Raw genomic sequence first — 57,671 nt, forward strand, 5'->3', positions numbered from 1 at the left:
CTCATTCGCTCCATCAACGACAAGGCCAGCCTCAAGGTCAGACGGAAAACGCTCGGATGGGACGACGATTATCTCGAAACCGCAATAACCGCAGCACACAAATGATTTTTCAAGCGATTCCCCTGATCTGACGTCAAAATGAGAGTCCGGCAGCGTGCCGGCCCGCCACCTATGCCGTACAAGCCGTAGCGCTCCGATGACACACTCCAAGCCACTCAAGGCCACACGCGCTTCACTGGCTTGGACGGTGCGTTCTTGGCGCATTGTCGGCTCCGACGGTGGCAGGGATTTGGACTCAGTGGCATGATCCAAGATACCTGAAACCGCCGGTCCTTGCTTGCACAAAGATACGATTCACCGAACAAAATCAATCGCTTGCCGTTTATGAACGGAAACTAACTAGTCCTTCAGGACATCAACGGTGGCGGCCACTGGGAGTGTACCCATCATCGCTTGGGCGTGTTTTCTTTCGTCTTGGCACGGGCTCGGAAACGGCGAGGTTGTCGCGGGATGTATCATGATGTTTCGCCTGTTCAGGCTGAGGCCTCCGTCCATTCAGGATCAAATCAAGTTCTTTGGTTCGTGCTCTGGATAGACCTGCTTCGTCCGCAAACATTGGCCAGCGATCGACAGCAGATCGGATGCGTTCAATCACGTTCAACGCTTCCTGCTCGGAAATGGAAGCGCCATTAGCGACGGCAAGCAAATGCTGCCGGCCTGGGTTCAATCCTTCCCCTGCAATCAATGCACTATGCTGTCCTCCCGGGCCTGCCGAGAAGGTCAGATCGTACGCCGGAGAGAGTTTCCACCGCCCATCCGATCCCATCAGGAAAGAATGGTTCTTCGAATGGTCGTCTCGGTTCCGTGCATACACATTGAAAACCATGTGACCGAACATGCGGAGAACCTCCGCGCTGTCTCTCGTCATCATATGCGTCAGTTTGTGAAGCGAACCGTAGTCAAGTGATGCTTGTCGATGGTCGGCATAGAGAAGACCGCTCGCAGTATGCATATGCAGTCGCCCCTGCGGTGTGCGGTCAAATCTCTTGGTCGCGAAAAGACGATTTCCCTTTTTTGTCTGCAGCACCCGCGTATCAGCCATCTCCAATCCGGCGGCACGCGCCATGAGCGCATAAGCGTGCTCCTCGACACCGATATCTATTGGGTCGTCGGAGCTACGCGATTTAACCATCCAGCGTTCGAGACCAGGCTTCAATTGATGGCCGTAATCGATCACAAAGGTATTCTGATCCGGGCTCAAGCCGATCATGATCTTGGGACGCGCGCCTGCGGAGCCGCCCTGAGCTCCCTGCAATGCGTCGATCTCAGCAGTATCCATCTCATTTTGAACAAGCTCAACCTGCTCAACGAACCAGTCCAAGTCGCCTCCACCATGCTTGTCATCGGGGAGTTCAGGGACGAAAGCCAATGCTCCCATTCCGGAAGTTCCTATCGCAGAAAGACGGACCAAAGCCGTAAGCGTATGGTAGTCTACCCCCGCTTTTTGAAGGCGGCGATCCAGCAATAGGCGTCCCCATCCATCTGGAATGCTGTCGTTAAAAAGCCCATGCAGCCCATTGAACGGTTCATGCTGAGATGGAAGAAGACCTGCCTTCACACCGAGATGGAACGGTGAAATTAGCAGTGGCGCGGCTATGAATTCGGCTGCGTACTCAAAGTAAGCCCGGCGTTCCTCGGTACTCCAGGCAAGCGTTCCCATATTCCGCTGGGACCCCTCGAGATCGAGAATCACCCTCATTTTTGTGATTGGCCTGAACTTCATTTCTTGCGAACTCTCTTCCTGGCCGGATGCCCGATGATGTCTTCAAGTGTCTTTGGAGGCCTTGAAGGAAACAAGCGCTCAAATTCAGCTTCTGCCTCCAAAGCGAATGCGAGCTTTACGACAGCTTCAAAGGATGCCTTGCCGGTCTCCTCAAAAACTCTCAGGGAGCCGTAGGAAACCCCAGCCTTGGAAGCTAGCTCTCGTTGGGTAAAATTGGCATCAATCCGCCGCCGCTTCATCCGTGTTGCGACACCTTCAATGATTTCCTTTGGGGAAGTCATATTAAATGTGATCATAATAGCACTTATATCCATAATATTAACTTAAGTGCCATAATAATAGCAATTAAGTTAGCCGTCAAGGCCACTGGCATCGATTAACCATCGTACATTTTTCCGATCGGCTCCCGTGCGCATTCCGGGTATGAGCCCGGTCCCATGTTCAGGACGGCACACATACAGCTTTGACTTTTTTCGGTGGCCCAGTGGCCGCCGCAGACCCTGTATGCCTGCAACCTAGAGCCTGAACATGACTGCCATCCCATTCGCCATCGCCTCGACCGTCGTGCAGCTTGCTGCATCGGTTTCGCGTGTCCGCACCACGTCCGGAGGTTTGGAAATACGCGGCTCAGTCGCCGTCCAAACCGCGGAGGGACTGAGCTTTGGCGGAGTCCGAAAAAGAACCGAAAGGGCAGCACTTCCTGCTGTCGCCGGAATGCCGGACGCTCACCGTCATGGACCTAGCAAAGGTCCGCGAGGAGACGGCCTACGGCTGGTTCAAGCGCATGCGCTGGCCGCAGACAGAAGGCAAACCGTTCTGTCCGCAGTGCGGGACGCTGCCGTCGGCATCGTGCCGCAGGAGGCGATGCTGCTCAATGACACGCTGAAGATGAACATCGCGCTGGGACGCCCGATCAATGAGGAGCGCCTACGCGCCGCGGCGGCCAAGGCAGCCATTCTCGAACGCATAGAGGCGATGCCGCAAGGCTTCGCCCGCTTCATGAAGTGAGCAACGGCAATCCGGGCTTCACGGCCAGCTTCGCTGTGGTCATGGGATGGACGTGAGGCGCTGTCCCCTGCCCCGTCGCCGATCAGCCGACGCTCTTGACCACATCAATGAACGCCCGAAGCGATGCCGGGACATGACGATGGCCGCAATAGTAGAGCCGCAACCCCGCCACGGCGGGCGACCAATCCTCCATCAAGGCGAACAGCCGTCCGTCGTCCAGCCATGGTCGCGCCGCCGTCTCGGGCACATAGGCGATACCGATGCCATCCGCCGCGGCCTCCACCATCAGCATTGTATGATCGAGCGTCACCACCCCCGGTACGTCGACAGCGATTTCCTGCCCGTGCTTCTCGAACTCCCAGCGGTAGAGCTTTCCGCTCGGGAGGCGCTGCCGGATGCAGCGGTGTCGCCGGAGATCCTCCGGCGCGCCGGGCCGGCCCGCCGCCGCCACATAAGACGGCGCCGCGACGGCCAGAAAGCGGAGATCCGCCCCGAAAGGGACCGCGATCATGTCTTGCGGCACCGCTTCCGCGAGCCTGATGCCGGCGTCGAAGCCCTGCTCGACGATGTCGACAAGGCGTCCGTCGGTGACGAGGTCGAGCGCGACCTGCGGGTAACGCTCAAGGAAGACGGGCACAACCCGCTTCAGCAGCAGGCGCATCGCGCCCTCGCCGCCATTGATCCGCAGCACGCCGCTCGGATGCCCTCCATCCTCGGCGACCGCGTCGATCGCCTGATCGAGATCCTGCAGCACCGGCTTCAACCGCCTGAGAAGACGCTCCCCCGCCTCGGTCGGCGCAACGCTGCGTGTCGTCCGGTGCAATAGGCGAACACCGAGGCTGCGTTCGAGCGCCGCGATCGTATGGCTGAGCGAGGAGCGCGAAACGCCCAGAACGTCGGCCGCCTGTCGGAAGCTTCGCTGCTCCGCGACTGCTGCGAAAGCCGTCAGATCGATGAGCGTTGGTCTTGCCATTGGTCAGGATTCTTCACCACCACATGCGGATTGTTGCCCATAGTAGCACGAATGTCGAGCCACTATTTTTCACGCATATCACTGAAGAACAGGAGGTCAGACAATGACGAAGACTTGGATTATCACCGGCGCCTCATCCGGTCTGGGGCGGATCATGACCGAGAAGCTGCTTGCCCGCGGCGATCATGTGGTTGCGACGGTTCGAAGACTGGATGCGCTGACCGACCTCCAGCAACGTCATGAGGCGGGTCTTCACGTCATTGCCCTGGATGTCACCGACACACACGGGATGCGAGCCGCGGTCGCCGGGGCCTTCGATCGGCTGGATCGGATCGATATCGTCGTCAGCAATGCCGGTTATGGCCTGTTCGGCGCTGCCGAGGAGGTGACCGACGAACAGATCGACCGGCAGATCGCGACGAACCTCGTCGGGTCGATCCAATTGATCCGCGCAAGCCTGCCGTACCTTCGGCGGCAGGGCGGCGGCCGCATCGTGCAGGTCTCGTCCGAAGGCGGGCAGATCTCATATCCGAATTTCAGCCTGTACCACGCCAGCAAATGGGGCATCGAAGGCTTTGTGGAAGCGGTCGCCAAGGAGGTGGCACCGTTCGGGATCGATTTCATCCTGGCGGAGCCCGGACCGACCGCCACCAAATTCGCAGCGGGGCTCGATTCGGCCGCGCCGACGAAGATCTACGATGCAACGCCTGCCGGCGACGTGCGGCGCGGGATCGCCGACGGCAGTTTCGAGATCAAGGGCGACGCCGCCAGAACAGTCGACGCGATCATCGCCGCCGCTGACGCCGAGCGCCCGCCGCTGCGGCTGGCGCTCGGCAGCACGGCATATGAAAGCATAAGCCGTGCTCTCGAAGAGAGGCTTCGAGCCATTCGTGCACAGCGCGACGTGGCCTTTTCCGCGGATCGCTAAAGGGAGAAATCTCATGAAACAGCAAGCTTATAGTTTGGTGGCAAGCGTCTTCGCGGCCATGCTTGTCGCCGCACCGGCAACGGCGCAGACGATGAACAAGGTGGTGGGGACGTGGCGGATGGTGTCGGCTCACATCGATCCGCAAGGCAGGAACGCGCCGGCCTATGGCCCAAATCCGCATGGCTGGCTCGTGTTCACCGAGGACCTGACGTTTGTCGAGGTCCTCACCGATCCTCGGGTCCCGAAATTCGCGTCCGATGTCCGGGGGCAAGGCACGGATGAAGAAAACCGCGCCGCGGTGGCGGGCAGCATGGGGTTTTTTGGTCGATACACCGTCGACGAAAATGGCGAGTTCAGCGGCAACCGTGTCGAAGGCTCGACCTTTCCCAACTGGGTCGGCAGCGAGCGCACGCGCGAGGAACTTCGCATGGTGGTCGACGGCGACCAGATGATCGAGAATTTCCGGCGTCCCGAGGGCACAGACATTCGCATCGTCTGGGAGCGCGTGAAGTAACCTCAAAAAAAGCGCCAGGCGCGGCTCAGCTCGGGCGCTGGCCTGTCGCTTGCCCGTTGCGCGCACCCGGCGTTGCATCTGCCATTTCAACCTCCACCAATGAAGCTTGGCCGAAGCGTTCCATCTCCCGTGCATGGAACGCTTCCAAGATTCAGGGCGTTTTGACCGGGCCGGCATTTCAGGTAATCCAACGCCCATGAACCGCGGGCCTTTTGGAGGCCATCCGACCTCTATCGGCGCAAGATGAAGGAACATCTCCGCACTCACACGTCACCGGGAAACTTCGTCTCGACCGGCGTGGTTTCGGGTGTCGCGCTGCGAACGTCATCCTTTGCTTTCATATATCCGCACCGCGGCGTCGCGCTCGGCGACATGCTGACGACAAATCTCGGCGCATGGTGCTTCTGCGTTCGTTTCCCCGCCAGACCGCGCGACACCACGTTCATCAGTATCCCCGCCGGGTTTGGCCGGCGGCCAATCTCATGCTACGCGGGCAGGAGGCAATCCATCATGTCAGTTGCCGGCGGTTTTCACTTCCCATATGGTCCCGCGAACTCTGCGAGATCGGGAAGAAATTCATGCACGGAAAAATAGCTGGAGAAGGCGGGCGACTGGCAGGGCGTCGCGAGTGGGTCGGCCTTTGCGTTCTGTCGATCGCCTGCCTCATCTATTCCATGGACTTGTCCGTCCTGTTTCTCGCAATGCCGGCGATCGTGGCCGATCTCGACCCGTCCGCCTCGGAACTTCTCTGGATAAACGACATCTACGGCTTCATGGTCGCCGGCTTTCTCGTCACCATGGGCACGCTCGGCGACAGGATCGGACGTCGGCGTGTCCTGCTGATCGGCGCTTTCGCTTTCGGCGTGGCGTCCGCATTGGCCGCTTTCTCGAGCACGGCCCAGCAATTGATTGTTTCGCGGGCATTGCTCGGCATTGCAGGTGCGACGATCGCCCCGTCAACCCTGTCCCTTGTGGTCAATCTGTTCCAAAATGAAGCCGAGCGAAACCGGGCGATCGGGATATGGGGCACGGCTTTCGCTTTGGGAGGCCTTGTGGGGCCGCTGATTGGCGGCGTGTTGCTGCAATATTTCCACTGGGGGTCGGTCTTCCTGATCAATATTCCGGTCATGATGGCGCTGCTCATCGCAGCACCTTTTCTGCTGCCGGAGTACAGGAGCGATGAGGGCGGCAAGCTCGACCTGTTGAGCGTCGTGCTGTCTCTGGCAACGGTCCTGCCGATCATCTACGGCTTCAAACATATGGCGGCCTATGGCTTCGAGACGCGTCAGCTGGTCCCGATATTGATCGGCCTGTTGGTGGGCGTTTTGTTCGTGCGCCGGCAGAAGACGCTGGCTCACCCGCTCATCGACCTCGGCCTTTTCCGCATACCGGCCTTCACCGCCTCGCTCATGGTCAATCTGGCCGGCGTCTTCTTCGTTTTCGGCGTCTTCCTTTTCCAAAACCTGTTCCTGCAGCTGGTGCTTGGACTTTCGCCTCTGGAAGCCGCCTTGTGGTCGATCCCGTCGGCACTTGTCTTCACGATCATGTCGTTCCAGGCCTATCGCATCACCAACCGTTTCGGCGCGGTCCGGACCGTTCTGATCGGCCTGCTCGTCAATGCGGCGGGAACCGCGGCGATGGCGGTCGCGGCCTATGCCGAAAGCCTCCTTGGCGTGCTGGGCGCAAGCATGATCATCGGCCTAGGCTTTGTCCCCGTCATTCTCACCACGACAGGCCTGATCGTCGGCACCGCCCCGCCCGAGCGCGCAGGCTCCGCCTCCGCAATATCCGAAACCAGCGCGGAATTCGGCGGTGCGCTCGGCATCGCCCTGCTTGGCAGCCTCGCCACGGTCGTATACCGCATATGGATGGATGGCGTGGATTTGAACAGCCTCGATGAGGCACAGGCCACGGCCGTCTCAGCCACGCTCGCCGGAGCGGTCGAGATCGCCAAGACTTTGGGCGGGGCAACGGCGCCGGCATGGCTCGAAACGGCCAGAACCGGCTTTGCGCTCGGCTTCGCCGTGTGCTGTATCGTTGCCTCCTTCACGCTGCTGGTGCTGGCGGCCATTACGCGAAAAGTGTATGCATATGTCCACATTGACGACAGCAGCGCGGCGGCGCACTGAAGGCATTGCGAAAGAGGCGCTGGCCCACATCGGCCAGGCGATCTGATCACTGCCGACCGCGGGATGGATAAGAGCTTGAACGCGCCGACGCACCATCGGCTCGCGCCATGAACGGCTCCTGGCGTGCCGCTGGTTCAGACCTCTGAGCCGAAGGACGGATTGGGGAGGAACTTTGGCCTTCGTGCCGGTTATCTCAACGACTCGGGCGCTGGAACTTTGGATCTGCGCATCGTGCTTTCCGACAACCACCTCGATCCCGGTGCGGCATTGGTATCAAGTGGCGATCACCCGGCGAGAGGCCGCCTGTAAGGGTTTCCATTCGATCTGCAATGGACTACAGAGCCCCTTCCGATCATCCCTCATTCGCGGTGCGCCATCGCGCCCCGGTCCACGCCCTTGCGAGCCGTTTTCATTGTGGTGTCGATTTCGGCACCACCAACTCCACCGTCGGTCTCTGCGCAAGAGGCAGCGACCCGTTCCTGATCCCCGTCGAGGGCGATCATCTCACCATCCCGTCCGCGCTCTTCTTCAGCCTCGAGGACGGCAGCGTGCATTTCGGCCGATCGGCCGTTCATGAATATATGGACGGCGCGGAGGGGCGTTTCATGCGGGCGTTGAAGTCGATCCTCGGCACCAGCCTGATGAAGGAAACGACGCTGGTCGGCCGCGACCGCGTGACGTTCCAGGGACTGATCGGCCGTTTCCTCCGTCATCTGAAGACGCCCAAAGTTCAAGCGTCGCCTCGATCGAGGCACCTGTCATCCATGATCTCCGAACCATCAAAACCCATGGATTCAGACCGCGAAAGAAATTGAAACTGTAATGCTAAGACGGCGAGCCGTTTCGGCTCGCCCATCTCCACCAGACGCCTAAGGCTGCCGATCTCGTATCATATCAGGCCACGGCTGCAATTTCGGGCTTCTCGATTGCGGTCAACCAACGGGCATAGAGATCACTGATGCCTTCCCTGAGGCCGATCCCGGCATGCCAGCCCATCGCCTCCATGCGCGAGGTATCGAGGCGCTTGCGCGGCGTGCCGTCGGGCTTGGTCGTGTCATAGGCGAAGCTGCCCCTGTAGCCGACGATTTCGGCAATCAGGCTTGCCAGATCGCGTATCGAAATCTCCTCGCCAGCACCGATATTGACGTGTTCGCAACCGCTGTAGTTCTTCATGAGATACACGCACGCATCGGCCAGATCGTCGACATGCAGGAACTCGCGCAGCGGCGTCCCCGTTCCCCAAAGCGTCACGCTTTGCAAACCGCTCATCTTCGCCTCGTGGATCCGGCGGATCAATGCCGGCAGGACATGGGATGTTTCGGGATCGAAATTGTCATTCGGGCCATAGAGGTTCGTCGGCATGGCGGAAATGAAGCAATCGCCATATTGCTTGTTATAGAACTGGGCGAGTTTCAGCCCCGCGATCTTGGCGATGGCATAAGCCTCATTGGTCGCCTCAAGCGCACCTGTAAGCAGCATCTCTTCCCGGATCGGCTGCGGCGCATTGCGTGGATAAATGCAGCTCGACCCGAGCCACAAGAGCTTCCGCACGCCCGTTTCATGCGCGGCATGTATGATATTGCCGGCTATCATTATGTTCTCGTAAAGGAATTCGACGGGATAGCGCGCATTCGCGGCGATGCCGCCGACGCGGGCAGCCGCAACGAATACGGCGTCGGGGCGTTCTGCCCTCATCCAGCGTTCCGTCTGCAACTGCCGGGTCAGATCCAGTTGCCCATGCTGAACGGTCAGAACGGTGCAGCCCTCCGTTCTCAAACGCCGCGCCAGCGCCGAGCCGACCAGGCCCGCATGACCGGCGACAAAGACGCGTTTGCCACGCAGAGGGAATTGCCCGTGTTCGTGATCATGTCCCGTATGATGTCCCATGAAAATCATTGCATCCGACCTCCCTCGTGATGTTGTGCAGATTCCAATCCAGCATTTCCGCGATGAGATTTGCGAATGGCAAACGTCTCCTGGCGGGAACGCCACGCATGGCTCAGAAAGCAGTTTTGGTTATTTTAAGAGGAGGTGAAATCGCTCCATTGTGCGCATCGCGCTTCACCCGAGGGTGTAGGCAGGGGCGAAACAGCCCGGTAGCGGGATCAACCTCGGTCTTTGCCGTGGCAGGCGGACACGCCTTAAGGGGTAGCGCAATACGAGCCCGGGTAGACCGCTAATGCCTTTGGCTTGCTTGTCCAGCTATCGCCCGTTCTGCAATTCTGGGTCGGAAGAAACGGGTCGGCGCCATGAGAATCCTCTTTGCAAACCGCTATTTCCATCCCGATCAGTCGGCCACGAGCCGGATGATCTCAAGCCTTGCCTTTTCACTGGCACGGGAGGGTATCGAGGTCGAGGCGATTGCCAGCCGCCATTATTATAACCGCCCGGACGAAGTGCTCCCGGCGGAGGAGATCATCAACGGCGTGCGGGTTCACCGGATCTGGACCTCAGGGTTCGGTCGAAGTTCATTGGTCGGTCGGGCCATCGATTACGCGACCTTTCATCTCTCGGCGATGGCGTGGTGGCTGCGCCATGCGCAGCGCGACGATATCTGCGTTGTGTGCACCGATCCGCCGCTTCTTGCGGTGAGCAGCGCATTGCCGATCAGGCTTCGCGGAGCGAAGCTCGTCAACTGGGTCATGGACCTTTTCCCGGAAACGGCGATGGAACTCGGGATGATGCGCGCCGACAATCTTTCGGGCAGGGTCGCGCTTGCACTGCGCAACTGGTCGATGCGCCGCTCCGCCCTGACGATATGCCCGATCGAAGCGATGGCACACCATCTGGCCGGCCAAGGCGTGACAAAAGAGCATCTGAGCGTCGTTCATCACTGGTCCGACAAGAACGAGATCCAGCCCGTGCAGCCGAAGGAGAACGGACTGCGCAAGGCGTGGGGATTGAGCCGCAGCTTCGTCATCGGATATTCCGGCAATTTCGGCCGGGCGCATGAATTCATCACCGTGCTCGACGCCGCCGAAAAGCTCATGGGCGTGAAGGGCATCCGTTTCCTCTTCATCGGCGACGGGCAGCAAAGGCCGTTCGTCGAGGCCGAGGTCAGGCGCAGGGGCTTGAGCAATGTGGTTCTAAAGCCGTTCCAGCCGGCGGAGAACCTGTCAGAAAGCCTGTGCGTGGCGGATCTGCATCTCGTATCGCTGCTGCCGCAACTCGAATATTGCATTGTGCCGAGCAAGTTCTACGGCGTTCTGGCAGCCGGACGTCCGACCATCTTCATCGGCGATCCCGATGGCGAAATCGCTTCGTCGGTGCGGACATTCGAATGCGGCGAGGCTGTGAAGCCGGGGGATGTCGCCGGGCTGATCGATTTCATTCTGCGCTTGAAACAGTCGCCCCTGCTCCGGGCCACCATGGGCAACAATGCGCGATATCTCCTGGAAACCGCCTATTCGCGTGAATATGGGACCGGCGTCTGGCATTCGGCGGTCGCCCGTCTCGCCGCGCCCGACGAACCGGCCACCGTACCGTCGCTGTCCAGCGGAGTGCTGCGATGAGCGGAAGCATCGTCGTCAGCCAGCTCGGCGCCAGGATGCATTATGCCGTGCCGCGCATTCTGGCGGGCGACGGACGGCTTGCGCATTTCTATACCGATATCTGCGCCACGAAGGGCTGGCCCCGGCTCTTACAAGCGCTTCCGCCGCGCACGCTGCCGCTGGCAATCCGGCGGCTCGTCGGGCGTGTGCCCCATGATATTCCGCCTGACAGGACGACGACCTTTCCATCCTTCGGGCTCTATTCCGCCATCAGGCGCCTTGCCGGAAAGAGCCGCTCCGACGAAACGGCGAACGCACTTTGGGCCGGCGAACGTTTCGGCACCCTCGTCGCTGCCGAAGGCTTCCACGATGCTGCCGGCATCTACGCCTTCAGCGGAGAGGCGCTGGAGCAGTTGAAAACGGCGCGCACCCGCGGGTTGTGGACCGCGGTCGAGCAGATGATCGCCCCGCGCGATGTGGTGGACAGGCTTGTCAGCGAGGAGGACGCCGCTTTTCCGGATTGGCAGATGCCCGCCACGGACGATCCTTTTGCCGCAGCCTTCATCGCGCGCGAGCGGGCCGAATGGGCGCTTGCCGATATCGTCATCTGTCCATCGGAATTCGTCCGCCGCCATGTGATCGAAAGCGGCTGTCCCGCCGCGCGCGCCACCGTCGTTCCCTATGGGATCGACAGCCGTTTCATTGTGGCGCGGCGCGAGCGCGAGCCGGGGCCGCTGCGTATACTGACCGCGGGCGAGATTTGCCTGCGCAAGGGCTCGCCCTATGTTCTCGAGGCTGCAAGACGCATGCGTGGACGGGCGATCTTCCGCATGGTCGGTCCCTGCACTGTGTTGCCCCAGGCACGCGCCGCACTGGAGGCCGTCGTCGAACTGAAAGGTGCGGTGCCGCGCAGCGAAATGCTGGAGCAATATGCCTGGGCGGATGTGTTCCTGCTGCCATCGATCTGCGAGGGCTCGGCGACCGCCGTCTATGAGGCGCTGGCGGCGGGACTGCCCGTGATCTGTACCGAAAACACGGGCAGCGTCGTGCGGCACGGGACAGACGGATTCATCGTGCCTATCCGCGATGCGGGTGCGATCGTCGACGCTTTGGAACAGCTTATGGACCCGTCCTTGCGCCGGGGTATGGCTGCAAATGCGCTTGCACGTGCGGCCGAATTCACGCTGGAACGCTATAGCGAACGCCTGTTGGCGGTGCTCTCCGGCGTCCACAGAAGCGAGGATATCCCCTCATGTGCGGAATAGCCGGCATCGTCTCGCAGGATCGCCCCACGGTCGCCGGAGCGCTGCACAGGATGGTGCAGGCGCAAAGGCATCGCGGACCGGACGGCAGCGGCGAAAGCATCATGCCTTTCGGCAGCGGCGTCCTGGCGCTCGGTCACACGCGTCTTGCCGTCATCGACGTTTCGCCGGCCGGCGCGCAGCCGATGGTCCATCCCGAAACCGGCGACCGTCTCGTCTTCAATGGCGAGATCTACAATCATGGCCAGCTGAGGCGCGAACTTGCGGCACGCGGCTGCGCTTTCCGGGGGACGAGCGACAGCGAAACCCTGCTGCACGCGCTCGTGGAGTGGGGCCCCGATTGCATCGCGCGGCTCGAAGGCATGTTCGCCTTCGCATTTCATCGCGCGGCGACGGGCGAATTGCTGCTGGCGCGCGATCCGCTCGGCATCAAGCCGCTCTACATGGCATATGACCGCGACCTGATCTTCGCCAGCGAGGTGCGGGCAATCCTGCGCTCCGGTCTCGCCCCGCAGGAGATGAGCGTCAGGGGACTGGCAGGGCTTCTCTCCTATGGCGCGATGCAGCATCCTTTCACGCTGTTCGAGGCCATTCGTTCCTTTCCTGCGGGATGCTGGCAGCGCTTTCATGCGGATGGGCGGATAGATGATCCAATCCACTACTGGAGCCCTCCCCGTCCCGATCCAGCACTCGGCATGGAGGCCACCATTGCGGCGGTCCGGCAGACGGTGGACGCGGCGGTCCGCGATCATCTGGTCAGCGACGTTCCGCTCGGACTGTTCCTGTCGTCGGGGCTCGACAGTTCCATCGTCGCCGGCACGGCGTCGCGGCATGTGCGCGATCTGCGCAGCTTCACCGTCGGCTTTGCCGACAACCCCGACATGAACGAACTGGCGCTGGCGAGCAGGACCGCCGAATTCTTCGGTCTCCAGCATACGGAATGCCTCATCAATGGCGGCGATGCGCTTGATGCGGTCACATCCTGGCTCGATGCGCTCGATCAGCCCTCCATCGACGGCCTGAATGTCTATGTCATATCGAAGGCCGCACGCGCGCACGGCATCAAGGTGGCGCTTTCCGGCCAGGGCGGCGATGAACTGTTCGGCGGCTATTCCACCTTCCGCGACGTGCCGATGCTTCAGCGGATGATGCGTCCCGTATCAGCACTTCCGCCCGGGCTTCGCCGCCGTCTTGCCGATATCGCGACCATCGGACGCTCGGCCAGCACACGAGCGAAAGCATCGGCGATCGCCGGCTGCGACGGCGATCTCGTCAGCCTCTACATGCAGCGACGGCGGCTGATGACGCCGGCGCAGCTTCGCCGTCTCGGCCTGAATCATGTCGCGGCGGGGCTTACGGCGGATTTCCACGATCCACATGAGATCGATGCGCTTTCCATCGAGGAAAACGACCCCGCATGGACGGTTTCGCTATTGGAGAGCAGATTCTATCTCGGCAACATGCTCCTCAGGGATGGCGATGCCAACAGCATGGCGCACGGGTTTGAAGTCCGGGTGCCGTTCCTCGACCGCCGTCTGCTCGACCTGACGGGCTCCATCCCGGCGCATATCCGTCTTCCGGCCGGCGGGAGCCCCAAGCATCTTCTGCGCGCGGCCTTCGCCGATATCCTGCGGCCCGAACTCCTCTCGCAGCCGAAATCGGGTTTCGCCCTGCCGATCGGACGATGGATGACCGGGCCGCTCCTCGATGTCTGCCGCAGCGGCATCGAGAGCCTGAAGGAATGCGGCCTGCTCGCGCCCGCCGGCGTCGATGCGATATGGGATATCTTTGCCGCCGAACCGGAGACGCCGGCCTGGTCGCGGGCGTTCCTGTGCGTCGTCATCGGCCAATATCTGCAACGGGTCTGCGAACCCGCCGATGTGAGGCTGGCGTCATGAAGATCATCCCATGAAAATTATCCATGTCATCGGTTCGGTCGATCCGGCCAAGGGCGGTCCGCAGGCCGTCGTCATCCGTCTCGCCGCTGCCCAGGCGGCGCTCGGGCACGATGTGCATCTCGTCAGCTATGGCAATCCGGAAATCGAGAGACGGTCGTTTCTGGCGGCAGCCGCGATCCCCGATTTCGGCAAGGTGCAGCGCCACATCCTGCCCATGCCGAGGCGCATGGAGAGGCTTTTCGCGCCGCGTGCACGCCGCCGCCTGCGCCGTCTGCTGGCGGGGGCCGATTTCGTGCATCTGCATGGCGTGTGGGAGGCGATCCTGCCTGCCGCCGCCGCACTGGCGCGGCGGCGCGGCATTGCCTATTGCGTGCGCCCCGCGGGCATGCTCGACGTCTGGAGCCTGAAACAGAAAGCCTGGAAAAAGCAACTTGCGCTTATCGCCGGTTATCGCCGGATGCTCGACGGCGCGGCCTTCATCCAGGCATTGAATGCGGACGAAGCCCAGTTGATGGAACCGCTTGCCCTCAAGGCTCCAAGCGTCGTCATTCCGAACGGCATTTTCCTCGAGGAACTCGAGCCTGGCGGCAGGAGCGGCACATTCCGCCGTCGCATTCCGGCCCTCGGCGACAGGCGTTTCATCCTGTTCCTTTCGCGTCTGCATTACAAGAAAGGTCTCGACATCCTGGCCGAAGCCTTCGCCATGGCCGCGGCTTCGTGCCCCGATGTCGATCTCGTCGTGGCCGGGCCGGATGAAGGGGCCGGCGAGGCTTTCAAGCGGGCGATCGCCGCAAAGGGCCTGTCCGACCGCGTGCATATCACCGGCCCGGTCTACGGCCGGGAAAAGATCGATGCGATGCGCGAGGCGGAATGTTTCTGCCTGCCGAGCAGGCAGGAAGGTTTCAGCGTGGCTATTACCGAGGCGCTTGCCTGTGGGCTGCCTGTGGTCATCACCGATGCCTGCCATTTTCCCGAGGTGGAGAGCTCCGGTGCAGGCCTGATATGCAGCCTCGATGCGGCCGCCGTCGCCGATGCGCTCGCGACCGTTCTCTGCGATCCCCTGGCGGCGCGTGCCATGGGCGAGAGAGGCGGCGCGCTGGTTCGGCAGCACTACACATGGCCGAAAATCGCCCACCGCACGATCGAGGCCTATGCGGCGGTCCTGGATATCAAGCGGCGCGTCTTTACGGCGCGGGCAGGATTGCCGGCATAGACCGTCCAGGCATCGAGATCCCTGAAGGCGACGCCGCGCGCGCCCAACACCGCACCCTCGCCCACCGTCACGCCCGGTCCGACGAACGCTTCCGCCGCGATCCAGCCATGCATGCCGACCGAGATCGGCCGGGATTTGAGCGGGAAATCCGGATGATTGATATCATGCGTTCCGGTGCAAAGATGCGCGCGCTGCGAGACGATGGCAAAATCCGCAAGGCTTACGGGCGCGACATTGTAGCAGATGGCGCCGGGCCCGAGTGAAGAATGGGCGCCCATGCAGAGATGCGCCGGCCACCATATGCGCGCACTGCCGCGCACGATCGCCGTTCTGTGGATTTGCGCTCCGAAGGCGCGCAGGATCAGGCCGCGCCAACGCCACATGAAGGATGGCGTCCAGGCGGCGAGGAGAAGCCACGCCGCCGACCAGACCAGCCGCATCAGGCGATGGCGAAGCGCGAAGGTCGGCCCGCCGAGAAGCGGCGCTGATGCTGAAGGCAGGGAATGCGGATCGGAATAGCGCGACAGCATCGGCATTACCTCCAGGATAACTGTGGAGCCGGTGCACGATAGCCGCCGACGATCGACGGGAGCGCCATACCCCGGAACCTGGCAAAAGCCAGAATCGGCACCAGAAACAGCGCCATGTGGATCCAGACCTGCACGACCCAGTCCGTTTGATGCGAGATCGCATGCATGGCTGGAACGATCGACATCATATAGACGAGTTGCGCCGTCGCCCCGCCGGCCATGGCGGATTTCCATATCCGGCAGACGAGATAGGAAAGGAGGAAGAACTTGACGGCGCCGAAATACCAGAATGAGGAGAAAGCGTCGACGAACCCGGTTTCGGTCGTGCCGGTCAAAGGCTGATAATTGCGCTCGGGCTTCGGCGTGTTCAGCCTGAGCGCGTCCTTGAACGACGTTCCCACGAGTTGAGCCGGAACAAAGGTGAAAACCAGCTTGTTCCAATGGAATTTGCCATAATCGAATTCCAGCCTGCGGTCGATCTCATCGATGCGCTGCACGGCATTGCGCATCTCCAGCCCGCCTTCCTTGAGCGTTTCCTCGAAATTGCCAACGACATCGATTTCCAGCACGTAGTCCCAGACCGGGCCGGAATTGGCGCGTGTTATCTGGCGATAATCGGACATGCTGGTCATGAAAAAGCTTCCGATGAGGATCCCCGCGATCATGACCGAACGCGGCACGATCCAGCGGCGATGGAACCAGACGGCAAGCAATATCATCATGACCAGTTCCAGCGCCTCGGCGCGTTTGCCTGTCACGATGATGCGATCGAAATAGAAGATCAGATCGAAGCCGATGATGAGCGCGCCGGTGAGCGTCGGGCGGCGGGTAAAGCACAAGAGCGCTATCGCCAATCCGTAGGTCATGAGGCGGGCGAAAAAGAGATAGACGACCGGTGTTCCGGTCATCTGCACACCGATCGAGATTTCGCCCGGCAGACGGCTCAAAAGGAAATAGAAATAGGCCCCGACGATGGAAAGAAACGCCGCGGCGATTAAAAGCCGCCTTTGGCTGAAGGTCTGGTTCAGGAAAGTGAAGGGCCGCGCCGTTTGCGACCAGCCGAACCGTAGCATCACAAGGCAGAGAATCGCCATCAGCATGGTTTTGACATAAGCGCCGGAAGGCAGGAAGGGATCGCTTGCCAGGCTCGGAAGCTGAGGAATGATGAAGCCCAGCGTCATCACGGCGGCCAGGAACGGAAACTGATACATCTTTTCCGGCCGCAGGATTCCGGCGGTGAAATACCACGCCACGATGAGGACGAATATCCAGGTCACCAGCCAGTTCATGTCCGCTGCTCCACATCGAGACAGGATGGCGCTGTGGCGTCGGCTTCAGGCACTCGATCTGCAGAAAAAAACCTCAGCCTGTACCATAGCAGCTTGGGATATTCCTTGAGGATGGCGATGCCGTAGGGGCCGAAGACGGTTTCCAAGAAAGTTTCCGGCGGTTCGACGACGGACGACATCCAGTTTATGCGGGGGCATGTATTGGCGAAACTTTCCACCGCGCGGCGCGAATGGAACCAGTTGGTCACCACCACGGCGTTGCGGACGTTCAATCGTTCCAGAAATGGTGCCGAATAAAGCGCGTTCTGCCATGTGCTGCCCGACAGGCACTCGACCAGGATGGCGGAAGGCGAAACGCCGTTGCGGATCATATCGCGGCGGATGGAAAGACAGTCGCCGTCACCGCTGACGAGCACGATCGGCGCCGTTCCTTCAAGCCAGAGTTCAGATGCATGAACTGCCCGGGCCGGACCGTCTCCGCCCAAAACGACGATCACATCGGCCTTGCCGGTTTCGCCGCGTATGGTCAGCTGGGGATCGGCCCAGAAGATGGCCGCCAGCGGGCATATCGCAAGCATGGCGCAAAGGATCGCCCCGCGCAGAAGGATGGGGCGGCGACTATCGATATCACCCGGCGCGGACGCATGCCTCGCATTGGCGGTACTCACCCGGCAAATCCCCGCGGACGCTGACGCTGTTCCTCGGTCTTCACCACAATCATGAACTCATAGGCGGAAAGCAGGCGGCAATAGAAATAACCGGGCTTGCCGTCGAGAAAGCCGCCGCGCAGCAGATACATATAGAGGAACCGCAGGGTGGGCCTGAAGGGCAGCCTGTAGGAGAGAGCCTTCAGGCCGCGCCGCCGGAGATCGGATTTGGCGCTGAACAGGCTCTTCCAGTCGATCTTGCGGTCCAGTCTCCGGCCCGACGACAGATCGGCTTCCACCGAGGAATAGCGGTTATGTTTGTCATACCAGGCTTCAAGGCCCTTGTTGAAGCTGTAGTGGATGAAATGGGACTTCAGTTCGCCGGTCGGGCCGTCGCCTGTGCAGCGCGAATGGACGGAACGTTCGAAACGCACCCTGTCCGGCCGCACCAACCTGGTGATCCAGGTCGGATAAAGGCTGCTGCGGCGGATCCAGCGGCCCATGAACATGTTCTTGTAGCGCGCCTTGAAAAACGCTTCGGGCCGGGTCGGGTCACGGGCAATGGCCAGCATCTCGTCACGCAGATCCGGCGGGGTGATCTCGTCGGCATCGGGGGTATAGACCCATGGGTATTTGAACTCGATCTCGGTCAGACCATACATTCTTTGACGGTCTTCGCTGTCATAGGCCCGCCGGTAGACGCGGGCGCCCGCCGCCTCCGCGATTTCGACCGTGCGGTCCGTGCTGAAAGAATCGAGGATGACGATATCGTCGCTCCATGAAAGCGAGGCGAGGCAGGCGGGCAGATTGGCTTCCTCGTTCAGCGTCATGATGAGAACCGAAATGCTCATGGTGCAGCTCCGGGAATGGTCGTTTGTGGATTTACAGGACGCGGCAGGTGAAGCGCCGCGCGGGACTGGCCGGTGGTCATCCGGAGGACGAAGACCGTGTGCAGAACCGCCGGAACGACGAGGCCGACGACCAGCAACTCTTCCGGCACCCGGAAGATGATGCCGAGATAGGCAACGGCGCCGCATAGTGCCGAAAGAGCGACGAGCACGACGGTCGTCCTGGCCGGCGACAGGCCGGTCTGCAGCAACAGATGATGAAGATGCCACCGATCGGCGGAAAGCGGGCTGCGTCCGGCCGCGATACGACGGACAATGAGACTGAGCGTGTCGATGGCCGGAATGACGACCAGCCAGAGCAGGACGGGGAATGGCAACCCGCTCTTGCCCACGGACAAGGCGATGATGAAACAGCCTATAGCCGCGCCGAGCAGCGTGCTGCCCGCATCACCGAGAAAGACACTGGCCTTCATGCGCCAGCGGTGACGCAAGTTGAAACCGAGAAAGCCGACCACCGCGGCAAGCAGGATCAGGGATTGCATCATGACCGAGGCATATCCCGCATGAAGTGCGAGAAGCGCCAGCCAGAACAGCGACGCGGCGGCGCTGCCGCCGGCAAGCCCATCGACGCCGTCGGTCATGTTGACGGCGTTGATGATGCCAACGATGAAGAATACCGCCATCGGAATGATGATCGGAGAAAGCTGATCCGCCAGTTCGGGCGAAACGATGACCGAAAGATTGAGGTGAGCCGCGTCTCCGATACCGATAATCATATAGGCGGCGAGGGTCTGAATCAGAAGTCGCGGCAGTGCGGGCAGGCCGAAACGATCGTCCAGCGCACCGAAGACCAAGATAATGCAGAAGCCTGATACAACGGGCCAGGAGAGCTGCATCGCGTTCTCCAGCCAGATATTGGCTATGACGAAGGCAGCAAAGATAGCGATCCCACCGCAAAGCGGGACTGCACCCTCGTGCAGCTTTCGCGTGTCTGGAAAGTCCAGGAAATGCCATTCACCGGCAAAGCGCTTCAGGCTGATGTTCAGAACAACCGACAGGAAAAACGCAGTCCATATGCTGAGATGATAGCTCGCCAATTCGTCCTCCCAAATTCCGGTCGATTTCCGGCGGTCAAACGCCGCGCAAGCAGCGTCCACGCGTCTGAAGGTTCTACTGGGAGGCGGCGGCAGGGACGACTTGGCAAATCAGGGGAAGCGTCACGCCTCTGGATAGAGGCCGCTCCGCCGAAATGGGTAAGATCACCGCTCAATAGTGACTAAGCCGGAGCTGATTTGCGAAAAGGCATGCCTTTGATCAACCGAATAGAATCGAAGCTTTGCCAGCCGTCACAGAAATCTTCGCAGCGGATGATCATAACGATAAAATGGAGAATTTCATGGTTGCAGACGCACGGGCCGTTGCCATCGCTACCCCTTCCATATGCGAATCCCTCCTGCTCGCGCTCGAGGCCAACGGCGTCCTGTCGCGCGCGGAAATCGATGCGGAGACGACACTCGATCAAGCCGGGTCGCAAAGCACTGCCGATATGATGGCGGCCAGCAATCTGGTTAGCCGCATAAGGGAAGGAAAGAACAACCGATGAGGGTAGGACATCAGGCTTCTCCCCGAAACTCTTCGGCTCATCCTTTTGGCCTAAGCCTTACGCAGATTGGCGACGTTTTCCGAACGGCAGAACGGCTTATCTTCAGACCGGGCGGAGGAAACCTATCCGGCACGCATATTCCGTGATGGAACGATGGTTCTTTGCGCCCTCTCGAGGGAGCACTGGAATGAGCGAAACGGGATCGTACCCGCCCGCAGAAACGATGACCCGGTGCCGGAAAGCCGGCAAGATTATGGGACGGGACGACGCATGAGCAGGTTCCGCCAGGCATTCCTCATGGCCACCCTGGAGCAATATCTGGGACTGCTGATCGGGGTCGGCACGATCGCGGCGATGGCGCGGCTGCTCACGCCTGCGGAAATCGGCCTTGGCGTGATCGGACTGGGAATCGGCACCATCGTCTTCTCGCTGCGCGAGTTTGCCAGCCCGGACTTCCTCATCAAGCGCGATCATGTCGATATACAGGACGTGCGGACCTCGTTCACCGTCCTCCTCGCCCTGACCACGGGGCTCTCCCTGCTGCTTTATCTTGGACGCGGCTGGCTGGCGGAATTCTACCATGACAGGTCGCTTTTGTATTTTCTCGATCTTCTCATCGTCGCGGCATTCATCGAAACCCTGTCGCTTCCGACAATCGCGCTGTTGCGCCGCGACATGGCATTCGGAATTCTCGCCCGGGTCCGGACGGTGGGAAGCGCCGTCGCGGCGTCAACCACCATCGGCCTGGCGGTTTTCGGCGGTGGCCACATGAGCTTTGCCTTCGGCCTGCTCTCCGGGGCGCTGACCACCACCCTGCTCGCATTCGCCGCGCGCCCGGTCGTATCGATTTTCCGCCCGAGTGTTTCGTCGCTGCGGGATGCGTTACATTTCGGCTCCTATATGGGCGCGACGTCCGTATTGAACAAAATATACGAGACACTGCCGCAGCTCCTGCTCGGGCGCATCATGACGCCCAGTTCGGTTGGGATATTCAACCGCGCCAACGCCGTCTGCAGCTTGCCGGACCGGGTGTTTCTGTCAGCTGTATTTTCCGTCGCGTTCCCCGTCCTCGCCGAGCAGGTGCGCCAGGGAGAAAGTTTGCGTGCTTCCTATCTGCGGGCGATCAGCTACATCACCGTCGTCTACTGGCCTTCGCAGATCCTGCTGGCGCTGCTCGCCTATCCCACAGTGCGCATCATCCTTGGCGAAAACTGGAGCGATGCGCCTCCCATCGTCGCCATCCTGTGCCTGGCGAGCACATTCTGGTTTCCGGTCATCCTGACATACCCGCTGCTGATCGCGCTGGGGGAAAACCGCGAAGCCTTCGTTTCCAACTGCATCGCGCGCATCGCTTCCGCCGTGGTTTTATGCAGCGCCGCCTTCTGGGGGCTGACGGCGCTGGCGCTCAGCCAGTTCATAACCCTGCCTTTCCAGATGATGGTGTCGCTTTACTTCGTGAGGAAGCACGTGCAGTTCGAATGGGCGCATCTGATGGAGGCCATCCGGCCAAGCGCCATCGTCACCGCAGGCGCCATGGTCGGGCCGGTCATTGTCATTGCGGCCCATGGCTTCGACCTCGACATATCGCCGCTTGCCGGCTTTCTCGCCGGTATCCTCGCCATCATGGGCTGGCTGACGGCACTGGTGAAGACACGCCATCCGTTCCTCACGGAAGTCGACCGTATCTGGCAGAAGGTTCGGCCATTGATGCCGCTGCGGGGAGCCGGGAAAAATGCAGCCGGCCCATCCAGCGTCACGCCTGCGGAATGAATTCGACCGGGAGCATGTGAAGCGATGAGCAGCGTCGATATTCTGATCCCCAACTATAATTACGGGCGTTATCTCCGGGCCTGCGCCGACAGCGTGCTGTCGCAGGATATCGACGATCTGCGGCTGCTCATCATCGACAATGCCTCGACCGACGGCAGCGTCGATGTCGCACGGGAGATAGCCACCCGCGACCCACGCGTCGAATTGCGGCTGCGCCGGGAAAATCTCGGGCCGCATTCCTCATTCAACGAGGGCATCGACTGGGCCCGATCGGATTATTTTCTTTTGCTCTTCGCCGATGACTTTCTCGTCCCCGGCGCGCTGCGGCGCGCAGCCGCCATCATGGACCGCGAGCCCGACGTCGCTTTCACCTATGGCCGTGACGTGGCGATAAGAGGAAACGAGCCCATTCCGGATATCAACCGGCAGCCGGTGCATGTCCCCTATCGCCTGCATCAAGGCCGCGCTTTCATCAAACAGTTCTGCAGGCTCGGCGTTTTCCAGATACCGGGGCCATCCATCGTCATCAGGACCAGCGTGCAGAAGCGCGTCGGCTATTACCGCACAGAGCTCCCCCACAGCGACGATTACGATGTGTGGCTGCGGTTGGCGCTTCACGGCAGCATCGCGGAGCTCGACTGCATCCAGGCAGGCATCCGCTCGCATGACGCAAACCGCTCGAGTGAACTGAGAGCCCGGCAGATCATGCATATCCTGCATACCGCGGAGGCCGCCGAATGCTTCTTCACTCATGAAGGCAAGGACATGCCCGATAGCACCTATCTGCGGCGGCTTGCACGGCGGGGGATCGCCGAACGCGCCTACTGGTCCGCCGTTTCACATATTCAGCGCCGCGAGCCCGGCGCGATGGAGCTTCTGAAGCTGGCGTTCAGACTGCGGCCGCGCACCGCCATTCTTCCGCCGCTGGGCTATCTCTTGCGGCGACCGGATACGGTCCGACGATTCAGAGCCCTGATCGGCGCCAGCAATATCGTGGATGTCAAAATGGCTTGAAGGCAGGTGTCTCTAAGCAGCGCCGCGATTATTGACAGGCAATCCCATGAGCTTGTCGCGCAGCAGATCTTCCTGCTCCATCAGCTGGGCACGGAATGTTTCCACGCCATAGCGAACCTTGTGCTTCAATTCCTGATATCTCTCCAGCATGGATGAGAACTGCATCTCCAGCGCTTCCGTGTCGAAGGTCTCGACATGATGGCAGAATTCCGCCAGTCCGGTACGGATCAGAAGCTCGTCGTTCTTTTCGGCATAGCCGAGCGAAATCGCCGGACGTCCAGTGCTGAGCGCGCAGATCACATTGTGGTAGCGCGTGGCGACCACCAAATCCGTCTGCACGATCTGGCGCATCAAATCATGCAAGGAGGACATCTCCTCGGCAACGATCTTGCAGCTGGCGCCATTCTCCGGACCGCTATTCACGATCGCCAGCAGATCCCCGATAGCCTGCCGGTCGACGACGCCGCCCGTCAAAAGTCTTACCGCCATTCCCTGCGCGAGCAGCCAGGCGACGAAGTCGGACATCTTCTGGAGATAGGCTCGATAGATCGCCTCTCCATCGCTCCCTTCCTTCTTCCATCCGGAATAGGCCATGACGCCGACGCCGACAGTCATGACAGAAGCCGTGCTTAGCCGGCTTTCCTCCGGAACGGGCAGCCCGAAGGCGAGGTCGCCATAGACCCGATCACGCGCGACATCGAGGCCGATGCCCTTCATGAAAGAATAGGACGGTTGATCCCGATAGGACCGATAGCAGGCCATACGGGCGGCGGATTTCATGAAGATTCGGCTCAACGGATGCCGAATGGGTCCCGCACCTATGCTGACAAAGGCGAGTTTCGCTCCGCCTAGCCGCGCCGCGAGACACCAGCGGAAGATCACATAGGGCCAGCCGAGCGGAGATTCGCAGAAATCATCGAGAATACCTGTTCCGGGGATGATGATGAGGTCCAGTTTCCTGGCAATGCGGATGGCAGCGAAGAAATCCCCGATGCGGCGCGGCATCTGCTTGAAGGTGGTATCGGCGAGACGCAGAAGCCGGTTTTGCGGCTGATCGCCGCTGATGGCGACGGCCTCCAGCCGATATTGCCGCCGCACCACATCCGGCCGGGGGCAGATGCACAGCAATTCGGCATCCGGCACCGTTCTCCTGAGAAAAGCGAGCATGGCTTCAAGCGAACCGTCATTCCCCGAGTTTCCGGAACCGAACTGCCCGAAGAGACCGATCCTCATTCGCTGATACTCCGAACAACAACAGGGTGGAAACGAGTCCATCGATCTCAGAAGCATAAACACATGCCGGTGACGGCGAAATTATCATGAAGGCGAAAGGGGCCCTCGCCGATCCATCCGATTGGCGGAGCCCGCTACCTACCATTGCCGATCCGCGATGCTGTCGCGATCGACTACGTTGAAGGCCGGTCCGTGCAACCCGACAGCAAATGGGGCAGTCATGAGATTTGCTTATTTCGCCCGCCCGCATATCGGCGGGACCTATTCCGTCTTCAAACAGTTGCGGCACGGGCTGGCGCCCTCCGGCATCGAAATCCGCTGGCTGAGCACCGGCAAAACCGATGTGGAGACCGATGAGCGGTGGCGCACCGAACTTTCGATCGGCGATGCGCTCGACCCGCGGGGCAGGCTCGGCGAAAAAGAGCGCGCCGCAGTGCTGCTGCGGTTCATCGAGGAAAACGGCATCGACGGCGTTTTCATCAATGTGCTTGCCGACCGGCTGGAGACCAATATCGTCCGTTATCTCCCGCCGCATGTGCTGCGTTTCATGATCGTCCATACCATAACGCCGGCAACCTATGCCGCTGCCGCTTCCATCCGTGATCACCTGCATGCGACGATCGGCGTATCGCAGCGTTGCCGCGGCGATCTCATCTCTCGCTTCGGCTTTCCGCCCGAGAGGACCGCGGCGATCGCGAATGCCGTCGATTTCACGGATGCGGGCTCCCATCCGCGCAGCGCCCCACCCCCAGGCGGATTGCGGCTTCTGTTTTTGGGCCGGATTGACGATACATCGAAGGGTGTCTTCTGGCTGCCGCGCATGATGGACCGCCTGCCGCCTTCCGTGACGCTGACGGTTGCCGGCGACGGTCCCGACCTGCCGAAGCTCCGCAAGCAGTGCGCCGCCCACAACGGCCGCGTCACCTTCACAGGCGGCATCCCACATGAAAAGGTCAGGGATCTGCTCGCCGCGCATGACGTCCTCGTCATGCCGTCGCGTTTCGAGGGGTCTCCGATGTCGCTGATAGAGGCCATGACGGCGGGTTGCATCCCCGTCGCTTCCGAAATCAGGGGCGTCACGGACACGATCGTCGATCACGGCGCCGACGGAATGCTTTTCCCGGTCGGCGACTGGCGGCAGGCGGTCCAACATATCGAGACTATCCGCATGAGTTCAGCTCTTCTTTTAGCCATGTCGCGCGCAGCACGGGCCAAGGCCGAAAGCGGCTTCACCACGACCAGGATGGCGGCCTCCTACGCGGCACTCATAGCCGCCGTCAAAGCCGATCCGCCCATCCTGGCTCCACTGCCACTTGCGGAATGGAGCCTTCCCGCCGGGCTACGCACCAGCCTGCGCACCTATCTGCCGCAACCGGTCAAGAACTGGCTGCGGCTGGTCCAGGAACGGCTCCACGCAGCCGCTCCATCCGTCTGAGCGCCTCCTTACGCCTTCCGCGGTAGGAAACATCCGCCCTATTGCGAAAGGGAAATCCCGGTGAAACCACCTAAACTGGCCCGATGAACCCCTGCCGCCACCGGCAGGACTCCTGAGCCTTGTGATCATTGGATTTGCCATGAACGAACAGACGCCGCAGTTCGATAAGTCCGAACGGCTTCGCAGACAAGCGCATCGTTTGATCCCAGGGGGCAGCCACACCTATGCCAAGGGCGACGATCAATATCCCGTGCTTTCGCCGGGGTTCATCCGGCGCGGCTTCGGCTCGCATGTGTGGGACGCCGACGGCAATGAATATATCGAATATGGCATGGGCAACCGCGCCGTCGGGCTCGGCCATGCCTATCCGCCCGTCGTAAAAGCCGCCGAGGAAGCATTGCGCCATGGCTGCAATTTCACCCGCCCGGCGGAGATCGAGCTGGAATGCGCCGAAACCTTTCTCGACACTATCACCGGCGCGGAAATGGTCAAATTCTGCAAGGACGGATCCGATGCCACGTCGGGCGCCGTCCGGCTGGCGCGCGCCTATACCGGGCGCGACATGATCGCCTGCTGCGCCGATCATCCGTTCTTCTCGACCGATGACTGGTTCATCGGGACGACCAAGATGAATGCCGGCATCCCCGATGCGGTGCGACAGCTGACGCTGACTTTCCGCTATAATGATATCGAGAGCGTGCGCGGGCTTTTCGACCGGCATCCGGGCAGGATCGCCGCCCTCATCCTCGAATCCGCGCGCGGCGACGATCCGCAGGACGGCTTCCTGCACGAGACGAAACGGCTTTGCCATGAGAATGGCGCGCTGTTCATCCTGGACGAGATGATCACAGGCTTTCGCTGGCATGCGCGCGGCGCACAGGCGCTTTACGGCATCGTTCCCGATCTCTCCTGTTTCGGCAAGGCGCTCGGCAACGGCTTTTCGGTTTCTGCACTCGCCGGCAAGCGCGAATTCATGCGGCTCGGCGGGCTCGAGCATACCGACCGGGCGCGGGTCTTCCTGCTTTCGACAACCCATGGCGCGGAAACCCATGCGCTCGCCGCGGCAATCGCCACTGTCAACGTCTATCGGAGCGAGCCGGTCATCGAGCATCTCCATGCGCAGGGGCATAAATTGCAGGAAGGCTTCGAGGAAGCCATTGCACGCCACGGCCTGCAATCCTTCGTCAGGACCGTCGGCCGCCCCTCATGCCTTGCCTATTCGACGCTCGACGAAACCGGCGGGGCATCGCAGACCTTCCGTTCGCTCTTCCTTCAGGAAACGATCCGGCGCGGCGTGCTGATGCCGTCGCTCGTCGTCAGCTACACGCATTCAAACGAGGATATCGCGCGGACCATCGAAGCAGTCGATGGCGCGCTCGGCGTCTATGCGCAGGCGCTCGACCAGGGCGTCGAGCGTTACCTGATCGGGCGTCCGTCGCAGATCGTCTACCGCCGTTTCAACCAGGACGGGGCGACGGTCGCGCAGCCTCTGGCCGCTGGCTGATGCAACGCCGCTGGGCAGCCATCTTCGTCGTTCTCGGCCTGATGCAGCTTCTTCCCGCATCGGCTGAGGAGCATTGGCCTGAGGCCGTCTTTCCGCTGCATGTCGCCGCCGACAAGCGCTATCTCGTCGATGCGGCGGACAAGCCTTTTCTCATTCAGGGCGATGCCGCCTGGTCGCTGATTGCCGAACTGAAGCGCGAGGAGGTCGAAGCCTATCTGGAGGACCGCAGGAAACGCGGCTTCAACGCACTTCTCGTCAATCTGATCGAGCACCAGTTCAGCAGCAATCCGCCCGCCAACGCCTATGGCGACAGGCCGTTCGAAGGCGGCGGCGGTTTTACCGATATGAACCGCCGCTATTTCGATCATGCGGAATGGGTGCTGCAGCGCGCCCGTGACAAGGGTTTCCTGGTGCTGCTCACTCCCGCCTATCTCGGCGCCAATGGCAGCAGCCAGGGCTGGTATCTGAAGGCCGAAGCCGCGGGGCCGGAGAAGCTCCGCCGCTATGGCGAAACTATCGCCAAGCGCTTTACCGGCCTCGGCAACATCGTCTGGGTGCATGGCGGCGACTATGATGTGCCCGACAAGACACTGGTGCAGGCGATCGTTTCGGGGATTGAAAGCGTCGCGCCCAATTCCCTCCACACCGTCCATTCCAGACGTGATACCGTGACCGCAGATTATTGGTCGGGGGAAGAATGGCTGATGCTCGATACGGTCTATACCTATGAGGACGTGCATCGAGCGGTGCTGGCGCGCACGTTGCAGCCGCGGACGATGCCCGTCCTGATGATCGAAGCGCTCTATGAGGGCGAACACGGGACCGGCGAGGAAACCGTGCGACGACAAGCCTATGGCGCACTGCTCGGCGGGGCTGCGGGACACATATCCGGCAATCATCCGATCTGGCACTTCAGCGGCCCCGGAATCATGCCGAGCCCGATCAGCTGGCAGGACGCGCTCGACAGCCCCGGCGCGCGGAGCATGGCCCATATGCGCAAGCTTTTCGAAAGCCTGGACTGGTGGAAGCTTGAGCCTGACGCCAATGGCGACCTCGTCCGGTCGAATGGAAGGGATCCGGGTATCCTTGCCGCTGTTGCCAACGACCGGTCCTTTGCGCTGGTCTATGGCGACCGGGCCGATGGCTTTGACGTCAACATGGCGCTGTTCGCATCGAAGCGAGTCGACATGCGCTGGTACGATCCGTCGAGCGGTGAATTCACCACCGTGCGCGCGGAATCTTCCGGCAACGAAAGCCGCGTCGTGCCGCCACATGCCCGTAATGCATCAGGCGGAACCGACTGGATCCTGGTCCTTCGCGAAAACCGTTAGAGCGGTTCCTCTTTTGATGAAATCGGAGAACCGCTCTAACTATTTTGTTTTTACGCAAGTCCAGACGGGAAACCGCGACGCACTTTTCCTGGACTTGCTCCAGCATCCACCAAAAGAGGTAGGTGACGCCTGCTCTCCTCCTTCCATAGGACACCTCGCCGGTAAAGGCCTCTGGCTGTAGCGTTTGCCTGAGCAACGCCAAGTCAGGGGGAATGCGATGAGAGTTCTGGTCACCGGTCACGAGGGTTATATCGGTTCGGTCATGGTGCCGATGCTGGTCGAGGCGGGACATGACGTCACCGGCTATGATACTGATCTTTACGAGCGCTGCACCTTTGCCGAAGGCGGCGCCATTCTCGCCGTTCCATCGATCCGCGCGGATGTGCGCAACGTGAAGCCTAGCGATCTCGAAGGTTTCGATGCGGTCATTCATCTGGCGGCCCTGTCGAACGATCCGCTTGGCAATCTCAATGCCGAGATGACCTATGAGATCAATCACCGGGCAAGCGTGCGCATCGCCGAGGCCGCGAAGGCTGCGGGCGTCAAGCGCTTCCTGTTCGCCTCCTCATGCAGCAATTACGGCCTGTCCAATGACGATCTGATCGACGAGACGGGCGAACTCAATCCGGTCACGGCCTATGGGCGCTCAAAGGTGCTGGCGGAACAGGATATAGCCGAACTCGCCGACGATGATTTCTGCCCGATCTATTTCCGCCCGGCCACGGCCTATGGCGTCTCGCCGCGCCTGCGTTTCGATATCGTGCTCAACAATCTGGTCGCCTGGGCGGTGACCAAAGGCCTGATATACCTCAAATCCGATGGCACGCCCTGGCGCCCGATCGTGCATATCGAGGATATCTCGCGCGCCTTCATCGCGGGGCTTGCCGCACAGAGGGAAGCGGTCTGGAACGAGGCTTTCAATGTCGGCCGGACCGAACACAATTACCGCATCCGCGATATCGCCAAGATCGTCGCCGATGTGGTTCCCGGCTGCCGGCTGGAATATGCGTCCGATGCCGGCCCCGATGCGCGCTCCTATCGCGTCAGCTTCGAAAAGCTCGCCCGCGTGCTTCCCACGGCCAGACCGCGTTGGGATGCGGTTTCGGGCGCCCGCCAGCTTTTCGCGGCCTATCAGCGATCGGGACTGACGCTGGACGAGTTCGAGGGACCACGCTTCCAGCGCATCGCCCATATCAAGCACCTGATCGCGTCAGGCGTCATCGACAACGATCTGCGCCATATCCCGCCGGCAGCGGAGCCGGATCGTGCATTGGCCTCGTGATGAACGAACGGGCGGGCGGAGAGGCTTTCGAAAAAGCCACTGATGATGGCGGGATCGGCGACGAAATCCACGCCCTCGCCAGCCGCCTCTATCCGATCTGCCGCAGCATCACCGGGGATGGCGTGCGCGAAACGCTCGCCATCCTGGCGGAACACATTGCGCTGGAGCACCACGAGGTGGCGACCGGAACGCCACTGTTCGACTGGACGGCGCCGCAGGAATGGATCATCCGCGACGCCTATATCGCGGACGCATCGGGGCGCAGGATCGTCGATTTCAGGAAGCATAATCTGCATGTGCTGAACTACAGCCTGCCCATCCGCGAAAGGATGACATTGTCGACACTCAGGGAGCATATCCACACGCTTCCCGAACAGCCCGATCTCATTCCCTACCGCACCTCCTACTATGTCGGAAACTGGGGCTTCTGCATGAGCCACAACGCCTTCCTGGCGATGGAGGATATGGAATATGAGGTGGTCATAGACGCGGAGCACCGGGATGGTTCGCTGACCTATGGCGAATATCGCCATGCCGGCGCCACCGACGAGACGTTCCTTCTTTCGGCGCATATCTGCCATCCGTCGCTCGCCAATGACAATTGCTCGGGGCTGGCGCTTCTGGCCCTCCTGGCACGCGATCTCGGCCGGCGGGCGACACGCTGCAGCTACCGCTTTCTTTTCGCGCCGGGCACGGTCGGCTCGCTCGCATGGCTTTCGCGCAACGAGGCGTTGATGCCGGAGATAAAGCACGGTCTCGTCGTCTCCTGCATCGGCGACGGCGGTGGGCCGACCTACAAGCGCAGCCGGCAGGGCAAGGCCTTCATCGACAGGGCGATGGCGCATATCCTCAAGCATTTCGGCGGGAACGCCACTCTCGTTGATTTCTCGCCCTATGGCTATGACGAGCGGCAATTCTGTTCGCCGGGCTTCGATCTGCCCGTCGGCCTCCTGCAGCGCAGCGCCTTCGGCACCTTCCGCGAATATCATACCTCCGCCGACAATCTCGATTTCATCCGGTCCGAGCATCTTGCCGCCTCCTATCGCATCATCACGGATGTCATCGATATCGTGGAGGGCGACTGGACGCCTGTCAGCACCAATCCCAAGGGCGAACCGCAGCTCGGACGCCGCGGGCTCTATTCGGCGCTCGGCGGCGACAAGGCAGGAGCGCAGGCGGTGATGGCGATGCTCTGGGTGCTCAACCTGGCTGACGGGCGTCACTCGCTCCTGGCGATGGCGGAGCGCTCCGGTTTGCATTTTTCCGATATCGCCCACGCAGCGGATCTCCTGCGCGCGCACGATTTGCTGCGGAAAGCTGATTGATCTCAGAACTCCAGATAGCCGGCCGTCTCGAATACTTGCCGTTCGCGGGATAGAATGGGCCAGGAGAGATCCTTCGGCGAGATGACAGTGGGTGGGCTCGGCCAATCGATGCCGACCGCCGGATCATCGAAGCGGATTCCTCCGGCGGCATCCGGCGCGTGAAAGTTCGAAATGAGATAATGGACAATCACATCATCGGTCAGCGTCTGGAAGCCATGGGCGCAGCCCTGCGGAATATAGAATTGCATGCCCTCTTCCGCCGAAAGCTCCAGGCTCAGCCAATCGAGGTAGGATGGGGAATCCGGGCGCAGATCGATGATGACGTCCCATATGCGCCCCTGGACGCAGGATACGAGCTTGGTCTCCGGGTGCGGCTCCTTCTGGTAATGCATGCCACGCAACGTCCCGCTCTCCCGGGAATAAGAGGCGCTGTGCTGCACGAACCGCGTTTCCAGTCCGTGCTCGGCGAATTCCTGTTCGCAGAACAGCCGGGCAAACCAGCCGCGCTCATCTTCGATCCTGACTGGTGAGATCGACCAGGCTCCCTCTATTTTCAGCGGCGTGAATTGCATGGATGCCTCCTGAACGTCAGTTCTCGAACGTTACCTGGCTGTCCAGATTCTTTGCCGTAAACCCCAGCGCGGGAAGAGCGCTTTTCTGAATACGGCGTCCGGCGAAGGGAGGGTGTGTTGGCGCGGTGCATCCGCCAAAGGTGGGAGCCCCTTACCCTTGAACGTCTTTGGACTGACCTTTCGGCACCGGGACCGCCTGTCCCGACAGCCGATGGGATGACCGCTTCGATCTGATTGCAGTATCGGCACGCACACCCCGCTTTTGTAACCTCCTGATACGATCAGCCGAGCGGGCTCGCAGGCCCTGGGGAGACAGGCATGAATATTCAGACACCGGACCTGTTGCGGGAAACGAAGCCGGACAGTCCCAGTAGCGGGGCCAGCAACGGCTGCCGCCTTTGCGGCAAGCTGCTGCACTACAAATTCATCGATCTCGGCATGTCGCCGCCATGCGAAAACATTTTGACGGCCGACCAGATCGACTGCATGGAACCGTTTTTTCCGCTGGATGTGCTTGTCTGCGAATCCTGCTTCCTAGTGCAGTTGAAGGAATATGTCGGGCCGGAAGAGATCTTCACCGAATATGGCTATTTCTCCTCCTACGCCACCAGCTGGGTTGCGCATGCCAAGGCCTATTGCGAAGCGATCACCGAGCGTCTCGGCCTCGATGAAAACAGCTTCGTGGTCGAGCTTGCGAGCAATGACGGCTATCTGCTCCAGCATTTCCAGCCACTCGGCATTCCGATGCTCGGGATCGAGCCCGCCGCCAATGTGGCGGAGGCCGCAAGAGCCAAGGGCATTCCGACCTATGTGGAATTTTTCGGCGTCGCACTTGCGCAAAAGCTGGTCGGCGAAGGCCTGCAGGCCGATCTGATCATCGGCAACAATGTGCTGGCGCAGGTTCCCGATCTCAACGACTTCGTCGGCGGCATGAAAATCCTGCTCAAGCCGGAGGGGACGATCACGCTCGAATTTCCGCATATCGAAAGGCTGATCGAGCATAACCAGTTCGATACGATCTATCACGAGCATTTCTCCTATTTCTCGCTCACCACCATCCGCCATATGGCGTGGCGTCACCGGCTGAAAATCGTCGATGTCGAGGAGCTGCCGACCCATGGCGGATCACTGCGCGTCTACCTCGCCCATGAGGCGAGCGCGCAGAAGCCCGATGTGCGGGTCGCCGAAATGCTCGAAAGAGAGGAGCGGCATGGGCTGACCGATGTGACGACCTATGCCGCATTCGCCGAAAAGGCGCGGCGGGCGAAGCGCGATCTCCTCTTCTTCCTGATCTCGGCGAAGAACGAGGGAAAGCGCATCTGCGGCTATGGCGCGCCCGGCAAGGGAAACACCCTGCTCAATTATTGCGGCATCGGCACCGACTTTCTCGACTTCACCGTCGACCGCAATCCCTACAAGCACGGGCGCTTCACGCCTGGCATGCACATCCCGATCCTGCCTGTCGCCGCGATCGACGAGGCGAAACCCGACTACATCCTGATCCTGCCCTGGAATTTCAAGGACGAGATCATCGAGCAGATGCACCACGTCGCCGACTGGGGCGCCAAGTTCATCATTCCCATCCCCTACGTCACCATCATCGATCCAGCGGAGCTTTGAAAATGAAAGTCGTTCTGTTCTGTGGCGGACTTGGCACGCGTATCAGGGAGTATTCGGAAAACATTCCGAAGCCGATGATCCCGCTCGGCCATCAGCCCATCCTGCGTCACGTCATGGAATATTACAGCGACTACGGCCATGACGAATTCATCCTGTGTCTCGGATACAAGGCCAATGTGGTGAAGGATTTCTTCCTCAACAGCAGACCGCAAACATTCACCGACTGCGTGGTTTCGGAGGGGGGAAGAAACATCCAGCTCCTCGACGAGATCAAGCGCGATTGGCGCATCACCCTGCTCGACACCGGCATCTGGCGCAATATCGGCGAGCGGCTGTGGGCGGCCAGGCAATATGTCGAGGACGACGAGATGTTCCTCGCCAATTACAGCGACGGCCTCACCGATGTCGATCTCGACGACATGACACGCCGCTTCAAGGCAAGCGGCAAGCTCGCCTGTTTCCTGGCGGTGCGTCCGCCGCTCACCTATCATCTGGCCGATATCGCCGAGGACGGGCATGTCCGCGAATTCAGAACCTCCAACACATCCGACATCTGGATCAATGGCGGCTATTTCCTGTTCAGGCGCGAGATATTCGATTTCATGCGCGAGGGAGAAGAACTGGTGCTTGAGCCGTTCAGGCGGCTGATCGAGGCCAACCAGCTCATGGCCTACAAGCATGAGGGCTTCTGGCGCTCCATGGATACGCTGCGCGACTGGCAGACGCTCGAGGATATGGTCGAAAAAGGCGACATGCCCTGGAATGCCAGGATGCGGACCGAGCGGGCGAAGAAGAAAGTCATGATCGCCCTGCCATGATGAAATGTCTCGATCCGGCGGAACGCGGGAAGCCCCTCTACATCCTCTGTCTTGGAGCCCACTCCGATGATATCGAGATCGGTGTCGGCGGCACGATCCTCAGCCTGATCGCATCCGGCATCGATCTGCATGTGGACTGGTGCGTTTTAAGTGCAGGCGGCGTTCGCGCAGCGGAGGCACAGTCATCGGCAACGGATTTCCTTGCGGGCGCAAAATCGCAACGGATCGAGATCGCCGATTTCGACGACAGCTTTTTTCCCTCGCAAAACCGGTTGTTGAAAAAATGGCTGATCGATCTGCGCATGCGCATATCGCAGCCGGATATCGTTTTCACGCATGCGTCCTATGACCGGCATCAGGACCACCGCGAGGTCAATCAGCTGACGTGGAACGTGTTCCGCGACGAATTCATCCTCGAATACGAGATCCCGAAATGGGACGGCGATCTCGGCCAGCCGAACGGCTATGCTAGCCTTTCCAGGGACATCATGGACAGGAAGGTCGAACTTTTGATGAAGCATTTCGGCACGCAGCGCTCGAAGGACTGGTTCGACCCGGAAACCTTTCGCGGACTGGCCCGGCTTCGCGGCATGGAATGCCGTGCGGAAGAACACTATGCGGAGGCCTTTACCCTGCGCAAAACCCGCCTGTTCTAGGATGTGAAGACGGCTTTACTCCACCGAAGAGCTTATCTTCTCCCGGGCTTTTCCCTGCGTGATGAGACGCGCGCTGCGATGGCCGCTGATGTGGATCCATAGCCAGCTCAGGGCGACCGCGATGCGGTTGCGGGTGCCGATCAGGAAAAAGATATGGGCGATGCCCCATATCCACCAGGCCAGCCAGCCGCGCAGCTTGATCCAGCCGAAATCGATGACGGCGGCGCGCTTGCCAATGGTCGCGAGGCTGCCGGAATGCTTGTAGCGGAATGCTCCGGGCGCGGACTTGCCGGAAAGCCTGGCCTTGATGGTCGCCGCGACATGGCCACCCTGCTGCTTGGCGGCAGGAGCAATGCCCGGAACCGGCTTGCCATCCGGCGCGAAGACGGCCGCGGTATCACCGACGACGAATATCTCTGGATGGCCGGGAACAGTGAGATCCGGCGCGACCTTCACCCTGCCGGCGCGGTCGGCCTCGGCTCCGAGCCATTGCGCGGCGGGCGAGGCCTGCACGCCCGCCGCCCACAGAATGGTTCCCGTCGCCAGGGTCTCCTTGCCGAAAACCACATGTCCGGCAGCGCATTCCGTCACCGCCTCGCCGGTTCTCACTTCGACGCCGAGCCGTTCGAGCGCTTTGTGGGCATAGGCGGAGAGATCCTCGGTAAAGCCCGCCAGGATACGCGGCCCCGCCTCGATCAGTACGACCCGTGTCAGATGCGGATCGATGCTGCGGAAATCCTTGACCAGCGTCACATGGGCGAGTTCGGCGATGGCGCCGGCAAGCTCGACCCCCGTCGGGCCGCCGCCGATGATGACGAATGTCAAAAGCGCCTGCCGCCGCGCCGGGTCCGTTTCACGCTCGGCCAGTTCGAAAGCCATCAGCATGCGGCGGCGGATCGTCGTCGCGTCTTCGAGCGTCTTCAGGCCCGGGGCGAAGCGCTCCCACTCATCATGGCCGAAATAGGCATGCCGGGCGCCCGTGGCGAGAACCAATGTGTCATAAGGCACGCTATGGCCGTCGCTGAGCAGGACCTCGTGCTTTGCCGTGTCTACCCCCTGCACGGTCGCCAGGAGCGTTTTCACCTCCGGGCGGTCGCGGAAGAGATAGCGGACCGGCCAGGCGATTTCGGAGGTCGCCAGCATCGCGGTTGCGACCTGATAGAGGAGCGGCTGGAACAGATGATGATTGCGCTGGTCGATCATGGTGATGCGAACCGGGGCACCCGACAGACCGCGAACGGTTTCGAGACCTCCGAACCCTGCGCCAACGACCACGACATGATGCTCCGCCAAGGAATGCTCCTGTTCTTTGCGCCACAACTTCAGCAGGTCCAATGTAAATCAAACGGAAATCATTGCCAGCAGCTATTCGCAAAGTTCGGATTTCTTCAGCTGGTCAGTAATTCAGGCCACGGAAATGGCTTTGACAGCACCTTCACCTGCGCCCGTCCGTTGGGCAGGCGACGGTTCGTCGACCAGTTCCTCGACCGCGGCATAGAATTCCTGCGTTTCCCCGTCGGAGAGCTTCACGAGGTGCCAGACATCAGACAGAAGCAGGCCGATGACGGCGAAGAAGACGAGGCTGCGGTAGCGCTCCTGTGGATGGTTCTGCTCCACGCAAGTCAGCAATTTATTGCCGAACGCCTGCAGGGCAGCGGGAGAATGTTCCTTGGAAGCGCAAAGGGTGAAGGCGGCAAGGCTCCTGCCGTCCTGTTCGTGGCAGCTCTTCATCTCGGCCACCAGGGCGGAGAGAAACGAGACGCCCTGCCCTGTCCGCTCGGATATCCTCTCGCACATCGTCTGGACGAAACGCTGCTCGATGCCCGTCTCCAGAACTCCCTTGGACGGGAAATGATGCAAGAGGCCACCTTTGCTGATCCCGGCATGTCTGGCCACGGCTTCGAGCGTCAGGCCGCTGACGCCTTTGGAAAAGAGGACCTCTTCGGCGCTGTCCAATATCTGTTCGATGGTGACGCTGCCGCGCCTGTTGTGATGTCCTTGCGCCATGCGAGTGATCCTTCCGTAAGTGGCACCCCCGTCTGTTCAGACGAGGGTGCTCGAATTTACTCCGTCGGAACGGTTTCGACTTTCTCAGCTGAGCCGGCCTCATACTTCTTCGGGTCTTTCCAGGCGATGAGCCTGTAGAACATAGGAATGAAGAAGGTGGCGATAAAGGTCGCCGCCAGCATGCCGCCGATGACGCCGGTACCGATCGAGTGACGGCTGGCCGAGCCCGCGCCGGTGCTGATCGCCAGGGGAACCACGCCCAGAATGAAGGCGAGCGAGGTCATGACGATCGGGCGGAAGCGCAGCTTGGCGGCCTCGATGGCGGCATCCATCGCCGATTTCCCCTGCTCGCGCTGCAACACGGCGAATTCGACGATCAGGATGGCGTTCTTCGCCGCAAGCCCGATCAGCGTAACAAGGCCGATCTGGAAATAGACGTCGTTGGTGAGCCCACGCAGCAAAATCGCCACGAGCGCACCGAACATGGCGAAGGGCACCGCCGTGATGACGGCGAGCGGCAGGCTCCAGCGTTCATACTGGGCGGCCAGGATGAGGAACACCATGATCAGGCCGAAGATCATTGCCTGCGAGCCGGTGCCGCTGGTTTCAAGCTCCTGATAGGCGGTGCCCGTCCAGGCGATCTGATAGCCGGACGGCAGCGCCTCCTTCGCCACTTCCTGCATGACGCGGATCGCGTCGCCTGAGGTATAGCCTGGCGCCGGATTGCCGGTAACCTTGGCCGCGGCGAAGGCGTTGAAGCGTTCGAGCTGGTCGGGACCGACGACGCGCTGAACCGTGACGAGCGCGCTCAGCGGGATCATGCTGCCGGAATCGGCCCGTACGAAGACGTGCTTCAGATCGGACGGGGTCCGGCGGAAATCCGCCTCCGACTGCAGATTGACCTGATAGTTGCGGCCATAGAGCGTGAAGTCGTTGACATAGAGGCTGCCGAACGTGGCCTGCATCGCCTCGAACACCGAATTGATCGGCACGCCCATCGCCTTGGCCTTTTCACGGTTGAGGTCGAGCTTGTATTGCGGGATATTGGGATCGAAGCTGGTTCGCACGCCGGTCAGTTCCGGACGCTTGGACGCCGCCTCGACCAGTTGCTGCGTGGCATTCGTCAGCGCCGCCACGTCGCCGCCGGTGCGGTCCTGGAGATAAAGCTCGAAACCGCCCGTGGTGGAGAGGCCCATGATGGGGGGCGGATTGAAGGCGAGCACCATGCCGTCCTTGATACCGGCGTTCATGCCGATCAGCTGGCCCGCGAGATTGCGTGCATCGAGGTCCGGCGTCGTGCGCTCGTCCCAATCCTTCAGCGTTACGAACATGGTACCGGCATTGGTCTTCAGCCCACCGGAGAGAAGATCGAAGCCCGATACCGCGAAGACGTTCTCGACAGCTGGATGCTTGCGCATATTCTCGCTCGCCTGATCGACCACCGCCTCCGTGCGCACCAGCGAGGCCGCCGGCGGCAGCATCGCCACGCTGAAGAGAACGCCCTGGTCCTCGTCGGGAAGCAGGGAGCCCGGAACCGTATAGAACATATAGGCGGTTGCGCCGCAGATGCCGGCGAAGATCAGAAGGCCGATCGCCACACGCTTGACGAAGAAGCGCACGCCTGCCGTGTAGCCGTTGGTGAGCCGCTCGAAGAAACGGTTGAAGATGCGGAACGGCAGGGCTGGCTCATGATGGCCGGGCTTGAGCAGCAATGCGCAGAGCGCCGGCGTCAACGACAGCGCCACAATGCCGGAGATCGTCACCGACATGGCGATGGTGACGGCGAACTGCTTGTACATCTCGCCGACGAGCCCGCCCATGAAGGAAACGGGCACGAACACCGCGCAGAGCACGAGGACGATGGCGATGACCGGCCCCGTCACCTCGCCCATCGCCTTGATGGCGGCTTCCTTGGGCGGCAGTTTCTCCGTCGACATGATGCGTTCGACATTTTCCAGGACCACGATCGCATCGTCCACGACGATACCGATGGCCAGCACCAGGCCGAACAAGGTCAGGAGATTGATCGAGAAGCCGAGCACATACATGCCCGCGAAGGTACCGATGATCGAGATCGGAACGGCGATGACGGGGATAAGCGTCGCGCGCCAGTTCTGCAGGAAGAGGAAGACGACCAGCACGACGAGGATGATCGCTTCGATGAAGGTGTGAACGACCTCCTCGATCGAAACCTGGATGAATTTGGTGGTGTCGTAGGGAACGGAATAATCGATGCCCTGCGGGAAATTCACCTTCAGATCATCCATCCGCGCCCTGACGAGATCCATCGTGTTGAGCGCGTTGGCGCCGGGCTGCAGATAGAGCGCGATCGGCACGGCGGGCGTGCCGTTCAGATTGCTGTCGACGAGATAGCTCCTGGTGCCCAGTTCCACCCGCGCCACATCCTTCAGGCGCAGCGTCGCGGCATTCTGGTCGGAGCGCAGGATGATGTCTTCGAAGGCCTGCGCGTCCGGCAGGCGCCCTTGTGTCGTCGCCGAATAGGTGAAGGCGGAGGATTTCGGATCCGGCTGATCGCTGAAGCGGCCGGCGGCGAATTGCGCGTTCTGCTCCTGAATGGCGGCGGCAACGTCGCTCGGCGTCAGATTGTACTGCGCGAGCTTGTCCGGACGCAGCCAGATGCGCATGGAGTAATCGATGTTGCCGAGAAGCTGGACATCGCCGACGCCGGGAACACGCTTGAGATCATCGATGACGTTCAACAGGGCGTAATTGCCGACATAGGTGCGGTCATAGCGGCCGCCTTCGGCATACATCGCCACGAGGCCGAGAATCGAGGACGAGCGCTTGGCGACGGTGACGCCGAGACGCGTGACCTCCTGCGGCAGGGTCGAGGTGGCGCGCTGCACGCGATTGTTGACGTTGATCGTCGCCTGGTCGGCATCGGTGCCGAGCGCGAAGGTGACGGTGAGCTGCATCTGGCCGTCGCTCGAATTCGTGGACTGCATGTAGAGCATGTCCTCGACGCCGTTGATCTGCTGCTCAAGCGGCGCCGCCACCGTCTGCGCAACGGTTTCGGCGCTGGCGCCGGGGTAATTCGCCGTGATGACGACCTGAGGCGGGGTGAGTTCGGGATATTGCGCGATCGGCAAAATCCGCATCGTCACGATGCCGGCAAGAACGATGACGATGGAGATGACCGCCGCGAAAACCGGCCGGTCGATGAAGAAGCGGTTCATTGTGTCACCGAAGCCGGGTTGGAGATCCTGTCCGCCGCCGCTGCCGCGGTTCCGACGTTGACGGGCGAGCCGGGCCGCACCTTGATGACGCCCTCGGTCACGATGCGATCGCCGGAATTGAGCCCGGAGGCGACGAGCCAGCCGCCTTCGACCTCACGGCGTACCGTCAGCGGACAGATCTGGGCGTTGCCGTCGGCGTCGATCACGTAAACGAACTGCCCCTTCGGCCCCTGCATCAGAGCAGCCTCGGGCACGACGATGGCATTGTCGATCGTCACGCCGGTAATGGTCGCGCGAACGAACTGGCCGGGGATCAGCCGGCGGTCGGGATTGTCGACCACGGCGCGCGCGCCCAGCGTTCCGGTCTCGGCGTCCAGGCTGCTCGAAGTGAAGTCGATGACGCCCTCATGATTGTAGACCTGACCGTCGCCGAAAGTGATCCTCACCTTCAGTTTGCTCGGATCCTCACCCTTCGCCTTTTGCACGTCGAGAAGCCGGCGGATCTCGGCTGCCTCCGAATCGCTGAAGGAGAAATTGATATAGACCGGGTTGAGCTGGGTGATCGAGGTCAGAAGGCTGGAGGATGCGTCGGTGCCGATGAGGCTGCCCTCCGACACCTGTTCCCGGCTGGTGATGCCGTCGATGGGGGCCGTCACCTTGGTATAGCCGAGATTGAGCTCGGCGGTGCGCACCTGCGCCCTGGCGCCAGCGACGATTGCGGCGTTGAGGTCGCGCGTGGCGATTGCGCTGTCGCGGGTGGCGGCGCTCTGAACCTTCTGCTGGACGAGTTGCTCGGCACGCTCGGCATCGCGGACCGACTGGCGGTACTGCGCTTCGGCCTGCGCCAATTGCGCTTTGGCGCGGTCGAGCTCGGCCTGATAGGGCGCGGGATCGATCTCGAACAGGAGATCGCCGGCCTTGACCTCGGTCCCTTCGGTGAAATTGCGGCGCAGCAGAATTCCGCCTACCCGCGCACGCACCTGCACTTCGCGGAATGCCGAGACGCGCGCGGCATAATCATAGGTCAACCCCACTTCGTGCGGCTTGATCTCCACGGCGGTCACCTGCGGCGGCGGCATTTGCCCGTCAGGCGCCTGGGCGGCGGCGGGAAGGACCGCCAGAACGACAAAACCGATGCTGGCGGCCAATCCCGCCAGAGAAAACTTACCCAAATTCATTGTGCAGCCAGACCCTTTTCCGGTGTTTCGCCGAAATAAAAACATACATGAATGTTTGTAAACAGCCCAGAAGTTGATATCATGGCTTTACGCGGCTGAAACGTTCACGTTTGAGTTATCGGCGCGCGAGGCATAGGATGATGCGAAAAGACCCATGAACAAAAACATGCCGAAAAAGGCGCTTGGGAGGAAACAGGGAGGATGAATGCGTAGGACGAAGGCCGAAGCCGAGGAAACTCGCGAGGCCATTCTCGAGGCGGCGGAACACGCTTTTCTCGAAAACGGCGTCAACCAGTCGACATTGATGCAGATCGCGCAATGCGCAGGCGTGACCCGCGGAGCGATCTATTTCCATTTCAAGGACAAGGCCGATATCTATAAGGCGATCGTCGACCGTATCCGCTTTCCGCAGGAAGACCTTGTCGAACAGGTGCAGACCGGCGACCAGGTCAATCCGCTCGACATCCTCCTCGAAGCGGCGATCTCATGCCTGAAGATGTTCGACGAGGACGAGCGCCAGCAGCGCGTCTTCACCATCATCAACCAGCGCTGCGAATATGTCGGCGAACTGAGCCAAGTGCTCGACCGCCTCAGGCAGGCCAACACGCGCGTGCATCAGCTTTTCGTCAGGCTGCTTCAACTGTGCAAACGCCGCAAGATGCTGTCGTCCGACTGGACGCCGGAAGATGCCGCAAGAGCATTGATCGCGGCCATGTCCGGCCTCCTCAACGAATGGGTGAGAACGCAAAAGGCCTTCGACCTTGTCGATGTCGGCACCAAATCGACGCGGGCGCTGATTGCATCGTTCAGAAGGAATGCCGATATCGGCGGGGTTGCTTATGCGGTAGGAATTAGTACCGATGCCATTTCATCTGCCGGCACCCCAACAAAACTGAAAGAAGTGAGGGAACATGGACACAAAGCCCGGGCAAAACTGGAAAGCTGACATACTGGATTTCTGGTTCGGCGAGATCGGACCGAAAGAATGGTTCGAAAGCACGCCCGAACTCGACGGCGACATCCGCACCCGGTTTCTCGAACGCCACGAAGCGATCGCCCGGAAAGCCGCTGAAGATTCCACCGCTCTTGCGGAAGATGCGAATACGGCGCTCGCCGCCATCATCGCGCTCGACCAGTTTCCGCGCAATATGTTCCGAGGAACGGCGCGGGCCTTCGCCACGGATTCGCTGGCGCTCGCCGTCGCGCGGCACGCGGTCGACAGGGAACTTCATCATCAACTGCCCCGGGAGAAACGCGCCTTCCTCTATCTGCCCTTCGAGCATAGCGAGGATCCGGCCGACCAGGAGCGCTCCGTCGCGCTGTTCACCGAACTCGGTGACGAGGAAGGGCTGAAATATGCTGTCGATCATCGGGATATCATCGCCCGCTTCGGGCGCTTTCCCCATCGCAATGTCATTTTGAACCGCGCAAACACGGCGGAAGAAGAAGCCTTTCTCCTCACCCATAAAGGCTACGGTCAGACATTGCCGACGGCGGCGAAGTGAATTGGAGATAGCACGGCCTTGTGTTCGACAATCAGCGCAGGAATTTTTACGCTTACGTCAATGTAACTCTTGCGTGAGGGCGTGAACTGGCCATAGATAAAGATGGAGGAGCAAGGCCGATAGGGTTATCTGGTCTTGAGGCACGTTGGCAAACGAGCTGACAGATGGGGCGGCCGCGCCCGAACGGTGCAGCGGAACGAGATAGGGAGGCAGAATTGGCCAAGAAAGTGACATCCGCGGAAAAGCCCGCGACGAAAGCGACCAAGAGTCCGACGAAAACAAAGGCTGCAAAGCCCGCGGCTGCGAAGACCGCCGCCAGCAGCGCCAAGCGGGCCGCCACAAAGGCTCCGGCAGCGAAAGCTGCGCCAAAGCGTTCTGCGGCTGCGCCAACGCGCCCCTGGCTCAAATCCTATGCGACAGGCGTGCCCGCCGAGATCGAGACGCCGTCCTATTCCTCGATAGGCGACCTCATTGTTTCGTCCTGCCGCAAATATGCCGACAGGCCGTCCTTCACCAGCATGGGCAAGACACTGACCTATGCGGAACTGGAGGAGCGTTCGACAGCACTTGCCGCCTGGCTGCAGTCGCGCGGGCTCGTCAAGGGCGACCGCGTGGCGCTGATGATGCCGAACGTGCTCCAATACCCGGTCGCCATAGCGGCGGTACTACGGGCGGGGCTGGTGGCGGTGAACGTCAATCCGCTCTACACGCCACGCGAACTCGAACATCAATTGAATGACGCCGGCGCGAAGGCCATCATCATCCTGGAAAATTTCGCCACGACGCTGGAAAACGTCCTGCCTAGGACTGAGGTGAAGCATATCGTCGTCGCATCCATGGGCGACATGCTCGGCCTCAAGGGCCATCTGGTCAATTTCGTCGTGCGCAAGGTCAAGAAGATGGTCCCGACCTGGAGCCTGCCGGACCACGTGCCGTTCAAGACGGCGCTCGCCGAAGGCGCCGCAAAGGGCTTTTCACCGGTCGAAGTGGCGCCATCCGATGTCGCCTTCCTGCAATATACCGGCGGCACGACAGGCATTTCCAAAGGCGCGACGCTGCTTCACAGCAACATCCTCGCCAATGTCGAGCAGATGCGCGTGTGGATCGACGTCGCCTACCGGATCAAGGGCAAGCCGAAGGAAGTGAACTTCATCTGCGCGCTGCCGCTCTATCACATCTTCGCGCTGACCGTGAACGCGATGATGGGCATCGAACAGGGCGCGCGCAATGTGCTCATCCCCAATCCGCGCGACATTCCGGCCTTCGTGAAGGAACTGCAGAAATATCCAGTGCACATCCTTCCCGGCCTCAACACGCTGTTCAACGCACTCCTGAACAATGAGGATTTCCGCAAGCTCGATTTCAAGCCGATGGTCCTGACACTCGGCGGCGGGATGGCGGTGCAGCGTCCCGTTGCCGACCGCTGGCACGCGATCACCGGCTGCCATATCACCGAGGGCTACGGCCTTTCCGAGACATCACCGGTGGCGACGGCCAACAGCCTGGATGCGACCGATTTCTCAGGAACGATCGGCCTGCCGCTTCCTTCGACCGATCTCGCCATTCGTGACGAGAACGGCCGTGATCTTCCGCCCGGCGAAGTGGGTGAAATCTGCATTCGCGGTCCACAGGTGATGCACGGCTATTGGAACCGGCCGGACGAGACGAAGACGGCTTTTTACAGCGACGGCTTCTTCCGTTCGGGCGACATGGGTTTCATGGACGAACGCGGGCTCACCAAGATCGTCGACCGCAAGAAGGACATGATCCTCGTCTCCGGCTTCAACGTCTATCCCAACGAGATCGAGGAAGTGGCTGCGGAACATCCCGGTATCGTCGAAGCGGCGGCCATCGGCGTGCCGAATGAGCATTCCGGCGAGGTTGTGAAACTGTTCGTCGTCCGCCGCGATCCCGGTCTGACCGAGGATGCGGTCAAAGCTTTCTGCGCCGAGCGGCTTACCAACTACAAACGTCCGCGCGAAATCGAGTTCCGCGACGAACTGCCGAAGACCAATGTCGGCAAGATCCTGCGGCGCAAGCTGCGCGACGAGCAGGTGTGACGGAGGCTGGAAAGACCGGGAGTGCTGCGGAAAGGTTTTCGTTTCTTAACCCGGGGGCCCCACGGCCGAGGAGCGACAACGGCCCAAGGAATCAGGTCCGCACCTTTTCGATCACCGGCCGCTTGTTGCTCGAAGCAAGAAAGGCAGGCAGATCGGCGACCGATGGCAGCACCGCGTCGGCCAGCGGCTCCAGCACCTCGCGCGAGCTGTTGCCGCTCAGGACGCCAATGGCATAGCCGGCATCGGCGGCACGCGCCGTTTCCATATCGTGCGGGTTGTCGCCGACCATGGCGATATTCCAGGCTTCCAGGCCGGTCGCCCTGGCAAAATGGTGGACCGGGTCCGGGTGCGGCTTCGGGCGCAGGGCCGTGTCGTAGCCGATAAAGGTGTGGAACAGGTTGGTGAGCCCCAGCGCTTCCGCTGTCGCCCGCGCGCCCGCTTCCGAATCATTGGTGGCGATGCCGAGCAGATATCCCTCCCGTCGCAATGCCTCCAGCGCTCCTTGCAATCCATCAATGGCAACGGCGGCGCGGGCCCCTTCGCTGACGCAATAATCATTATACTCCCGGATCAGCGCCGCGCGGTCCGCTTCGCTTGCGTCCGGATGCCAGAGATCGACGACATCCTCAACGGTGCCAGCCGCGATCACCGAATTGGCGCGGAAGCGCTTTGCCTCCCAATCATAACCGCCCTCCTCCAGCAGGGCGCGGGCCTTCGCCTCATCGCCGCCAGCCGAACGCCGTGCCAGTTCCTTCGATATGCCGAACCATGTCCGGTTGAAATCGACCAGCGTGCCGTCCTTGTCGAAAAGGATGGCCCGGATGGCCCGAAGCGGCATGTGCGCCATCATGCCTCCAATGCGCCGGGGCGCTTGGCGACAGCCGAGAGACGGGAACCGAGAAGCTTGAGAAGATCGTCACCGCGCCTGACATAGCGCAGGCTGCGCCGCGTCAGGATGCGGCCGGTCTGCGGCGCGGTCAGCGTGACATCGCCGGATGCATCGCCGGGCCGTGTGACAATGGTGACGAGGCTATCGCCCTCCCTGACCTCGTCGCCGGGGACGACATGATAAAGCACCATGCCGCCCTGCGGCGCCCGCACCATCTCGACATGGCTAAGCGGCGTCACCGGGCCATCGAAACTTGCCGAAAGCGTCTCGCCGTCATCCCTCACCACACCGCGATGGACGAGGAAACGGTAAAGGCCCTGCGCATCCGACCACCCTGTCTCGAAGTCGACATCGGCAAGCCCGCGGAACTCGACGGTCGTGACGGCGCGGCGCTTCATGTCGCGGGCATCCGCGGACAACTGCAAAACCGGGTATGCGCAGGCTTCCTCGAAGGCGGCATCGGCGGTCGAATCCCAGGAGAGGATCGCCTTCGAGCCGAGTGCTGCGGCGAGGTCCAACATGTCGGCCAAGAAATCCTGATGGATATAGAGATAGTTCTCGCTCTGATCGTCGCAGTGCAGATCGAGCACGATCTCATGCGGCAAAGCGAGGCGCAGAAGTGTCGCCTTCAGCCTTTCGGCAAGCGGCACCGGCGCATCGATGTCCAGCAGGCCGGATGTGTCGAAATCCGGCAGAAGCGGGAAGGCGCGGTTGAAATTGGTCTGGGTGAATAATTCGAAACGACCGAGATGCTGATAGGCCTGCCACTGGTTCGAGGCGATCGGGTTGGCCTGCGGAACGATGGTGATATCACCGGCGATGCGGCCCTCGGCCTTAGCCTTTTCCAGAAGCGGAACGAGGAAATGCAGAGCCGCCTGGCCGGGGAGCTCGCCGCCATGCAGCGAGGATTGCAGATAGGCCGTCGGCGCATTCGCGTCGCCGCCTTCAAAACGCAGGACCCGCAATTCGATGGCGTTGCCGGGCACATCGCCAGGAAGGGTGATCGTCTCAGTCTTCATGATCTCTATCGGTCCGCATTTCTTATCAGCGTTTCGGGGTCGGTCCAGATGGGCAAGCGGCAAAGCCTGTCAGGTCATTTAGCGCCGTTTCCTGAGATGGGCGACAAGGCCTTGCGTGGAGGCGTCGCGGCCTTCGGCGGATTTCTCGCCTGAGACGACGGGCAGAAGCTCCGTCGCCAGTTCCTTGCCCAGTTCCACGCCCCATTGGTCAAAGGCATTGATGCCGAAGAGCTGCGCCTCGACGAAGACGCGATGCTCGTAAAGCGCCACCAGCCGGCCGAGCGCAAAGGGATCGAGCAGATCGTGAATGATGGTGAGCGACGGCCGGTTGCCGGAAAAGACGCGGTGCGGGGCCAGGCGGTCGATCTCCGCCTGTTCCATCCCCTTGGCGGCAAGCTGCGCCTTGGCTTCTTCAAGCGTGCGGCCCTTCATCAACGCCTGCGACTGCGCCAGGCAATTGGCCAAAAGCATCTCGTGCTGGTTGACGAGATGCGGCTCGTGCCCCCTCGCCGCGACGATGAATTCCACCGGGATGACATCGGTCCCCTGGTGCAGAAGCTGGAAAAAGGCATGCTGGCCATTGGTGCCCGGCTCGCCCCACACCACCGGCCCGGTCGGGCCCGATACCGGCCCGCCGTCGATGGTGACGCTCTTGCCGTTCGATTCCATGTCGAGCTGCTGGAGATAGGCCGGAAGCCGGGCCAGACGCTGGTCGTAGGGAATGACGGCGCGGCTGCCATAGCCCGAGATGGCGCGGTGCCAATAGCCGATCAGGCCGAGCATCACCGGCAGGTTCTCATCGAGCGGCGCATCGCGGAAATGCACATCCATCGCATGGGCGCCTTCGAGGAAGCGGCGGAAATTTTGCGGCCCGATAGCGATCATCAAAGGCAGGCCGATGGCCGACCAGATGGAATAGCGCCCACCGACCCAGTCCCAAAAGCCGAACACCCGGTCGGACGCGATGCCGAAGGCCGCAACCTTTTCGAGCGCTGTCGAAACGGCGGCGAAATGCGCGCCGACCGCCGCCTCGCCGAGCGCCTCGGCGATCCATTTGCGTGCCGTCTGGGCGTTGGTCATGGTTTCGATCGTGGTGAAGGTCTTCGAGGCGACGATGATCAGCGTCGTCGCCGGATCGAGCGGCCCCAGCGTATCGGCGATATGCGCGCCGTCGATATTGGAGACGAAATGGGCACGCGGCCCGTCATGATAGGGTGACAGCGCCAGCGTCGCCATGACGGGCCCCAGATCCGAACCGCCGATGCCGATATTGACGATGTCGGTGATCTGCTTGCCGGTCGCGCCCTTGATCGAACCATCGCGTATGCCGTTTGAGAACGCCGCCATGCGGCTCAGCACCTCGCGCACGCCAGGCAGCACATCCTCGCCGTCGACCATGATCTTTTCGGACGTCGTGTCGCGCAGCGCGACATGCAGGACGGCGCGGCCTTCCGAATTGTTGATCGGTACACCGGAGAACATGGCGGCGCGGCGACCTTCCACATCGGCGGCGACCGCCAGATCCTTGAGGAGGCGCATGGTCTCGTCATTGACGAGGCATTTCGACCAGTCGAACAGAAGGTCATCGAGCATGAGGGAATAGCGCGAAAAGCGTCCGAGATCGGAGGCGAAGGCGGCGCGCATATCCTTCGGCGCGCCATTTTGCCAATGGCGTTTCAATGCGGCTACGGCTTCGTCGATCTTGGACCCGTTTCTGGTCATGACGCATACTCCCGAATCGAAAGGTTGAGCGAGACTAGAGCCGGAAGAGGAAAAGTGTAAGGCCGGGCGAGGAAATCTCCCCGTCCCGGCCTTTCAAAATTCGAAACAATTTGGGCTTTTCCATTTTGATGGAAACGCCCACCCAGCGCCCTCGTGGTTCGAGGCTCATTCCGCTGCGCTTCATTCGCACCTCACCGTGAGGGCTACTGGAGCGCTGTGCCCTTCACCCTAATCCTGAGGCGCTCGCGACGCGAGCCTCGAAGGACGAGGGTGAAGGGCACCACGTCAAAATCGCCCCGCTTAATGGTTGTCGCGCGGCAGGCCCATGGTCTGGGCGATGCGTTGATATTTGACCGCGGGCTTCAGCACCATGCCCTCGGAGAGCTGGTCGATCATGCCGCGCTGGATCTCCTGCCATGGCGTCTGGTGAGCGGGATACGGATAGCCGCCGGCGGCCATCAGTTCGCTGCGGCGCTTATGCAGTTCCTCGTCGGAGATGAGGATATCTGCCGTCCCCTTCTTCAGGTCTATGCGCAGTCGGTCGCCCGACTTCACCAGCGCCAGACCGCCATTGGCGGCGGCTTCGGGCGAAGCGTTGAGGATCGACGGCGAGCCCGACGTGCCGGACTGGCGGCCGTCGCCGACACATGGCAGGGCATGTACGCCCTTCTTGATGAGATAAGCGGGCGGCTGCATGTTGACGACTTCCGCCCCGCCGGGATAGCCGATGGGACCCGTGCCGCGCATGATCAGGATGGTGTCCTCGTCGAGCCCGAGTGCCGGATCATCGATACGGGCGTGGTAATCCTCCGGACCGTTAAAGACCTGCGCGATGCCCTCGAAGGCATCCGGGTCCGTCGGGTTCGACAAATAGCGGTCGCGGAATTCCGGCGAGATGACGCTGGTCTTCATGATCGCGCTATCGAAGAGATTGCCCTTCAGATTGATGAAGCCGGCCTTCTCCTTCAGCGGATCGGAGAACGGACGGATGACCTTCGTGTCGAGGTTTTCCGCGCCGCGGCAATTCTCGCCGATGCTCTTGCCGTTGATGGTCAGCGCATCGGGATGCGGCAGCTTTCCGGCCTTCATCAGTTCGTTGACGACCGCGGGCACACCGCCGGCATGGTGGTAGTCCTCACCCAGATATTCGCCTGCCGGCTGGAGATTGACCAGAAGCGGGATCTCGTGGCCGAGCGCCTGCCAATCATCATTGTCGAGCTTGACGCCGAGATGGCGGGCGATCGCATTGAGATGGATGGGTGCATTGGTCGAGCCGCCGATGGCCGAATTGACGACGATGGCGTTCTCGAAGGCTTCGCGCGTCATGATGTCAGACGGCCGCAAATTCTCGCGCACCATCTCGACGGCGCGGAAACCGGTTTCGTAGGCGATCTGGCCGCGCTCGCGATAGGGAGCCGGAATGGCCGCGCCGCCCGGCAGTTCCATGCCGAGCGCCTCGGCAAGCGAATTCATCGTCGTCGCCGTGCCCATCGTGTTGCAATAGCCGACGGATGGGGCGGAAGAAGAGACGATATCGATGAACTGATCATAGTCGATCTCGCCCGCTGCAAGCCGCTCGCGCGATTTCCAGACGATGGTGCCGGAACCGGTGCGCTCGCCGCGATGCCAGCCATTGAGCATCGGACCGACGGAAAGGGCAATGGCCGGGAGGTTGACCGTCGCAGCGCCCATCAGCATGGCCGGCGTGGTCTTGTCGCAGCCGACCGTCAGCACGACGCCATCGAGCGGATAGCCATACAGCACCTCGACCAGGCCGAGATAGGCGAGATTGCGATCGAGCGCGGCGGTCGGGCGCTTGCCGGTCTCCTGAATGGGGTGGACCGGAAACTCCAGCGCGACACCGCCGGCGGCCGCGATCCCGTCGCGCACGCGCTTGGCCAGTTCGACATGATGACGGTTGCAGGGCGAGAGATCGGAGCCAGTCTGGGCGATGCCGATAATCGGCTTTCCTGAACGCAACTCACGGCTCGTCAACCCATAATTCAGATAGCGCTCGAGATAGAGCGCCGTCATGCTCGGATTATCGGGATTGTCGAACCATTCCTGAGAACGGAGTGTTCTGGTCTTCTTTTCGCTCATAATTTCGCTTTCCTCACCGGCCGCTTTCCCAGCCTCGCCTTTGCCGCCATGGATAAGACAAACGGCGTCACACGGCAACAAGTATTACTAAATGACTTTTGGATCGTTGCGCGCCATTTGGACGCGTAAAGGGCGCTGCGCGTCTAATACATGGCGAAATCCGACCAAAAAATCTACGTTGCCGGCGATTGAAAGGAAGGAACCAACATGGATTTGACCGGAGAAGAGCGGATCGCCGCGCCGCGCGAGGCGGTGTGGCGGGCGTTGAACGATATCGAGACGCTCAAAGCCTGCATACCAGGATGCGAATCGCTGGAAAAACGCACCGCAACCGAGATCGACGCAGCACTCGGCGTAAGGCTCGGCCCGGTGAAGGTCAGGTTCCACGGTGAGCTCGAACTCTCCAATCTCAATCCGCCTGTTTCCTATACGATCTCAGGCGCGGGCAAAGGCAGCATCGCCGGTTTCGTCCATGGCAGCGCCGATGTGGTGCTGATCGAGGACGGCGGCGAAACCGTGCTGATCTATGCGATCAGGGGCGATGCCGGCGGCGAAATAGCGCAGTTCGGCACCAGGCTGCTCAGCTCGACCTCGCGAAAGCTGGCGGACCGATTTTTCTCCAGCATCGGCAAGGCCGCCAGCGATGGCCGTTCCGAGACATGAGAGAGACTTTGCTCATTATTGACCAGATGATAAAAAATTTGACCTTCTGAGAAAACATGTCATCCTGCCCATATCGGACAAGGCGAAGAAATCGCCACCGGAAAACAGAGCCCAGCGCTTAAGGGAATAGCGCGGCTCCTAAGATGGGAGATGCGATCTCATGGCATCAGCAGGACCTGAATCACCAAAATGGGGATCAGCAGGATCGGCCGCCTTTGAAACCGAAACTCCGGATATCAGGGCGGGCAGGCTCGACCCCGCCGCCTATATCAATGTTTTTGAAGATCTGCACCCGCCGCTGACGCGGCACGAGGCCTTCGTCGAGGCGGATCGCTGCTATTTCTGTTACGATGCCCCGTGCATAAACGCCTGCCCGACCGGCATCGACATTCCCCTCTTCATCCGCCAGATCGGCGCAGACAATCCGACCGGCTCGGCCAAGACCATCCTGGCCGAAAACATCCTCGGCGGCATGTGCGCCCGCGTCTGCCCGACCGAGACGCTGTGCGAGCAGGCCTGCGTGCGCGAAGCAGCGGAAGGCAAGCCGGTGAAGATCGGCCTTCTGCAGCGCTACGCAACCGACCATCTGATGGCGGAGGGCAAGCATCCTTTTACTCGCACAACACCGACCGGCAAGCATATCGCCGTGGTTGGCGCAGGCCCGGCCGGGCTATCGGCGGCGCACCGCCTTGCCAAACTTGGCCACGAGGTGACGATTTTCGAGACGCGGCCGAAAAGCGGCGGCCTCAACGAATATGGCATCGCCGCCTACAAGACCGTCGATGATTTTGCCCGGAGGGAGCTGGAATTCATCCTGGAGATCGGCGGCATCACCATCGAGAACGGCAAGGTGCTTGGCCGCGACATCAGCCTCGAGGCGTTGAAAGCCGGTCATGACGCAGTGTTTCTCGGCATGGGCCTGCCCGAGGTCAACGATCTCGGCCTTGACGGCGAGGATGCCGAAGGCTGCATCGACGCGGTGGAATATATCGCGGCGCTGCGTCAAAGCGACGATCTTTCGAGCCTACCCGTGGGCCGTGACGCGGTGGTCATCGGCGGCGGCATGACGGCCATCGACGTCGCCATCCAGGTCAAGCTGCTTGGAGCGCAAAACGTCACCATCGCCTACAGGCGCGGGCGGGAAAGCATGAATGCCAGCGCCTATGAGCAGGAACTGGCGCAGACGCATGGCGTCGTCATCCGCCACTGGCTGCAGCCGACAGCGCTGAAGCGCAATGCCTCTGATACCATCAGCGGCATCGAGCTCGAATATACCGCTCAGGCGAACGGCAAGCTCGTCGGTACCGGCGAGATGCTGACGCTTGCGGCGGACCAGGTGTTCAAGGCGATCGGCCAGACGTTCGACGCCCACCCCCTCGCCGGCTCCGGAATTGGCCTGGCAAAGGGCCGCATCAGCGTCGATGCGGAGCGGCGCACCTCCGTCGAAGGCATATGGGCCGGCGGCGACTGCATCGCGGACGGCCAGGATCTGACGGTCGCCGCCGTCCAGGACGGCAAGCTCGCAGCGGAATCCATCCACCGCGCCTTGATGCGGGTGCCGGATCAGATCGACGGCTTTGCCGAAGCCGTCCTTGCAGGCGGCGCGGCTGGCTCGACCGGCCACATGCCGCAACCACAGCCTTCGGCTGATCCACTGGCGCGCTGAAGACGGGGATAAGGACCACATATCATGGCTGATCTCTCAAGCAATTTCCTCGGCATCAAATCTCCCAACCCGTTCTGGCTGGCTTCCGCGCCGCCGACCGACAAGGCCTATAATGTCGAACGCGCCTTCAAGGCGGGATGGGGCGGCGTGGTCTGGAAGACGCTCGGCGAACAGGGACCGCCGGTCGTCAATGTCAACGGTCCGCGCTATGGCGCGATCCACGGGCCGGACCGCAGGCTCCTCGGCCTCAACAATATCGAGCTCATCACCGATCGACCGCTGGATATGAATTTGCGGGAAATGAAGGAGGTGAAGATGCGCTGGCCGGACCGCGCGCTGATCGCCTCGATCATGGTGCCCTGCGAGGAAAGCGCGTGGAGGGCGATCCTGCCGCTGGTCGAGGAAACAGGGGCTGACGGTATCGAGCTCAATTTCGGCTGTCCGCACGGGATGAGCGAGCGCGGCATGGGCGCTGCGGTCGGCCAGGTGCCGGAATATATCGAAATGGTGGTGCGCTGGTGCAAGCAGTACAGCCGCATGCCCGTCATCACCAAGCTGACGCCCAACATCGCCGATATCCGCAAGCCGGCGCGCGCCGCAAAGGCGGGCGGCACGGATGCGGTGTCGCTGATCAATACGATCAATTCCATCGTCTCGGTCGACCTCGACGATTTCTCGCCCATCCCCTCGATCGACGGGCGCGGTTCGCATGGCGGCTATTGCGGCCCTGCCGTCAAGCCGATCGCGCTCAACATGGTGGCGGAAATCGCCCGCGATCCGGAAACGCGCGGCCTGCCGATCTCCGGCATCGGCGGCATCACCACCTGGCGCGACGCCGCCGAATTCATCGCGCTCGGCTGCGGCAATGTGCAGGTCTGCACGGCTGCGATGACCTATGGCTTCAAGGTCGTGCAGGAAATGATCGATGGGCTCTCGGACTGGATGGACCGCAAGGGCTTCCGCTCCATCGAGGAATTCCAGGGCATGGCGGTGCCGAATGTCACCGACTGGCAGTATCTCAATCTGAACCACGTCACCAAGGCGCGGATCGACCAGGATCTCTGCATCAAATGCGGACGCTGCCATATCGCGTGCGAGGACACGTCGCACCAGGCGATCACCGCGACGGTCAACAGTGCGCGGCATTTCGAGGTCATCGACGAGGAATGCGTCGGTTGCAATCTGTGCGTCAATGTCTGCCCCGTCGAGGATTGCATCACGATGGAGACGATTTCCGGCATCGATCCGCGCACCAAGGCGCCGATCCATGCCGACTATGCCAACTGGACGACCCATCCGAACAATCCGATGGCGAAAATGGCGGCGGAGTGAATTGCCGGGAGATCCGTTTCAGCCGCGCGGCCTGATGCCGTTGAGAATGATGCTGATCACGGCCTGTGCCGTCTGTTCGTGGAAGCCGGGACGGTTGACCTGCGAACCAAGGATGGCGCGCACCTGTACATCGAAATCCGCATAATGCTGGGTGGTGGCCCAGATCATGAAGATGAGATGATAGGGATCGACGGGGCTGAGCTTCTTTTCATCCACCCAGCGGCGGATGATTGTGGCCTTCTCATCAACGAGCTCTTTCAGATGGCCTTTCAGAAAATCGGAAATCGCCGGGGCGCCATGCAGGATTTCATTGGCGAAAAGGCGGGACGCCTCAGGCTTCTCCTCCGACATCTTCAGCTTCAGCGTGATGTATTTGCGCAGTTCCTCGACCGGGTCTCCAGCCGGGTCTATGTCATCCAGGGGACGCAGCCATTCCTCCAGCGTATCTTCGAGAACCGTCACATAGATGTTCTGCTTACGCGGAAAATAATAGAGCAGGTTGGGCTTCGACATGCCGGCCTTTTCGGCGATCTGGTCGATCGTCGAGCCGCGAAATCCATAGGTCGAAAAGACCTCGAGCGCGGCTTCGAGAATGATGCGCCGGTTGATGCCCTGGATACGGGTCGTGCCTTCGGCCTTCTCCCCGTTCTTGCGTTTGACCGCCGTGGCCATTTGACACCTTTCAATCGAGGGAGCACCTTCGAAAACGCTGAAAGCGCTTGACCGCATCCCACTGCTCTTCTAGCCTGCATTTTGACCAAGTAGTCAAGTTTTTGATTATGGCAGCACCCCAAGCGGCAGGTCACGGGAACATAAGAAACACAGCGGGTGAAACTCCGCAATCAGGAGGCAGGGCGCATGTCGGATTCGGCATTGAGCACCAATAATCCCGGCACGTCCAACGGTCGGTTGAAGCTGAGCCTCCGTCTCTCTTTCAGCGCCAGGGATATTTGCCCGCCACCACTGGCCGATATTCTCAAGAAGCTCGCATAAGGCAAACCGCAAAGCAATTGGAGGGAATTCCATCATGGCACTCAACGGCAATCTCAGGATCAACGGCGACCGCCTCTGGGAAGGCCTGATGGAGATGGCGAAGATCGGGCCCGGATTGCGCGGCGGCAACAACCGTCAGACGCTGACCGACGCGGACGCGGCGGGGCGCAGTCTCTTCCAGACATGGTGCGAAGCGGCCGGTATGACGATCGGCGTCGACAAGATGGGCACGATGTTCGCCACCCGCCCCGGAACCGATCCGAACGCGCTGCCCGTCTATGTCGGCAGCCATCTCGACACGCAGCCGACCGGCGGCAAATATGACGGCGTGCTGGGCGTCCTCAGCGGGCTCGAAATCGTGCGGACGCTCAACGACCTCGGCATCAAGACGAAGCACCCGATCGTCGTCACAAACTGGACCAATGAGGAAGGCGCGCGCTTCGCCCCGGCCATGCTCGCCTCCGGCGTTTTCGCCGGCGTCCACACGCTCGACTACGCCTATGCCCGCACCGACCCTGAGGGCAAGACATTCGGCGACGAGCTGAAACGCATCGGCTGGGTGGGCGACGAGGAAGTCGGCGCGCGCAAGATGCACGCTTATCTCGAATATCACATCGAGCAGGGGCCGATCCTCGAGGCGGAGAGCAAGCAGATCGGCGTCGTCACCCATTGCCAGGGCCTCTGGTGGCTTGAGGTGACGCTGACCGGCAAGGAAGCGCATACCGGCTCGACGCCGATGAATTTGCGCGTCAATGCCGGGCTCGCCATGGCGCGCATCCTCGAAATGGTGCAGGCGGTGGCCATGGAAAACCAGCCGGGAGCCGTCGGCGGCGTCGGGCAGATGTTCTTTTCGCCCAATTCGCGCAACGTCCTGCCGGGCAAGGTGGTGTTCACCATCGACATCCGCACGCCGGACCAGGCGAAGCTCGACCGCATGCGGGCGAAGATCGAGGCGGAAGCGCCTGCGATTGCCGAAGTCCTCGGCGTCGGCTGCTCTATCGAAGCTGTCGGGCATTTCGATCCGATCACCTTCGACCCGGTGCTGGTCGGCCGTGTCCGCGACGCCGCCGAGAGGCTCGGCTACAGCTATATGGATCTCATCTCCGGCGCGGGGCATGATGCCTGCTGGGCGGCCAGGGTCGCGCCGGCAACGATGGTCATGTGCCCCTGCGTCGATGGCCTCAGCCATAATGAAGACGAAGAGATCTCCAAGGAATGGGCGGCGGCGGGGGCCGACGTGCTGTTCCACGCGGCGGTCGAAACGGCGGAGATCGTGGAGTAGCATTGGCCTGACGAATACAACGCAAGCTGTTCGGTAGAATACCAAAAGGGGAACGAACAAAATGGCGACAAAAGTCATCAAGGGCGGTACGATCATTGCCGCTGATCGCAGTTACAAGGCGGATGTGCTGATCGACGGTGAGACCATCGCGGCCGTTGGCGACAATCTCTCCGGCGACGAGGTGATCGACGCGACCGGCTGCTATCTGATGCCGGGCGGCATCGACCCGCATACGCATCTGCAGATGCCGTTCATGGGCACCTATTCCTCCGATGATTTCGACACGGGCACGGCGGCGGCGCTGGCTGGCGGCACGACCATGGTGGTCGATTTCGTGCTGCCCGGCGCCGAAGGCGGGCTGCTCGACGCGCTGCAGGAATGGTTCCAGAAGGCGGGCAAGGCGCGCACGGATTATTCCTTCCACATGGCGATCACCGGCTGGAACAAGCAGATCTTCGACGAGATGCCCGAGGTGGTGGCGCGCGGCATCAACACCTTCAAGCATTTCATGGCGTATAAGGGCGCGCTGATGGTCAATGACGACGAGATGTTCGCCTCGTTCCAGCGCTGCGCCGAGATCGGCGCCATGCCGCTTGTCCATGCCGAGAACGGCGATGTGGTCGCGCATCTGCAGCAAAAGCTGCTGGCGCAAGGCAATAACGGCCCGGAAGCGCATGCCTATTCCCGCCCGCCGGAGGTGGAGGGCGAAGCAACCAATCGCGCCATCATGATCGCCGACCAGGCAGGCGTGCCGCTCTATGTGGTGCATGTCTCGTGCGAGGAGAGCCACGAGGCAATCCGGCGCGCCCGGCAGAAGGGAATGCGGGTCTTCGGCGAGCCGCTGATCCAGCATCTGGTGCTCGACGAAAACGAATACAGACACGAAGATTGGGATTATGCGGCGCGGCGCGTCATGTCGCCGCCGTTCCGCGACAAGCGGCATCAAGACGGGCTGTGGGCGGGGCTCGCCGCCGGCAGCCTGCAGGTCGTGGCGACAGACCATTGCGCCTTCACCACCGAGCAGAAGCGCTTCGGCCTTGGCGATTTCACCAGGATACCCAACGGCACCGGCGGGCTCGAAGACCGGCTTCCGGTGCTGTGGACCAAGGGCGTGCGCACCGGGCGCCTGACGCCGAACGAATTCGTCGCCGTGACCTCCACCAACATCGCCCGCATCCTCAACATTTACCCGAAGAAGGGCGCTATCCTGCCGGGGTCGGACGCGGATATCGTGATATGGGACCCGGAGGCGAAGAAGACGATCTCGGCCAGGACGCAGAAATCGGCGATCGACTACAATGTCTTCGAAGGCATCGAAGTGACGGGCCTGCCGCGCATGACGCTGTCGCGCGGACGCATCGCCTACAGGGATGGCGAAGTTC

49 protein-coding genes and 1 pseudogene (1 of these 50 running past the window's edge) are annotated in these 57,671 nt (G+C 61.2%); 29 read left to right on the forward strand and 21 right to left on the reverse strand.

Annotation, left to right across the window (positions count from 1 at the left end; translation table 11 throughout):
• Positions 1-415: 415 nt before the first annotated feature.
• Positions 416-1,720, reverse strand: a complete 1,305-nt coding sequence (locus C5748_RS20190) for a type II toxin-antitoxin system HipA family toxin (protein WP_245581885.1) — start codon at positions 1,718-1,720, stop codon at positions 416-418.
• Between the two features lie 59 nt (positions 1,721-1,779).
• Positions 1,780-2,079 carry a helix-turn-helix domain-containing protein gene (locus tag C5748_RS20195; RefSeq protein WP_245581886.1) on the reverse strand — a complete coding sequence of 100 codons (300 nt, stop codon included), beginning with the start codon at positions 2,077-2,079 and terminating at the stop codon, positions 1,780-1,782.
• Positions 2,080-2,311: 232 nt separating this feature from the next.
• Here C5748_RS20195 and C5748_RS29340 point away from each other — a divergent pair, with 232 nt between their 5' ends.
• Positions 2,312-2,791, forward strand: coding sequence for a P-loop NTPase family protein (locus C5748_RS29340; protein WP_146119577.1), 480 nt, complete (start codon positions 2,312-2,314; stop codon positions 2,789-2,791).
• Between the two features lie 82 nt (positions 2,792-2,873).
• Here the strand turns inward: C5748_RS29340 and C5748_RS20205 are convergent, their stop codons facing one another.
• The gene (locus C5748_RS20205; protein ID WP_105743746.1) at positions 2,874-3,764 is read right to left on the reverse strand and encodes a LysR family transcriptional regulator; all 891 of its coding nucleotides are present in this window, start codon (positions 3,762-3,764) and stop codon (positions 2,874-2,876) included.
• Positions 3,765-3,867: 103 nt separating this feature from the next.
• Here C5748_RS20205 and C5748_RS20210 point away from each other — a divergent pair, with 103 nt between their 5' ends.
• Entirely contained in the window at positions 3,868-4,692 is an 825-nt protein-coding gene (locus C5748_RS20210) for an SDR family oxidoreductase (RefSeq protein ID WP_105743747.1), read from the forward strand.
• Between the two features lie 13 nt (positions 4,693-4,705).
• Positions 4,706-5,206 (forward strand): lipocalin-like domain-containing protein, encoded by a 501-nt coding sequence (locus C5748_RS20215; protein ID WP_105743748.1) that lies wholly within the window; start codon positions 4,706-4,708, stop codon positions 5,204-5,206.
• 263 nt (positions 5,207-5,469) lie between these two features.
• On the opposite strand, the gene C5748_RS20220 is transcribed toward C5748_RS20215, so the two are convergent.
• Positions 5,470-5,652 carry a hypothetical protein gene (locus tag C5748_RS20220; RefSeq protein WP_105743749.1) on the reverse strand — a complete coding sequence of 61 codons (183 nt, stop codon included), beginning with the start codon at positions 5,650-5,652 and terminating at the stop codon, positions 5,470-5,472.
• 132 nt (positions 5,653-5,784) lie between these two features.
• Here C5748_RS20220 and C5748_RS20225 point away from each other — a divergent pair, with 132 nt between their 5' ends.
• Both C5748_RS20225 and C5748_RS20230 read left to right on the forward strand, forming a co-directional pair.
• A complete protein-coding gene (locus tag C5748_RS20225; protein ID WP_105743750.1) occupies positions 5,785-7,335 on the forward strand; it encodes an MFS transporter in 1,551 nt (516 codons plus the stop codon).
• Positions 7,336-7,664: 329 nt separating this feature from the next.
• Complete coding sequence (locus tag C5748_RS20230) at positions 7,665-8,150, forward strand: acetate and sugar kinases/Hsc70/actin family protein (protein WP_245581887.1); 486 nt, start codon at positions 7,665-7,667, stop codon at positions 8,148-8,150.
• A 79-nt stretch (positions 8,151-8,229) separates the two neighbouring features.
• Here C5748_RS20230 and C5748_RS20235 read toward each other — a convergent pair whose 3' ends face one another.
• A complete protein-coding gene (locus tag C5748_RS20235) occupies positions 8,230-9,231 on the reverse strand; it encodes a GDP-L-fucose synthase family protein (protein WP_425350282.1) in 1,002 nt (333 codons plus the stop codon).
• A 353-nt stretch (positions 9,232-9,584) separates the two neighbouring features.
• On the opposite strand from C5748_RS20235, the gene C5748_RS20240 reads away from it, so the two are divergent.
• Genes C5748_RS20240 through C5748_RS20255 form a run of 4 tightly spaced genes read left to right on the forward strand, consistent with a single transcriptional unit; the run spans position 9,585 to position 15,199 of the window.
• Complete coding sequence (locus tag C5748_RS20240) at positions 9,585-10,847, forward strand: glycosyltransferase family 4 protein (RefSeq protein WP_105743751.1); 1,263 nt, start codon at positions 9,585-9,587, stop codon at positions 10,845-10,847.
• Positions 10,844-12,091, forward strand: a complete 1,248-nt coding sequence (locus C5748_RS20245) for a glycosyltransferase family 4 protein (RefSeq protein ID WP_105743752.1) — start codon at positions 10,844-10,846, stop codon at positions 12,089-12,091. Before C5748_RS20240 ends, C5748_RS20245 begins: the two co-directional genes overlap by 4 nt.
• Positions 12,079-13,986 (forward strand): asparagine synthase (glutamine-hydrolyzing), encoded by a 1,908-nt coding sequence (asnB, locus tag C5748_RS20250; RefSeq protein WP_105743753.1) that lies wholly within the window; start codon positions 12,079-12,081, stop codon positions 13,984-13,986. The genes C5748_RS20245 and asnB overlap by 13 nt, the downstream gene beginning before the upstream one ends.
• A gap of 10 nt (positions 13,987-13,996) precedes the next feature.
• The gene (locus C5748_RS20255) at positions 13,997-15,199 is read left to right on the forward strand and encodes a glycosyltransferase (protein WP_105743754.1); all 1,203 of its coding nucleotides are present in this window, start codon (positions 13,997-13,999) and stop codon (positions 15,197-15,199) included.
• Here C5748_RS20255 and C5748_RS20260 read toward each other — a convergent pair.
• From C5748_RS20260 to C5748_RS20280, 5 genes are read right to left on the reverse strand one after another with little or no spacing between them, the layout of a single operon-like run.
• Positions 15,136-15,729: an LbetaH domain-containing protein gene (locus C5748_RS20260; RefSeq protein WP_199194856.1), complete on the reverse strand. Its 594-nt coding sequence runs from the start codon at positions 15,727-15,729 to the stop codon at positions 15,136-15,138. The two genes, C5748_RS20255 and C5748_RS20260, sit on opposite strands and share 64 nt — an antisense overlap.
• 5 nt (positions 15,730-15,734) lie before the next feature.
• Complete coding sequence (locus C5748_RS20265; RefSeq protein ID WP_245581888.1) at positions 15,735-17,018, reverse strand: hypothetical protein; 1,284 nt, start codon at positions 17,016-17,018, stop codon at positions 15,735-15,737.
• Entirely contained in the window at positions 17,015-17,686 is a 672-nt protein-coding gene (locus C5748_RS20270) for a YdcF family protein (protein WP_105743756.1), read from the reverse strand. Before C5748_RS20270 ends, C5748_RS20265 begins: the two co-directional genes overlap by 4 nt.
• On the reverse strand, positions 17,683-18,516 hold the full coding sequence (locus tag C5748_RS20275; protein ID WP_105743757.1) for a glycosyltransferase family 2 protein: 834 nt from the start codon (positions 18,514-18,516) through the stop codon (positions 17,683-17,685). Before C5748_RS20275 ends, C5748_RS20270 begins: the two co-directional genes overlap by 4 nt.
• The gene (locus tag C5748_RS20280; RefSeq protein WP_105743758.1) at positions 18,513-19,610 is read right to left on the reverse strand and encodes an MraY family glycosyltransferase; all 1,098 of its coding nucleotides are present in this window, start codon (positions 19,608-19,610) and stop codon (positions 18,513-18,515) included. The genes C5748_RS20275 and C5748_RS20280 overlap by 4 nt, the downstream gene beginning before the upstream one ends.
• Before the next feature lie 299 nt (positions 19,611-19,909).
• Here C5748_RS20280 and C5748_RS20285 point away from each other — a divergent pair, with 299 nt between their 5' ends.
• The 3 genes from C5748_RS20285 (at position 19,910) to C5748_RS20295 (ending at position 22,900) form a co-directional block, all read left to right on the forward strand.
• A complete protein-coding gene (locus C5748_RS20285) occupies positions 19,910-20,116 on the forward strand; it encodes a hypothetical protein (protein ID WP_146119578.1) in 207 nt (68 codons plus the stop codon).
• 270 nt (positions 20,117-20,386) lie between these two features.
• Positions 20,387-21,886: an oligosaccharide flippase family protein gene (locus C5748_RS20290; RefSeq protein ID WP_105743760.1), complete on the forward strand. Its 1,500-nt coding sequence runs from the start codon at positions 20,387-20,389 to the stop codon at positions 21,884-21,886.
• 24 nt (positions 21,887-21,910) lie between these two features.
• Positions 21,911-22,900: a glycosyltransferase gene (locus C5748_RS20295; protein WP_105743761.1), complete on the forward strand. Its 990-nt coding sequence runs from the start codon at positions 21,911-21,913 to the stop codon at positions 22,898-22,900.
• 12 nt (positions 22,901-22,912) lie between these two features.
• Here the strand turns inward: C5748_RS20295 and C5748_RS20300 are convergent, their stop codons facing one another.
• On the reverse strand, positions 22,913-24,133 hold the full coding sequence (locus tag C5748_RS20300) for a polysaccharide pyruvyl transferase family protein (RefSeq protein ID WP_105743762.1): 1,221 nt from the start codon (positions 24,131-24,133) through the stop codon (positions 22,913-22,915).
• A gap of 220 nt (positions 24,134-24,353) precedes the next feature.
• On the opposite strand from C5748_RS20300, the gene C5748_RS20305 reads away from it, so the two are divergent.
• The 5 genes from C5748_RS20305 to C5748_RS20325 all read left to right on the forward strand — a co-directional run bounded on the left by C5748_RS20305 (position 24,354) and on the right by C5748_RS20325 (position 31,010).
• Positions 24,354-25,568 (forward strand): glycosyltransferase family 4 protein, encoded by a 1,215-nt coding sequence (locus C5748_RS20305; RefSeq protein WP_105743763.1) that lies wholly within the window; start codon positions 24,354-24,356, stop codon positions 25,566-25,568.
• A gap of 139 nt (positions 25,569-25,707) precedes the next feature.
• On the forward strand, positions 25,708-27,072 hold the full coding sequence (locus C5748_RS20310) for a glutamate-1-semialdehyde 2,1-aminomutase (protein WP_105743764.1): 1,365 nt from the start codon (positions 25,708-25,710) through the stop codon (positions 27,070-27,072).
• Positions 27,072-28,403 carry a glycoside hydrolase family 140 protein gene (locus tag C5748_RS20315; protein WP_245581889.1) on the forward strand — a complete coding sequence of 444 codons (1,332 nt, stop codon included), beginning with the start codon at positions 27,072-27,074 and terminating at the stop codon, positions 28,401-28,403. Before C5748_RS20310 ends, C5748_RS20315 begins: the two co-directional genes overlap by 1 nt.
• 217 nt (positions 28,404-28,620) lie before the next feature.
• Positions 28,621-29,685 (forward strand): NAD-dependent epimerase/dehydratase family protein, encoded by a 1,065-nt coding sequence (locus tag C5748_RS20320; RefSeq protein ID WP_105743765.1) that lies wholly within the window; start codon positions 28,621-28,623, stop codon positions 29,683-29,685.
• A complete protein-coding gene (locus C5748_RS20325; protein ID WP_105743766.1) occupies positions 29,685-31,010 on the forward strand; it encodes a DUF4910 domain-containing protein in 1,326 nt (441 codons plus the stop codon). The genes C5748_RS20320 and C5748_RS20325 overlap by 1 nt, the downstream gene beginning before the upstream one ends.
• Positions 31,011-31,012: 2 nt before the next feature.
• Here the strand turns inward: C5748_RS20325 and rfbC are convergent, their stop codons facing one another.
• Positions 31,013-31,582 (reverse strand): dTDP-4-dehydrorhamnose 3,5-epimerase, encoded by a 570-nt coding sequence (rfbC, locus tag C5748_RS20330; RefSeq protein WP_105743767.1) that lies wholly within the window; start codon positions 31,580-31,582, stop codon positions 31,013-31,015.
• 318 nt (positions 31,583-31,900) lie between these two features.
• Between rfbC and C5748_RS20335 the strand changes: the two genes are divergently transcribed.
• Genes C5748_RS20335 through C5748_RS20345 form a run of 3 tightly spaced genes read left to right on the forward strand, consistent with a single transcriptional unit; the run spans position 31,901 to position 34,676 of the window.
• The gene (locus C5748_RS20335; RefSeq protein ID WP_105743768.1) at positions 31,901-33,202 is read left to right on the forward strand and encodes a class I SAM-dependent methyltransferase; all 1,302 of its coding nucleotides are present in this window, start codon (positions 31,901-31,903) and stop codon (positions 33,200-33,202) included.
• Positions 33,203-33,204: 2 nt separating this feature from the next.
• Positions 33,205-34,020 (forward strand): glucose-1-phosphate cytidylyltransferase, encoded by an 816-nt coding sequence (locus C5748_RS20340; RefSeq protein WP_105743769.1) that lies wholly within the window; start codon positions 33,205-33,207, stop codon positions 34,018-34,020.
• Positions 34,020-34,676 (forward strand): PIG-L deacetylase family protein, encoded by a 657-nt coding sequence (locus C5748_RS20345; protein WP_105743869.1) that lies wholly within the window; start codon positions 34,020-34,022, stop codon positions 34,674-34,676. Before C5748_RS20340 ends, C5748_RS20345 begins: the two co-directional genes overlap by 1 nt.
• Positions 34,677-34,691: 15 nt before the next feature.
• Here C5748_RS20345 and C5748_RS20350 read toward each other — a convergent pair whose 3' ends face one another.
• From C5748_RS20350 to C5748_RS20365, 4 genes are all read right to left on the reverse strand, one after another.
• Positions 34,692-35,969: an NAD(P)/FAD-dependent oxidoreductase gene (locus C5748_RS20350; protein ID WP_245581890.1), complete on the reverse strand. Its 1,278-nt coding sequence runs from the start codon at positions 35,967-35,969 to the stop codon at positions 34,692-34,694.
• Between the two features lie 111 nt (positions 35,970-36,080).
• Entirely contained in the window at positions 36,081-36,683 is a 603-nt protein-coding gene (locus tag C5748_RS29245) for a TetR/AcrR family transcriptional regulator (RefSeq protein WP_105743770.1), read from the reverse strand.
• A 56-nt stretch (positions 36,684-36,739) separates the two neighbouring features.
• Positions 36,740-39,880 carry an efflux RND transporter permease subunit gene (locus tag C5748_RS20360; RefSeq protein ID WP_105743771.1) on the reverse strand — a complete coding sequence of 1,047 codons (3,141 nt, stop codon included), beginning with the start codon at positions 39,878-39,880 and terminating at the stop codon, positions 36,740-36,742.
• Positions 39,877-41,058, reverse strand: a complete 1,182-nt coding sequence (locus tag C5748_RS20365; protein ID WP_105743772.1) for an efflux RND transporter periplasmic adaptor subunit — start codon at positions 41,056-41,058, stop codon at positions 39,877-39,879. Before C5748_RS20365 ends, C5748_RS20360 begins: the two co-directional genes overlap by 4 nt.
• A gap of 205 nt (positions 41,059-41,263) precedes the next feature.
• On the opposite strand from C5748_RS20365, the pseudogene C5748_RS20370 reads away from it, so the two are divergent.
• From C5748_RS20370 to C5748_RS20380, 3 genes and pseudogenes are all read left to right on the forward strand, one after another.
• Positions 41,264-41,884: pseudogene (locus tag C5748_RS20370) on the forward strand (TetR family transcriptional regulator); the annotation flags it as partial.
• A gap of 85 nt (positions 41,885-41,969) precedes the next feature.
• A complete protein-coding gene (locus tag C5748_RS20375; RefSeq protein ID WP_105743774.1) occupies positions 41,970-42,563 on the forward strand; it encodes a DUF924 family protein in 594 nt (197 codons plus the stop codon).
• A gap of 164 nt (positions 42,564-42,727) precedes the next feature.
• A complete protein-coding gene (locus C5748_RS20380) occupies positions 42,728-44,623 on the forward strand; it encodes a long-chain fatty acid--CoA ligase (protein WP_105743775.1) in 1,896 nt (631 codons plus the stop codon).
• Positions 44,624-44,714: 91 nt separating this feature from the next.
• Here the strand turns inward: C5748_RS20380 and C5748_RS20385 are convergent, their stop codons facing one another.
• The 4 genes from C5748_RS20385 to C5748_RS20400 form a co-directional block, all read right to left on the reverse strand.
• Positions 44,715-45,473: an HAD family hydrolase gene (locus C5748_RS20385; RefSeq protein ID WP_105743776.1), complete on the reverse strand. Its 759-nt coding sequence runs from the start codon at positions 45,471-45,473 to the stop codon at positions 44,715-44,717.
• Positions 45,470-46,531, reverse strand: coding sequence for a M14 family metallopeptidase (locus tag C5748_RS20390; protein WP_105743777.1), 1,062 nt, complete (start codon positions 46,529-46,531; stop codon positions 45,470-45,472). The genes C5748_RS20385 and C5748_RS20390 overlap by 4 nt, the downstream gene beginning before the upstream one ends.
• Positions 46,532-46,609: 78 nt before the next feature.
• Positions 46,610-48,253: a glucose-6-phosphate isomerase gene (pgi, locus tag C5748_RS20395; protein ID WP_105743778.1), complete on the reverse strand. Its 1,644-nt coding sequence runs from the start codon at positions 48,251-48,253 to the stop codon at positions 46,610-46,612.
• Positions 48,254-48,553: 300 nt separating this feature from the next.
• Positions 48,554-50,353, reverse strand: coding sequence for an IlvD/Edd family dehydratase (locus C5748_RS20400; protein WP_105743779.1), 1,800 nt, complete (start codon positions 50,351-50,353; stop codon positions 48,554-48,556).
• A gap of 207 nt (positions 50,354-50,560) precedes the next feature.
• Between C5748_RS20400 and C5748_RS20405 the strand changes: the two genes are divergently transcribed.
• The 3 genes from C5748_RS20405 to preA all read left to right on the forward strand — a co-directional run bounded on the left by C5748_RS20405 (position 50,561) and on the right by preA (position 54,014).
• Positions 50,561-51,016 (forward strand): SRPBCC family protein, encoded by a 456-nt coding sequence (locus tag C5748_RS20405; RefSeq protein ID WP_105743780.1) that lies wholly within the window; start codon positions 50,561-50,563, stop codon positions 51,014-51,016.
• A 160-nt stretch (positions 51,017-51,176) separates the two neighbouring features.
• A complete protein-coding gene (locus C5748_RS20410) occupies positions 51,177-52,682 on the forward strand; it encodes an NAD(P)-dependent oxidoreductase (RefSeq protein ID WP_105743781.1) in 1,506 nt (501 codons plus the stop codon).
• Positions 52,683-52,706: 24 nt separating this feature from the next.
• The gene (preA, locus tag C5748_RS20415) at positions 52,707-54,014 is read left to right on the forward strand and encodes an NAD-dependent dihydropyrimidine dehydrogenase subunit PreA (RefSeq protein WP_105743782.1); all 1,308 of its coding nucleotides are present in this window, start codon (positions 52,707-52,709) and stop codon (positions 54,012-54,014) included.
• Between the two features lie 18 nt (positions 54,015-54,032).
• Here the strand turns inward: preA and rutR are convergent, their stop codons facing one another.
• Positions 54,033-54,686, reverse strand: coding sequence for an HTH-type transcriptional regulator RutR (gene rutR, locus C5748_RS20420; RefSeq protein WP_105743783.1), 654 nt, complete (start codon positions 54,684-54,686; stop codon positions 54,033-54,035).
• Positions 54,687-54,872: 186 nt separating this feature from the next.
• Between rutR and C5748_RS29250 the strand changes: the two genes are divergently transcribed.
• From C5748_RS29250 to hydA, 3 genes are all read left to right on the forward strand, one after another.
• Positions 54,873-55,007 (forward strand): hypothetical protein, encoded by a 135-nt coding sequence (locus C5748_RS29250; protein ID WP_280953494.1) that lies wholly within the window; start codon positions 54,873-54,875, stop codon positions 55,005-55,007.
• A gap of 34 nt (positions 55,008-55,041) precedes the next feature.
• Positions 55,042-56,289, forward strand: a complete 1,248-nt coding sequence (locus C5748_RS20425; protein WP_105743784.1) for a Zn-dependent hydrolase — start codon at positions 55,042-55,044, stop codon at positions 56,287-56,289.
• A gap of 61 nt (positions 56,290-56,350) precedes the next feature.
• A protein-coding gene (hydA, locus tag C5748_RS20430; protein ID WP_105743785.1) for a dihydropyrimidinase crosses the window boundary here: on the forward strand, positions 56,351-57,671 show its 5' portion. The gene runs 137 nt beyond the window's last position; the window shows 1,321 of its 1,458 coding nt (coding positions 1-1,321); its start codon is at positions 56,351-56,353; the stop codon falls past the right edge of the window.

The organism is Phyllobacterium phragmitis, assembly GCF_002980495.1.
GTDB lineage: Bacteria > Pseudomonadota > Alphaproteobacteria > Rhizobiales > Rhizobiaceae > Paramesorhizobium > Paramesorhizobium phragmitis.

What these genes read in the sequence shown, in the direction of transcription:
- C5748_RS20190 (WP_245581885.1), bottom strand. Translation starts at nt 1,720, where the DNA reads ATGGGAACGCTTGCCTGGAGTACCGAGGAACGCCGGGCTTACTTTGAG.
- C5748_RS20195 (WP_245581886.1), bottom strand. Translation starts at nt 2,079, where the DNA reads ATGATCACATTTAATATGACTTCCCCAAAGGAAATCATTGAAGGTGTC.
- C5748_RS29340 (WP_146119577.1), top strand. Translation starts at nt 2,312, where the DNA reads ATGACTGCCATCCCATTCGCCATCGCCTCGACCGTCGTGCAGCTTGCT.
- C5748_RS20205 (WP_105743746.1), bottom strand. Translation starts at nt 3,764, where the DNA reads ATGGCAAGACCAACGCTCATCGATCTGACGGCTTTCGCAGCAGTCGCG.
- C5748_RS20210 (WP_105743747.1), top strand. Translation starts at nt 3,868, where the DNA reads ATGACGAAGACTTGGATTATCACCGGCGCCTCATCCGGTCTGGGGCGG.
- C5748_RS20215 (WP_105743748.1), top strand. Translation starts at nt 4,706, where the DNA reads ATGAAACAGCAAGCTTATAGTTTGGTGGCAAGCGTCTTCGCGGCCATG.
- C5748_RS20220 (WP_105743749.1), bottom strand. Translation starts at nt 5,652, where the DNA reads ATGAACGTGGTGTCGCGCGGTCTGGCGGGGAAACGAACGCAGAAGCAC.
- C5748_RS20225 (WP_105743750.1), top strand. Translation starts at nt 5,785, where the DNA reads ATGCACGGAAAAATAGCTGGAGAAGGCGGGCGACTGGCAGGGCGTCGC.
- C5748_RS20230 (WP_245581887.1), top strand. Translation starts at nt 7,665, where the DNA reads ATGGACTACAGAGCCCCTTCCGATCATCCCTCATTCGCGGTGCGCCAT.
- C5748_RS20235 (WP_425350282.1), bottom strand. Translation starts at nt 9,231, where the DNA reads ATGATTTTCATGGGACATCATACGGGACATGATCACGAACACGGGCAA.
- C5748_RS20240 (WP_105743751.1), top strand. Translation starts at nt 9,585, where the DNA reads ATGAGAATCCTCTTTGCAAACCGCTATTTCCATCCCGATCAGTCGGCC.
- C5748_RS20245 (WP_105743752.1), top strand. Translation starts at nt 10,844, where the DNA reads ATGAGCGGAAGCATCGTCGTCAGCCAGCTCGGCGCCAGGATGCATTAT.
- asnB (WP_105743753.1), top strand. Translation starts at nt 12,079, where the DNA reads ATGTGCGGAATAGCCGGCATCGTCTCGCAGGATCGCCCCACGGTCGCC.
- C5748_RS20255 (WP_105743754.1), top strand. Translation starts at nt 13,997, where the DNA reads ATGAAAATTATCCATGTCATCGGTTCGGTCGATCCGGCCAAGGGCGGT.
- C5748_RS20260 (WP_199194856.1), bottom strand. Translation starts at nt 15,729, where the DNA reads ATGCTGTCGCGCTATTCCGATCCGCATTCCCTGCCTTCAGCATCAGCG.
- C5748_RS20265 (WP_245581888.1), bottom strand. Translation starts at nt 17,018, where the DNA reads ATGAACTGGCTGGTGACCTGGATATTCGTCCTCATCGTGGCGTGGTAT.
- C5748_RS20275 (WP_105743757.1), bottom strand. Translation starts at nt 18,516, where the DNA reads ATGAGCATTTCGGTTCTCATCATGACGCTGAACGAGGAAGCCAATCTG.
- C5748_RS20285 (WP_146119578.1), top strand. Translation starts at nt 19,910, where the DNA reads ATGGTTGCAGACGCACGGGCCGTTGCCATCGCTACCCCTTCCATATGC.
- C5748_RS20290 (WP_105743760.1), top strand. Translation starts at nt 20,387, where the DNA reads ATGAGCAGGTTCCGCCAGGCATTCCTCATGGCCACCCTGGAGCAATAT.
- C5748_RS20295 (WP_105743761.1), top strand. Translation starts at nt 21,911, where the DNA reads ATGAGCAGCGTCGATATTCTGATCCCCAACTATAATTACGGGCGTTAT.
- C5748_RS20300 (WP_105743762.1), bottom strand. Translation starts at nt 24,133, where the DNA reads ATGAGGATCGGTCTCTTCGGGCAGTTCGGTTCCGGAAACTCGGGGAAT.
- C5748_RS20305 (WP_105743763.1), top strand. Translation starts at nt 24,354, where the DNA reads ATGAGATTTGCTTATTTCGCCCGCCCGCATATCGGCGGGACCTATTCC.
- C5748_RS20310 (WP_105743764.1), top strand. Translation starts at nt 25,708, where the DNA reads ATGAACGAACAGACGCCGCAGTTCGATAAGTCCGAACGGCTTCGCAGA.
- C5748_RS20315 (WP_245581889.1), top strand. Translation starts at nt 27,072, where the DNA reads ATGCAACGCCGCTGGGCAGCCATCTTCGTCGTTCTCGGCCTGATGCAG.
- C5748_RS20320 (WP_105743765.1), top strand. Translation starts at nt 28,621, where the DNA reads ATGAGAGTTCTGGTCACCGGTCACGAGGGTTATATCGGTTCGGTCATG.
- C5748_RS20325 (WP_105743766.1), top strand. Translation starts at nt 29,685, where the DNA reads ATGAACGAACGGGCGGGCGGAGAGGCTTTCGAAAAAGCCACTGATGAT.
- rfbC (WP_105743767.1), bottom strand. Translation starts at nt 31,582, where the DNA reads ATGCAATTCACGCCGCTGAAAATAGAGGGAGCCTGGTCGATCTCACCA.
- C5748_RS20335 (WP_105743768.1), top strand. Translation starts at nt 31,901, where the DNA reads ATGAATATTCAGACACCGGACCTGTTGCGGGAAACGAAGCCGGACAGT.
- C5748_RS20340 (WP_105743769.1), top strand. Translation starts at nt 33,205, where the DNA reads ATGAAAGTCGTTCTGTTCTGTGGCGGACTTGGCACGCGTATCAGGGAG.
- C5748_RS20345 (WP_105743869.1), top strand. Translation starts at nt 34,020, where the DNA reads ATGAAATGTCTCGATCCGGCGGAACGCGGGAAGCCCCTCTACATCCTC.
- C5748_RS29245 (WP_105743770.1), bottom strand. Translation starts at nt 36,683, where the DNA reads ATGGCGCAAGGACATCACAACAGGCGCGGCAGCGTCACCATCGAACAG.
- C5748_RS20360 (WP_105743771.1), bottom strand. Translation starts at nt 39,880, where the DNA reads ATGAACCGCTTCTTCATCGACCGGCCGGTTTTCGCGGCGGTCATCTCC.
- C5748_RS20365 (WP_105743772.1), bottom strand. Translation starts at nt 41,058, where the DNA reads ATGAATTTGGGTAAGTTTTCTCTGGCGGGATTGGCCGCCAGCATCGGT.
- C5748_RS20375 (WP_105743774.1), top strand. Translation starts at nt 41,970, where the DNA reads ATGGACACAAAGCCCGGGCAAAACTGGAAAGCTGACATACTGGATTTC.
- C5748_RS20380 (WP_105743775.1), top strand. Translation starts at nt 42,728, where the DNA reads ATGGGGCGGCCGCGCCCGAACGGTGCAGCGGAACGAGATAGGGAGGCA.
- C5748_RS20385 (WP_105743776.1), bottom strand. Translation starts at nt 45,473, where the DNA reads ATGATGGCGCACATGCCGCTTCGGGCCATCCGGGCCATCCTTTTCGAC.
- C5748_RS20390 (WP_105743777.1), bottom strand. Translation starts at nt 46,531, where the DNA reads ATGAAGACTGAGACGATCACCCTTCCTGGCGATGTGCCCGGCAACGCC.
- pgi (WP_105743778.1), bottom strand. Translation starts at nt 48,253, where the DNA reads ATGACCAGAAACGGGTCCAAGATCGACGAAGCCGTAGCCGCATTGAAA.
- C5748_RS20400 (WP_105743779.1), bottom strand. Translation starts at nt 50,353, where the DNA reads ATGAGCGAAAAGAAGACCAGAACACTCCGTTCTCAGGAATGGTTCGAC.
- C5748_RS20405 (WP_105743780.1), top strand. Translation starts at nt 50,561, where the DNA reads ATGGATTTGACCGGAGAAGAGCGGATCGCCGCGCCGCGCGAGGCGGTG.
- C5748_RS20410 (WP_105743781.1), top strand. Translation starts at nt 51,177, where the DNA reads ATGGCATCAGCAGGACCTGAATCACCAAAATGGGGATCAGCAGGATCG.
- preA (WP_105743782.1), top strand. Translation starts at nt 52,707, where the DNA reads ATGGCTGATCTCTCAAGCAATTTCCTCGGCATCAAATCTCCCAACCCG.
- rutR (WP_105743783.1), bottom strand. Translation starts at nt 54,686, where the DNA reads ATGGCCACGGCGGTCAAACGCAAGAACGGGGAGAAGGCCGAAGGCACG.
- C5748_RS29250 (WP_280953494.1), top strand. Translation starts at nt 54,873, where the DNA reads ATGTCGGATTCGGCATTGAGCACCAATAATCCCGGCACGTCCAACGGT.
- C5748_RS20425 (WP_105743784.1), top strand. Translation starts at nt 55,042, where the DNA reads ATGGCACTCAACGGCAATCTCAGGATCAACGGCGACCGCCTCTGGGAA.